Origin of the sequence: Ectopseudomonas guguanensis (assembly GCF_900104265.1) — a bacterium.
Lineage (GTDB): Bacteria > Pseudomonadota > Gammaproteobacteria > Pseudomonadales > Pseudomonadaceae > Aquipseudomonas > Aquipseudomonas guguanensis.
This window is the reverse complement of sequence record NZ_FNJJ01000002.1, coordinates 449424-506151: the sequence shown is the minus strand read 5'-3', so window position 1 is coordinate 506151 and position 56728 is coordinate 449424. Positions and strand designations below refer to the sequence as shown.

Genomic DNA, 56728 nt, shown 5'->3' with positions numbered 1-56728 from the left:
CACCGCTTGCTCCAGCCTCGGATCGCTGCGCCCTGGGCTGCTCAGGGGACGCCGGGACCGGTCCTGCAAACCGGCATCGCCATGCTCACGGTACCGATCCAGCCATTTGTAGCCAGTTCTAGGACTGATGCCATATCTCCGACAGAGCTCCCGCACATTACTTTCGGGCTGCCCCGCCAACAGAACAAACTCTCGCCTTATCGACATAGTGCTGCGCTCCGGCCACGGCATCTCTCGATCTCCCGATTCGATGAACACCGGTAGCCTAAATGCGTTACCTATGTCTCCCGACACCCGTTACCTATGTCTCCCGGCTGAACACCGCGCGCACCATGGGCATTGCGGTATGGGCGGTGGGCACAGGGCATAGGGTGGGGCGGATGGCGATCCGCTTTAGCCCACCAGCGGCGGCCAGTCTTGGTGGGCTGAAGCCCACCCTACCGATTGACAGCCTGCAGCAAGCGGCGCAAGCCACTCAGCAGGCGCTCCAGCGCGCCCTGGTTGGCCTTGAGTACGCTCAGGCCGGCCTGGTTCATGCGCTGCATCTCACCCGGCTCGCCCAGCAGCGTGGTAACCCTGTCCGCCAGTTGCTCGGCGTTTTCTACCTCGCCCAGCGCGCCGGCTTCACGCAACTGCGCAGCGATTTCCAGAAAGTTGTACAGATGCGGGCCGCTTAGCACGGGTTTGCCCAGGGCTGCCGGCTCCAGCAGGTTGTGCCCGCCGTTGGCCACCAGGCTACCGCCGACGAAGGCGATGTCCGCCAAGGCGTAGAGAAACAGCAACTCACCCATGGTGTCGCCCAGCAGCACCTGGTCGCCAGGCTGGACAGCTTCGCCCGTGGAGCGGCGGCGCGTCGTCAGGCCCTGATTCAGGCACAGCTCATGTACCGCGTTGAAGCGTTCGGGATGGCGCGGTACCAGGATCAGCAGCGCATCAGGGTGACTGCCAAGCAGCTGACGATGAGCGGCAAGGATGATCTCGTCTTCACCCGCGTGGGTGCTGGCGGCGATCCATACCGGGCGCTGCTCGGCGTGCCACTGACGACGCAGTTCGGCAGCCCGTTGCGGCAGCTCGGCTTCGATCTTCAGGTCGAACTTGATCGAGCCGGTCACTTCCACGCAGCCAGGGCGAGCACCCAGGTCGAGGAAGCGTTGCGCCTCGGTTTGAGTCTGCACCGCGATCAGCGACAGCTCGGCGAGCATCGGCGCGGTGAGTTTGGCAAAGCGTGCGTAGCCGCGCGCCGAGCGCTCGGACAGGCGCGCATTGGCCAGGGCTACGGGAATGCCGCGCTTGGCGCACTGGTGGATATGGTTCGGCCACAGCTCGGTTTCCATCACCACCGCCAGGCGCGGCTGTGTGCGGTCGAGAAAGCGTGCGGCGGCCCAGGGCAGGTCGTAGGGCAGGTAGCAGTGCTGCACACTGTTGCCGAACAGTGCCTGGATGCGCTCGGAGCCGGTCGGCGTCATGCAGGTGACGGTGATCGGCAGCTCGGGGTAATGCGCCTGTAGTGCGCGAATCATCGGCGCGGCGGCGATGCTCTCGCCCACCGAGACCGCATGTACCCAGATGCCGCCCGGTTTCATCGCCGGCAGGCCGAGGGAGAAGCGTTCGTTGATGCGCCGTGCGTAAGCTGGCGCCTTGCGTGCGCGCAGCGCCAGGCGCAGGGCGATCAGGGGCAGGGCCAGGTGCAGCAGCAGGGTGTAGATGAGTCTGTTCATGGGCGCGCAGCTTATCGCCGCCGGCGATGCGCTGGAAGGGCAGTCATGCCTGCGGCCGCAGCAGCTCACGCGCCAGGCAGTCGGCCAGCCAGCTTGCGGCGGGGCCGAGCGCGCCGTCGCGGCGGGTGACCAGTTCCACCACCAGCGGCAGCGGCGCCCAATCGCTGCGCAGCTCCTGCAGGTGGCCCTGGTAGGTCGGGTATTGCGCTACATGGCGCGGCAGCCAGGCCCAGCCAACACCGCGGATTACCAGTTCGGCCATGACGTAGAAGCTGTCGGCGCGCCACACCAGCGGGCCGATCTGCTCGCCGCCGGGGTAGTGACTGTCCTGCGGCGTCATCAGCAGTTGGCGATGTTCGGCCAGGTCGCGACGTTCGACAGTGGCGAGTCCGGCCAGCGGATGGTTCGGGCTGCATACCGTGACCATCTCGATGGTGCCCAGACGCTGGCTCTCCAGCTCCCGCGGCATCTGCTCGTGATGAAACAGCAGGCCCAGGTCCGCCTGGCGCTGCAGCAGCTTGCGCGCCACATCGCCCTGGGCGCCGCTGGAAAGCTGCACTTCCAGCAGGGGGAAGGCCTCGGCCAGCGCCTCCAGGCTGGCCAGCACCGGCTGGTAGGGCATGGCCTCGTCCTGCGCCAGGCGCAGCCGTGCTTCCTCGCCGCGGGCCAGGCCCAGTGCGCGGCCGTCGAGGCGCTGGCATTGCTGCAGCACGCTGCGCGCCTGCTCGAGCAGCGCGGCGCCGGCTTCGGTCAGTTGTGGCTGGCGCCCGCTGCTGCGTTCGAACAGGGTGACGCCGAGGTCGCTTTCGAGCAGGGCGATGGCGGTGCTGACGGCCGATTGCGCACGCCCGGTCTCGCGCGCCACGGCCGAGAACGAGCGACATTCGGCGGTGCGCACGAACAGGTGCAACTGATCGAGGTTCCAATTCATGGCTGACCTATCTCCCGGGCAGATAGGTAATCACTTTATCCCATCAGTGGAGTGCCTAGAATGGCGACCATCGTTCAGGAGTCGCCATCATGCCCGGATACCTCTATCTCGCCATCGCCATTGCGGCCGAAGTGGTCGCCACCACCTCGATGAAGGCCATCGACGGCTTCAACAAGCCTTTGCCGCTTCTGCTGGTGGTGGGCGGCTACGGCATCGCCTTCTGGATGCTGACGCTGGTGGTGCGCACCATTCCGGTGGGCATCGCCTACGCCATCTGGGCCGGACTGGGCATCGTCTTGGTCAGCATCGCCGCGATGTTCATCTACCAGCAAAAGCTCGACCTGCCGGCCGTACTCGGCATGGGCCTGATCGTCAGCGGCGTGGTGGTGATCCAGCTGTTCTCCAGTTCCACCGGCCACTGAAGCAGGCGCAAGCCAGAGGCTTGCGCTCTTGCCTGTAGCCTGCCGCCTGAAGCCTGCGGCCGCTGTGAGGGTTATACTGCGCGCCTGTTTTTCGCCGAGGCCCGTTCATGTCCCAGTCTCTCAGCACCGATGTCCTGATCGTCGGCGGCGGTATCGCCGGCCTCTGGCTCAACGCCCGCCTGCGTCAGCAAGGCTTTGCCACCGTGCTGGTGGAGCGCGGCAGCCTGGGTGGCGGGCAGAGCCTGAAGTCGCAGGGCATCATCCACGGTGGTGCCAAGTACGCCCTGCACGGTGCGCTGACCGGCGCCTCCGAGGCCATCGCCGACATGCCGCGGCGCTGGCGCGAGGCGCTGGCCGGCACCGGCGAGCTGGATCTGTCCGGCGTGCGCGTTCTCTCCGATGCCCATTACCTGTGGTCGCCCGGTACTCTGGCCGGCAACCTCACCAGCTTCTTCGCCAGCAAGGCGGTGCGCGGCCGCGTCGATCAGGTCAAGGGCGAGCAATTGCCCCCGGCGCTGCAGCATCCGAAGTTCAAGGGCAAGGTCTATCGCCTGGCCGAGCTGGTGCTCGACGTGCCGAGCCTGATCGCTCGCCTGGCCGAACTGGCCGGCGACGGACTGCTGGCTGCCGAGCGTATCGAGCCGCTGCAGGAACATGGCGAGCTGTGCGGGCTGATCGTCGATGGCCGCGAGATTCGTGCACAGCGCGTGGTGCTCAGTGCCGGCGCCGGTAACGCCGAGCTGCTCGCGGCGCTGGGGGTCGAGCAGCCAGCGCAGCAGTTGCGTCCCTTGCATATGGTGCTGGCCAAGGGGCCGGCGCTGAAGCCGCTTTACGCTCACTGCCTCGGCGGCGGACCCAAACCGCGGGTGACCGTCACCACCCATCCGGCGGCCGATGGTCAGTGGGTCTGGTATCTGGGCGGCGATCTGGCCGAAGCCGATGGCGTCGCCCGCGACGAGGCGGCGCAGATTCAGGCGGCGCAGAAGGAAATGGCAGCGTTGCTGCCCTGGGTCGACCAGAGCCAGACGCGCTGGGCCACGCTGCGTGTGGATCGCGCCGAACCCGCGCAGTCGGGCCTGGTGCGCCCGGACAACGCCTTTCTCGCCGAGCAGCAGCGCCTGTTGGTGGGTTGGCCGACCAAGCTGGCGCTGGCGCCGGACTTCGCCGATCGCGTGCTGGCCAGGCTGCAGCGCGAGCATGTGCAGCCGGCGGCTCATGCACCGCTGCCCGAACTGCCACGCCCGCCGCTGGGCCAGCCAGTCTGGGAGACGCTGCTGCCATGACCACGCTGCACGAGCTGTATCGCCCGCTGGGTTCCACCGGTCTGCGGGTTTCGCCGCTGGGCCTGGGCACGGTCAAGCTGGGCCGCGACCAGGGCGTGAAGTACCCCAACGGCTTCACCATTCCCGACGACGCCCAGGCTCGTGCCCTGCTGAATCAGGCGCGGGAGTTGGGCATCAATCTGATCGATACCGCGCCGGCCTACGGCGTCAGCGAGCAGCGTCTCGGCCCGCTGCTGCGTGGCCAGCGTGATCAGTGGGTGATCGTCAGCAAGACCGGCGAGGAGTTCGAGCAGGGCCAGTCGCACTTCGACTTCTCGCCGGCGCATACCCGTCTTTCGGTCGAGCGCAGCCTCAAGCGTCTCGAAACCGACCGCATCGATCTGCTGCTGGTGCATTCCGACGGCAATGACCTGGCGGTGCTGCAAGACACCGGCGTCTACCAGACGCTGGCCGAGCTCAAGCGCGAAGGCAAGATTCTCGCCTACGGCATTTCCGGCAAGACCGTCGAGGGCGGGTTGCTGGCGCTGCAGCAGGGCGACTGCGCCATGGTCACCTACAACCTCGGCGAACAGGGTGAAAAACCGGTATTGGACTACGCTGCCAGTCACGCCAAGGGCATTCTGATCAAGAAGGCGCTGGCCAGCGGCCACGCCTGCCTGGCCGAGGGGGTCGACCCGGTGCGTGCCAGTTTCGAACTGATCTTCGCCCATCCGGGCGTCAGCAGCGCCATCGTCGGTACCATCACGCCCACCCACCTGGCGGCCAACGTGGCGACCGTGGCCGCCGTGCTGCAAGGCCTTGGCTGAGGTTGCGGTCACGTCCTCTTACAGCCTCGGGTTGTATTGGGTGGCCGGCTTGGGGCAGCCTTGAGCGGTTTTCGCTTCAACCTGAGCCTCGCGTGAGCGCTGGTCGCCGAGCCGGCCCATGCCCAGACGGAACAAGGAGTCGAGATGCCGCGTACGCTGATCCGCAAGGACCCGAGTAACTTCAAGACCCTGCCGCTGTTCGTCGAAGCCAGCCCGGACGGCCTGAGCTACCAGAGCCTGGGACAGCCGCTGAACTTTCAGCAGATGCTCGAACGGCGTCGCCCGATCGAGGTGGCGGACAGCTCGCGCTTTTCCGTGGAGCTGGCCAATCTCGGCGTGTCGGTGCGCCTGACCCTGCGCCTGCAGGGCCGCGATTACTGGTTGCTGGTGCGCCAGCGCCGCCCCGATCGCGGCGACACCGTGCTCAAGCTGATTTCCGGCTACGTGCCGGCGCATGAACTCAACCTGCCGCTGCTCACCGCCATTCAGGAAGTGGCCGAGGAATGCCTGCTGGAAAGCGCCGATGGCTGGTTGAGCGGGCGTTTCGCCGATACCTGGCTGCCCACGCCCTATGAGGGCGCCCTGCGTTATCGCGAAGCCAGCCATTTTCGCCTCAGCCCGCTGTCCGGCGCGGCGCGCCCGGTGCAGTGCGGCAACCTCACCCTGCTGGAGCGGCCGCGCGCTTACGTACACCTGCCGACCGCGTCACTGCAGCTGGTCTATGACCTGAGTCTGGAGCTGCCGCGCGATGCCCGTCAGCTGAGCCTGTTCCACGTCGATGAGTGTCTGGAGGATGGCCGCCTGGTGGCGCGTCTGGAGCGTCGGCGACCGGATATCTACCTGCTGGCGCTGCAGCACGGTGTACCCAGCGGCGGTCTGTTCACCCTGCGCAAGGGCGAATTGCTGCCGGCCAGCACTCGCGGGTTGTGGCTGTCGGAGAGTTTTGCCGAGCAGGACGGCTGGCTGGTGCGTGATGAGCGGGTGCGCTGGAAGGACTGGCTGCGCCGCTGCGGTGTGCAGCCGCAGCAGCGGCGAGCGCTGGTCGGTGCGTCGTAGGGTATATCTCTTGGGGAACGCTGGTGCGCATGGCGCACCCTACGGGCCGTAGCGTCGCGTCGTAGGGTGCGCCATGCGCACCGCATTTGAACCGTCCGTCAGTGCGCCCGGCTTTCGTGCATGCGCGTCAGCTGTCGCTCCAGCAGCGCCGGATAAGGATCGAGCAGGCGCTCCACGCAGCTGGCCCCTTCCGGGCTGGCAATCGGGCGGATGCGCGCGCGCTGGCGAGCCAGCGCATCCTGGGCGACACGCTGTTCCACCAGCAGCAGGTTGCGGCTGTGCTGCGACAGGGCAAGGGCGTCCAGGGCACTGTCGCTGAGCAGCAGCTCGGCCTGGCCCAGTTCTTCCAGATCGTCGCCGAGGGTGAGGCCCAGCTGCAGTTGCAGGGTGATGCCGCTGTCGGCGACCTCGATCTGCAGCGCATGGCCGAGGGCGCGCATCAGCTCGCCGCAGCAGATGGCGTGGGTCAGGTAGTCCTCGCCGCACTCGCGCTCATGGAACAGCATCAGGCTGCTGCCGTCCTTGAGCGTGTGCAGTTGCCCCTGATACAGCGCGGCGGCCTGTTCCAGGCAACCGCGATAACGATCCAGCAGATCCAGCAGGCGCGTGCGCGGCAGGCGTCGCAGCTGTTCCTGAGCACCGAGCTGGATAGCCAGCACGGCGCTGGCCTGCGCCGGGCGCGGCGCCTTGGCGACGGGCGCAGCGACTTCGGGCTCATCGCGCAGATCGGCGAAGGGATCGTCCGGCTCTATCGAATCGGGCCAGGGCTTGAGCGCCTCGTCGTCGCTGTCCTGCTCATCGAAAGAATGCCCGGCGCGAGGCTGTTCCGGCTCGTCGTCGAAATGCTCGTCGTCTTCTTCCGGGAGATAGTCGTCGACATCCTCGAGCAGCGGCTCGTCATCCAGCTCCGGCTCGGGTTCCGGCTTTTCCGGTACCAGGCGGGCCTGCAGCTGGCGCGCCAGGTCGCCGATCTCGTCGTTGCGTCCCGCACCGGGGGCGGGATCGTCCGGGTCGCGCAGCCACAGGCGCATCTGCAGCAAGGGCGTGGAAATATGTCGGCCCAGGCGCATGCTCAGCGACAGCGTCAGGGCCAGCAGGATCAGGCTGAGAATGCCCATGCTCTGCAGGCTGATGGTCATCGGCTGCTGGAACTGACTCATGTCCAGGCTGATGCGCAACTGCCCGGCCATCACTTCCTGGAAGGTGATGGAGGTGGAATACAGGCCTTCGGTCTCGCCCAGCACGCTGCGGGTCGGGCGCGGGCCTGCCTCGGCGAGGATGCGGCTATCCACGCTGTAGATGGCCGCATGGGCCACCAGCGGGTTCTTCGCCAGGTTGTTGAGCAGCACATTGAGGCTGAGGATGTCGTTGGACACCAGCAGTTCGGTGGCCGAGGCCGCCGTCTGGGTGATCAGCGCCTGGCCGAGGGCGTCGGCCTGCTGCTGCATGGCCTGCTTGAACTGCATGCCCATGACCCAGGCATAGATGAGCATGGCCAGCGCCACCAGCAACAGGCTGTGGCTGGCGATGCGCAGCACCAGGGGCACCCGCCGCTGACGCAGCGCGTGAAAGATGATGAGGAAGAAATTGTCGGGTTTGACGGGCGCGGGCCGGTTCACAGAGCACGGCTCTTGTCGACTGAAGTTGCCGCGCAGTATAGCGAGCGGTCTGGAGCGGGCAAAGCGCATGGCTGCCCGGATCGAGGGGAAACTGGGTAGAATGTGCGCCTTTTCGTCGGCCGGCGGCTCATTCGCCGCTTGCCTGCCTCAATCGTTTGCCTTGGAGGGTGCGTCTTGCGCGAAATCGTCCTGATCAATATCACCGGCGAAGATCGCCCCGGACTCACCGCAGCCATCACCGGCGTATTGGCTCAGGGCGGGGTGAACATCCTCGATATCGGTCAGGCGGTGATCCACGACACCCTGTCGTTCGGCATTCTCATCGAAATTCCGGACAACGGTCGCTCCCAGGCTGTGCTCAAGGATCTGCTGTTCACCGCCTACGAGCTCGACCAGCAGGTGCGCTTCACCCCGGTGTCCGAAGAGGATTATCGCCAGTGGGTGAGCGGCCAGGGCAAGGCCCGGCATATCGTCACCCTGCTGACGCGCAAGGTCAGCGCCGAGCAGCTGCAGCGGGTCAGTGCGATCACTGCCAGGTACGGCCTGAACATCGATCATATCGACCGTCTTTCCGGGCGCATGCCGCTGGACATGCCGGCCGAGCAGGGCAAGGGCTGCATCGAGTTCTCCGTGCGCGGCGAGCCGGCCGATCCGGTGGCGCTGCGTGCCGAGTTCTTGAGCGTGGCTCAGGAGCTCAACGTCGACATCGCCTTCCAGCGCGACTCGGTGTTCCGCCGCAATCGTCGCCTGGCGGTGTTCGACATGGACTCGACGCTGATCGAGGCCGAAGTGATCGACGAACTGGCCAAGGCCGCCGGCGTGGGCGAGCAGGTGGCCGAGATCACCGAACGGGCCATGCGCGGCGAGCTGGATTTTCGCGCCAGCTTCAAGGAGCGCCTGGGCCTGCTGAAGGGCCTGTCGGAAGACGTGCTGGAAGAGATTGGCGCCTCGCTGCGCCTGACCGAAGGCGCCGAGGTACTGTTCGCCGAACTCAAGCGCCTGGGCTACAAGACCGCGATTCTCTCCGGCGGCTTCACCTACTTCGCCAAGCAACTGCAGGCGAAGCTGGGCATCGACTACGTGTTCGCCAACGAGCTGCAGATCGAGAACGGCAAGGTCACCGGTGTGGCCGTCGAGCCCATCGTCGATGCCCAGCGCAAGGCCGACCTGTTGCGTGAGCTGGCGCAGAAGGAAGGCTTGCAGCTGGAACAGACCATCGCCGTTGGCGATGGCGCCAACGACCTGCCGATGCTCGGCCTGGCCGGTCTCGGCGTGGCATTCCGCGCCAAGCCGCTGGTCAAGCAATCGGCCAAACAGGCGATCTCTACCCTCGGTCTGGATGGAATTCTCTACCTGCTCGGCTTTCGCGATCGCGAGGGGCAGGAATAAGCGCCGAGGTTCTGTCGGATACGAAAAAGCCGCCTGGACAGGCGGCTTTTTCATTGGCGGGATTTATTCGTCGCCGGCCGAGAAGTCGTAGTCCATCGACTGGCTCGGGCCCTGCAGGTAGTAACCCTGGATGAAGTTGACCCCCGCCTGCCACAGCGTTGCCAGCACGCTGGCGCTTTCGACGAAGGGCACGATGGTCAGCTTGGCCTGGGCGTGCAGGCTGCTGAGCAGGGTTTTCAGCGCTTCCTGATTGTCGGCATTGCTCAGATCCTGAGAGAACGAGCCGTCGACCTTGACGAAATCCACCTGCAGGTGCTTGAGCGTGTTGAACGGATTCAGGGCGCAGCCGAACTGGCTCAGGGCAACCTTGCAGTGCAGTTCCGCCAGGCCCTGGGTCAGCACCTTGGCCTGTTTCAGGTAGGTGATGGCATCCGGCTCGCCGAATTGGAATACCAGTGAATCCGATGGCAGGCGGGCGGCCTTGAGCGCCACGCTGAGCCAGGGCAGCAGGGTCTGATCCTGCAGGCTGGCGCTGGACAGGTGCACGAACAGGCGGGTGTTGTGGCCCTTGGCGCGGTGGTCGGCCAGCAGCTTGATCGAGTTGAGGATCACCCAGCGGTCGATCTTCTCGCCCAACCCGGCGTCCTTGGCGGCGGCGAGGAACTGCGCAGGCGGCACCTCTTCGCCCTTCGGGTTGAGCAGGCGCAGCAGCACTTCGTAGTGTTCGTGAGCATCGCCACGCAGGCTGATGATCGGCTGGAACAGCAGGCGGAAGCTGTTGTTCTCAAGTGCCTGCTGGACCATCGCCAGGAGGTTGCCGCGGTTGGCCGCTGCGGCCAGCTCATCAGCCGGGTTGAACAGCTTGATGGCGTTGCCGTCGCCAAGCTCGTCGGCGCAGCGGTGCGCACGATCGATGACTTCCTGGGCCTTGGCGGTCTTCTCGCTGAGGCCGGCGACGCCGATCGACAGGGTGGTCTGTGCGGTGCGGCCGCTGACGTCGAACAGGTGCCCTTCGACCTTCTTCAGCAGGGACGCCAGGTTGGCCTGGCACTGTTCGGGCGTCTGGCCTGGCAGCAAGGCGGCGAATACGTCGTCGCCGAAGCGGGCCAGCTGGGTTTCCGCCGGGAAATGGGCGCGCAGCAGGCCGGCCAGGTCGGTCAGCAGCAGGTCGATGCCGGCCAGGCCGATCTCGCCCTGCATGCTGGCATAGCGGTCGACGCGGATGTACGCCAGGGTCGAGGGCTGGCCGGTGCTGACGGCGCGCTCGGCGGCGTTGTCCATCAGTTCGAGGAAGTGGGTGCGGTTGAACAGGCCGGTGACCAGGTCCTGGCTGCTGATTTCACGCAGCTTCTCTTCCAGCTCGGCATTGGAGGTTTCCGCGCGGATCACCACCTGAATGCATGGTTCGCCATCGTAGGTGGCAGGCGAGAAGCTCATCTGCGCGGCGAAGCTGCTGCCGTCGGCGCGTACGCCCTGGCAGCCCAGCTCGGCATTGCCTTCGGCGCTCTGGTAGTTCTTCAAAAAATCCTTGAACGCCGCGTGATCGGCACTGGCGATCAGGTCGATCATCGGCATGCCTTCGAGCTCTTCGCCATCCTCGTAGCGGAACAGCTCCAGGTAGGCGCGGTTGGCGTAGATATGCATGCCGTCGTGGACGTAGGTGATGGCGTCCACCGAGCTTTCCAGCAGCAGCTGGCAGCGTTTTTCCGCTTCGCGCAGCGCCACTTCGGCGGCGCGACGGGCGCGGCGTTCCTCGAGGTTGGCCAGCTCGCGCTTGGCCACCAGCACCAAGCGTTCATCCTCGCCTTGGGGCAGGGCGTCCTGGGCGCCGAACAGCAGCGCTTCGGTGATGATCTCGGAGTCGTTGTCCGCCACCAGCTGGATGACCGGGATGTCCTTGGCCTGGCGGCGGATGGCGGTGATCGCCTCGCTGGGGTCGAGATGCTCGCTGCTCGGCGCGCAGATCAGAAGGTCCCAGGTCTGTTGCAGGGCTTCGGCCAGGTCATCGCTGGAAATCAGACGATGCACGCGGGTGGCGTGCCCGGCGTTGCGGAACAGACTGACCAGGCGCTCCGCTTCGTTCTGCGAGTCCTCGAGAATCAGCAGGCGGATGGTTTTTTTTTCGATGGCCATAGAGGGGTCATTACCGCGCCGAACGGACGCGAAAAGGCGACAAATGGTGAGTTCGCCGGAGCCTACAGCGACTTCCACAGCGAGTCAAAATCTTCCTCCCCGGCAGGCTTCTGGCTTTGCGAGGCTGTGACCGGTGTCCCGGCCGCAGGCTCTTCGATGCCCACGCGGTGATACTCGAACTGGCTGAAGCTGCCGGTGCTGACCTGCCTGCGGGTGAGCACCGCGCGGTGCTCTTCGTCATGGTCGTTGATCAGCACCTTGCTGCCTTCCTGGAATGGCAGGCGCGGCGTTATCAGGCTGGCTGGACGGGAAATGGCGCTGATCTCCGGCAACAGCAGGGCGCGCAGATACTGGCTGCTCTGCTCGCCCTTGCGCAGCAGCTGCAGGCCGCAGGGGCGCGCATGCGGGGCGATCAGTTCGATGCCCATTTGCGTGCCGCCACCGCGGACCTGACGAATCCAGCGCACGATGGCCACGCTCCAGCCCTGGCTGGGATTGTCCTGCACGCCCAGCAGTTCGCCGGCCTGCAGCTGGCTGGGTACCTCCTTGGGCCAGGACAGGCAATAGCCACCGGGGCTGTGGTTGATGATCGCCAGGGGAAAGGTCGGATAGTCCTCGCCGCTGTTCTCCGGCTGCGCCTGTTCACCCGGGGTGGCTCGGGTGTACTGAATCTCTTCGAAATGGATTTCGTCCGCAGCGCTGCGCTGGGCGTCGAAGGCGTTCGACCAGACGTCAGGCTCGCCAGTGGCCGGCTTGAACACGGCAGCGCCGATTTCCACGGGGCGCTTGAGCACTTCGCCGAACGAGCGGCGGCCGGAAAGGAAGAAATGCAGGGCGGTCATGCCGATGCACAGGGTCAGGTTGCCGTGGCCCGGGGTGCGCTGGAAGGTGCGCTCGGCGATGTCGCCCCAGGCTGCGGCAACATGCTGCAGCAGATCGAGGCTGACGCCCTCTGGAATCATCAGGCGTGATTTGCTGCGCTCTTCTTCCGGCAGCTCCAGGTATTCCTTGATGGCACCGACCAAGGGTTGCGTGTCGATGCCCAGCAGGTTGTGCAACTCGCTGTTCTGGTACAGCGACCTGTAGCGCGGCGGGCCGTCGATCTGCGGCGCCAGGACGAACAGGCTGTCGGGATGGTCGCCGGGCTGCAGCCTGATCAACGTGCTCCAGGGCTCCAGCGCCTCGGCCAGGCGGGCGATGCCGTTCTGGCGCATCTGGTTGGTGCGGGCGCAACCCAGCAGCAGTGCGGTGACGTAGGTTTGCTCGGTGCTCAGGCCCTGGGTGTGGCGAGCCAACGGGTCGCGAATGACCTGGCGCTGCAGGCGCTGCTCGCAGGCGATCTGGTACAGCTGGTGCAGCTCCAGCCAGAGCCCTTCGGGCACCGGGCAGTACAGCTGGCTGGCACGGATCAGCGGGCTGCACAGGCTGTGGCTGGCGCGCTGCAGGGATACGGCGAGGAGCTGGTCGCGGTCCTTGCCGCTACGGGCAAGGACGCGGGCGATGATCAGCTTGTAGCCGACAGCCAGGTGGTTCTGCAGGGCCTGGCAGAGGTTGGCGACCTTGCGTGGGCGCTCGTCGAGAACGATCGCCTGGTTGAGGAAGTGGCGCTCTAGATGCTGGCAGACGAAGCTGACTTCGGGGCGCAGCAGCTCAAGCAGTTGCAGGCGGTTTTCCGAGGGGGTGAGGAGTTGGTTGAGTTCCACCAGGCTCTGGTACAACTGGCGCGCGGTTTCACCGATGTTCGCCTTGGGCAGGCCTGCGATCCAGCGCTTGAGGTCGCGGGGACTGCCGTCGCAGAAGCTGAGGCTTTGCTTGCTCGGTGTGGGGACGCGTAACAGTTGCAGGTGGGGACTCTGTCTATCCATCAAACTCGGATACTCCGGCCACGCAAAAACGAGCGGCTCTAGTAATAGTCTTTCGAACTCTAGCAGCATCTGCCTGTGCTGGCAGCCCGTCCGCTTGGACGGGCTGCCACGCCAGAGTACGGATCTATGACCGAACGGTCGAGATGCGGTTCCTTTCTCGATGGATCAGCCCCGGGCGTTGCCCAGCAGTTGGCCCATGCGCACCGCGCTGCCGGCGCACAGCTGATCGGCCCACTGCACCTGGTTCGGGCCGAACAGGACGATGGCCGTGGAGCCCAGCTTGAAGCGGCCCATTTCCGCGCCCTTGGCCAGTTCGATCGGCGCGCGGGCTTCGGCGTCGTAGCGCGTGCTCTTCAGCTCGCGCTTGGGCGGCGTGACCAGGCCGGCCCATACCGTCTCGATGCTGGCGACGATCATCGCGCCGACCAGTACCACGGCCATCGGCCCGCGCTCGGTATCGAACAGGCAGACCACGCGCTCGTTGCGGGCGAACAGTTCCGGCACGTTTTCCGCCGTGGTCTGGTTCACCGAGAACAGGCGGCCCGGCACATAGACCATCTCCTTCAGCGTGCCGCCCAGCGGCATGTGGACGCGGTGATAGTCCTTCGGCGAGAGGTATACGGTGGCGAACTGGCCACCCATGAAGGGCGCTGCGCGCTCGGCATCGCCGCCCAGCAGTTCGACGGCGCTGAAGCTGTGACCCTTGGCCTGGAAGATACGGCCGTGCTCGATGGCACCGAGCTGGCTGATCGCACCGTCGGCCGGGCTGAGGATGGCGCCGGGGGTTTCGTCCAGCGGGCGCGCGCCTGCCTTCAGGGCGCGGGTGAAGAAGGCGTTGAAGTGCTCGAAGGAGCGCAGGTCTTCGTTCTGCGCTTCGCTCATATTGACCTGGTACTGCTTGGCGAACCAGGTGATCAGCGGATTCTTCAGCCAGCCGATGCGGCATTCGGCCACGCAGCCGATCAGGCGCGACAGCAGGTGATGTGGCAGCAGGTACTGGCTGAGGATAAAGAGACGTTGTTTCATCGTGTTTCCTTGAGGGTTCTGAACCGGCGCTGGCGTGGCCAGGCCGGATGCGACTCGATTGTCGACGGACTCAGCGTTCGATGGGCGTGTCGGGCAGGTTGCCCCATTCCGACCAGGAGCCGGCATAGGCCTTCACCCGCGGATAACCGAGCGCCTTGGCCACCACATAGCTGAAGCCTGAGCGGCGATGGGTCTGGCAGTGGGTGATCACTTCCTTGTCCGGTGTGATGCCCAGGCTTTGCAGTACTTCACCGATATCCGTGCGGATACGCATGCCTCGCTGCGGATCCATGCCTGCGGTCCATTCGAAATGGGTGGCGCCGGGGATGTGTCCGCCACGCGCCGAACTCAACTTCTCGCCGCGGTACTCGTCCGCACCGCGCACGTCCCAGATGGCCAAATCGGCAGCTCCCAGGCGTGACTGCAGATAGTCGCGGGTGGCGGTCGGGGCGTCGCTCAGAGTCAGCGTCACTTCGCTGCGGGCGACTGTGGGCACGTCCTGGCTCAGTGCCAGCCCGTCGCCGATCCAGGCCTGCAGACCGCCGTTGAGAAAGTGATGGCGCTGATGGCCGATCACGTCCAGCAGCCATATAAAACGGCCCGCCCAGGGACCGCCTTCATCGTCGTAGACCACGTAGGTGGCGTGCGGATGGTGGCCGAGATCGGCGAACAGCGCCTCGAGCTGCGCGCGCTCCGGGAGCAGGCCGGGCGCGGGCGGCAGGCCCAGTTGCGTGCGTTTGGCATCCACCCAGCGCGCTCCGGGAATGTGGCCGGCGGCGTAGCGCGCTGCGCTGCTCAGGTCGAGCAGGATCAGATCGGCCGCGTCCAGGCGCTCGGCCAGTTCGTTCGGTTCGATCACCAGCGGCAGGTTGTCGAAGGCGGACATGACGGCCTCCTCGTATGAAAAGAGGTCGATTGTAGCGGACTCTTCAGTGCGCGCGTCTGGAAAAGCTGCTCAGGGCGCGCTCGATGCACTGCGCGGTCTTGGCGAAGGCCTGCAGGCTGACGTCATTCAGCGGTTGGCCGCCCTGGTCGGCCACCACCAGCATCACCACGCGGCCATTGCTGGCCACAGAACGCAGCAGCAGGTGTTCGCTGGGGAACAGCGCCTTGAGGTTGCCCGGCAGCAGGGCGGAGAACTGCGCCATGTTGCCGGGTGTGAGGCGCAACTGGCCCGGCTCGGCGAGCAGGCGTTTCAGCACCTGGCTTTGCGCCGGGTCGAGACTGAGGCTCGCCGCGCCGGCATCCAGGCCGGCCTGTTGCTGGGTCTGCAGGCGGGTGTGATGACGGTCGGCAAGCAGCAGCAGGACGCGCTTCAGGCCGCAGGCTTGCAGCGCATCGCGAGCGCACGCCGTCAGTTGCGGCACGTTGGCGAAGCTGCTGGGCTCGGCCAGCAGGCGCGCGCAGTGCTGCCGCCAGACGGTGAGATCGTCACGTTTGGGCGGTGGCGGGGCGCTGACGGCAGGCTTGAGGCGATGGGCGTCCCATGGCCAGATCAGGGCCTGGGCCGGATGCCAGAGCGCCGCGTCGTGGATCAGGCGGGCGCTGCTGACGGCGTGCTGGTGCACCTCCTGCTGCAGCTCGCTTAGGGGCATCTGCAGGTACAGCCCGGTCAGGCGCTGCCAGCGCAGGTTGTGCGCGGTGTCCCAGGCGTGGTGCGCCGATACCGCCAGGCCGTTGGCCAGCAGCACGCAGTTGCTTGGCTGGGTGAGCCAGTGACGCAGGGCCGTGTCTTCGTCGAGCATCTGCTGCTGATGCAGCGGATGTTCGTTATCGCGGGCGATGTGCAGCGCCTTGACCAGTTGCCGGCGGTCACGCTCCAGTAGGCGATAGCCGCGCACGATCCACTCCGGCAGGCGCCAGCGTTCGGCCAGCTTGAGGCACAGTTGAATCAGGCCGACACCGAGCAGCTCCTTCTCCACCGCGGCGGGTCGCTCGCCCTTGAGCAGCACGCGTTGCTCCCAGGCCTCGAGCAGGTGTGGATGGGCACACAGCAGCGGCCACATCGGCGCGAGAAACAGCAGGCTGCAGCCATGCAGCTCGTTCCACAGGCGCGCCAGGCGTGCGCCGAACAGGCCGCGTGCCTGTTGGCTGGCGTGCTGGCTGATCAGCAGTATCTGGCGAAACGCCAGGGGGATTTCGTTCTCGGGCAGCGCCGGAGCCTGGTTGAGCAGCGTTTCGCAGCGGCTCAGGCCCAGTCGTGAGAGCGCGGTTTCGACGCTTTCGGCCGGATCGCTGAGGCTGTTGCTCGACTGGTTGGCTTCGCGCAGCACCTGCAGGGCGAAGGATGGGCTCGCTTCGATCGTCTCGGCGATTTCGCGCCAGGTGCGGCGGCTGTCACCCAGGACGCGGCGTATGCGCGCATGTTGCTGCTGCTCGATTGGCAGCGGCAGCTTGCCCAGTTGTTGTACCCAGGCGTCCAGAGTGCGTGGCAGGGGCTTTGACGTCGACATATTGGCTCGAGTCGAACTGGCTTTTGACCATAACTGGCTATAGTCTGGCGTATAAGTTCCGATAATTAGAAGGGTTGTTTTTAATAACCCATCCTCTGGGCTCTGCAAGCGTTTATTTTATGGTAAGAATCATAGGTATCGTTGTTGTTTTTGGCTGCGTGCTCGGCGGGTTCATTCTCTCGGGCGGCAAGTTCATGGCATTGGTCCACCCCTTCGAAGTTCTGATCATCGGCGGTGCGGCGCTGGGGGCCTTCCTGCAGGCCAACCCCGGCAGCATGTTCATGACGGTGTTCAAGAAGTCGCTGAGCATGTTCGGCAGCCGCTTCACCCATACCTACTACCTGGAAGTGCTCAAGCTCCTGTACGAGATCCTCAACAAGAGCCGCCGTGAAGGCATGATGGCCATCGAAGCGGACGTCGAGGACCCCAACGCCAGCCCGATCTTCAGCAAGTATCCGGGGGTGCTCAAGGACGCGCGCATGACGGCGTTCATCTGCGACTACCTGCGCATCATGTCCTCCGGCAACATGGCCCCGCACGAGCTGGAAGGCCTGTTCGACATGGAGCTGGCCAGTCTCAAGGAAGAAGTCGAACACCCCGCGCACGCGGTGGCCAAGGTCGCTGACGGCATGCCGGCCATGGGTATCGTTGCGGCGGTGCTGGGTATCGTGATCACCATGTCGATCCTGGCCGAGGCGGACAACGCGCAGATCGGTGAGAAGGTGGGCACGGCGCTGGTCGGTACCTTCCTCGGCATTCTCGCTTCCTACGGCTTCTTCGGCCCGTTGTCCAATGCGCTGGAGCATGATGCCAAGGAAGAGCTGAACCTCTACGAAGCGATCAAGGCGACCCTGGTCGCTTCCGCCTCGGGCATGCCGCCGACCCTGGCTGTGGAATTCGGGCGCAAGGTGCTGTATCCGGCCCACCGGCCGAGTTTCAGCGAGCTCGAACAGGCCATGCGCGGCAACTAAGCCATGGAAAACAACCAACCCATCATCGTCAAGCGGGTCAAGAAGACCGCGGGCGGGCACCATGGCGGTGCCTGGAAGATCGCCTTCGCCGACTTCGCGACGGCCATGATGGCGTTCTTTCTGGTGATGTGGCTGATGACTTCGGCCACGCCAGAGCAGAAGAAGGCCATCTCCGGTTACTTCCAGGACCCCATCGGCTTCACCGAAAGCGCCAGCCCCTACGCCATCGACCTCGGCGGCACACCGACGCCGGCGCCCGAGCGCACCCTCAACCCGGACATATCCGAAACGCCGGAGAGCCAGCCGGACGAGACGGGCGTCAGCACCGATCAGATCGAAACCCTGGCCGAGAAGATGGAGCAGGAGCGCCTGGAGCTGCTGTTGCAGGAGCTGCAGAACAAGGTCGAGGAAAACCCCGAACTGCAGCGCTTCAAGGATCAGATTCTGTTCGAGATCACCCAGGACGGCCTGCGCATCCAGATCATGGATGCCGAGAACCGACCGATGTTCGCCCTCGGCAGTGCCAACCTGCAGCCGTACTTCGAGGACATCCTGCTGGCCATGGCCGACACCATTCGCGCAGTGCCGAACAAGATCAGCATCAGCGGCCATACCGATGCCAAGCCCTTCGTCGGGCGTGGTGATTTCGGCAACTGGGAGTTGTCCTCCAACCGCGCCAACGCCGCGAGGCGGGTGCTGGTGGCCGGCGGCTATCCGGACGAGCAGGTGGCGCGGGTGGTCGGCTACGCCTCGTCGGCCTTGTTCGATCGCGAAGACCCGTTCAATCCGGTCAATCGGCGTATCGATATCGTCGTGCTGACCAAGAAGGCGCAGCGCGCGATCGAGGGCGAACAGGGCGCGAACGGGGAGCCGCCCGCGCAGGAGCAGGCCCCTGCACCCGCGCCGTCACAACGCCCCGCCGAGGCGCTGCCAGCCGATCAGTTGCGTGAACGGCTGAATATCTTCGAAAGTGGCAACAGCCCGCTCGATCAGCTGAACAATCAGTAGTCGTCCTGCGGCAGGCTGGCGACGATGTGTCGGTAGCTGGCCATGCGCTGCGGCTGCACGCGACCGTCTTCCAGCGCCTGCAGCAGTGCGCAGCCCGGCTCGCGGTCGTGCTTGCAGTCGCGAAAACGGCAGCGGCCGAGCAGGTCGTGGAACTCGATGAAGCCTGCCTCCACGTCATCCCGGCTGACATGGCCGAGGCCGAATTCGCGAATCCCGGGAGAGTCGATCAGCTGGCCGCCACCGGGAAAGTGGAACAGCCGCGCGGTGGTGGTGGTGTGTGTGCCCTTGCCGGTCAGCTCCGACAGCGCGCCGACGCGGGTGTCGACGCCGGGCAGCAGGCCGTTGACCAGGGATGACTTGCCCACCCCGGACTGGCCGACGAATACGCTGACGTGGCCGTCCAGGCGCTTCTTCAGCTGCTCCATGCCATCGCCGTGATGGGCCGAGACTTCCAGCAGCGGGTAGTCCAGCTGACGATAGACCTTGAGCAGGGCGTCCAGCGCCACCTGGTTCTGCTCGTCGATCAGATCGGCCTTGTTCAGCAGCAGCAGCGGGCGAATGCCGGCATGTTCGGCGGCCACCAGATAGCGGTCGATCAGATTGGCGTGCGGTTCGGGCAGGGGGGCGAAGACGATGACGATCTGGTCGACGTTGGCCGCCACCGGTTTGAGCTGGCCGCGCATGTCCGGGCGGCACAGTTCGCTGTTTCTCGGCAACTGCGCGACGATCACGCCGTCGCCCTGATTGCCGGGGCGCCAGACCACCTGATCGCCGGTGACCAGGGCCGGCAGGTTGGCGCGAAGATGGCAACGAAACACCTGACCGGCCAACTCGCCCTGCAAACCTTCGATTTCCACCTGTACGCCAAAGTGCGCGATCACCAGGCCGGTCTGCTCCGGACCCAGATCGCCGCCTTCCAGTGCTTCCACGGCGCGTGATTCACGTTTGGCTGCGCGGGCGGCGCGTTCGCCCTGAATCTTTTCGATGCGCCAGCTCTGGCGGCGGTTGAGTTGGCGTTTGGCCATGAAGCATCCGGGTGTGGTGGAGTGTTGATCGCGGCGAGTTTAGCATGAGCGCTCGGTGGCCATTCGGCTGCCAGCAATGGGGGGCGGCAATGACGACAGGCGGGGAAAGAGCAGTGCTGCGGCTGCCTGTGTTGCGCGCGCTCCTGGCGCAGGGGCTGGCCGCGGCGCTGATGGTGGTACTGGTGTACCTGCTGGCGTTGTTGCCCTGGCGCCTGTCGCTGTTCTCGGTGGCGTTGTTGCAAGGCATCCTGGCTGCTGCCATAGGCTGGCGTCTGGGCTTGTCGCGCTGGTGGCTGTGGATCAATCTGGCGTTTTTGCCCGCGCTGTTGCTGGCGCAGCGCGCCGATTTGCCGGCCTGGCTGTTCCTGCTGGGCTTCGTGCTGCTGTTGCTGGTCAACTGGAACAGTCTGCGCGAGCAGGTGCCGCTGTACTTGAGTGGGCGCAAGGCGCAGCAGCGTCTGCAGCAGTGCCTGAGCGAACGGGAGCCGACACTGCGTTTCGTCGATCTTGGTTGTGGTACGGCAGGGATGCTGCTGCAGTTGGCCCGGCAGTTTCCGCGCGGGCAGTTCGTTGGCGTGGAAACGGCGCCGCTGCTGTTCGTGCTTGCCTGGCTGCGTTGCCTGTTTCAGGAGAATTGCAGCATCCGCTATCGCAGTCTGTGGCGCACCGACCTGAGTGAGTTCGACGTCGTCTACTGCTTTCTCTCGCCGGTGCCGATGCCGCAGCTCTGGTTCAAGGCGCAAGCCGAGATGCGCGCCGGTAGCTGGCTGGTCAGCAATACCTTCGAAATTCCCGGCGCGCCGGCCGATCGGCTGTTCGAGGTCAACGAAGGGCGGCAAACCGTGCTGTTTCTCTGGCAGATGAAGGGTGCGGTTATCCGCTAGAATTGGCGCCTGAGCCAAGGAGTCCTGAGCATGCAAAACCCCAACAACCTGATCTGGATCGATCTGGAAATGACCGGCCTTGAGCCGGAACGCGACGTGATCATCGAGATGGCCACCATCGTCACTGACAGCGAGCTGAACGTGCTCGCCGAAGGTCCGGTGATCGCCATTCACCAGAGCGACGAGACCCTGGCCGGCATGGACGAGTGGAACACCCGCACCCATGGCCAGAGCGGCCTGACCCAGCGCGTGCGCGAGAGCAGGATCGACACGGCGGCGGCGGAGGCGCAGACCATCGCTTTCCTTGAGCAGTGGGTGCCGAAGGGCAAGTCGCCGATCTGCGGCAACAGCATCGGTCAGGATCGCCGCTTCCTGTACAAATACATGCCGGCGCTGGAGGCGTATTTCCACTACCGCTACCTGGATGTCTCGACGCTGAAGATCCTCGCCGGCATGTGGGCACCGCAGGTCAAGGACAGCTTCCAGAAGACCGCCACGCACCAGGCGCTGGATGATATTCGCGAGTCGATTGCCGAGCTCAAGCACTATCGTCAGCATTTCCTCAAGGTCTAAAAGCGGCCGCAGGCTGAGAGCAAGAGCGCCCGGGAGCCCTTGAAAGCTCTGTGCTCATCTTCACGCTGATAGCCTGTAGCCTGTAGCCTGTAGCCTGTAGCCTGTAGCCTGTAGCCTGTAGCCTGTAGCCTGTAGCCTGTAGCCTGCGCCGTGCGCACCGTGTGGCCGGCCAGTGGCGGCTCCCGGTGCGCGCGGCGCACCCTATGTGCTTCCGCACTGCTGGTGGCGCTTCGGTGCCGTAGCCCGGATGCAATCCGGGAAAGGGGCGGCGCTATTCCCGGATTACATCCGGGCTACAGAGCGCCGTGTCGCTCCAGTGCCCACGCCACATGCTCGCGCACCAGCTCCGACGGGTGCTCGCGGCGCGCGTTCAGAGCCTGCAGCACCGGAATGGTCGAGGGCGCATTGCCCAGGCCGACTGCCAGGTTACGCAGCCAGCGCTCGTAGCCGGCGCGGCGCAGCGGCGAGCCCTCGGTGCGGCTGAGAAACTCCTCTTCCGTCCACATGAATAGCTCGGCCAGGGAGCTGTTGTCCAGGCCGTGGCGTGGCTGGAAGTCACCCTGCTCGGTGGCGCGGGCGAAGCGATTCCAGGGGCAGACGATCTGGCAGTCGTCGCAGCCGAAAACCCGGTTGCCGATGGGCGCGCGCAGTTCCACCGGGATCGAGCCCTTCAGTTCGATGGTCAGGTAGGAAATGCAGCGCCGCGCATCCAGCTGGTAAGGGCCGGCGAAGGCGGCGGTGGGGCAGATGTCCATGCAGGCGCTGCAGCGCCCGCAGTGTTCGCTGCCATGTGGCGCATCGACCGGCAGCGGCAAGTCGACGAACAGCTCGCCGAGAAAGAAATAGCTGCCGGCCTTGCGATTGAGCACCAGGGTGTTCTTGCCGATCCAGCCCAGCCCGGCCTTTTCGGCGATGGCCTTTTCCAGCACCGGCGCGCTGTCGACGAAGGCACGATAACCGAACGGGCCGATCTGCTGCTGGATGCGCTCGGCCAGCTGTTGCAGGCGTTTACGGATCAGCTTGTGGTAATCGCGGCCCAGCGCATAGCGCGACACGTAGGCCTGTTCCGGCTCGCTCAGGCGTTGGGCCATCTGCGTATCGCCAGGTAGATAGTCCATGCGCAACGACACCACACGCAGCGTGCCGGGTACCAGCTCCTGCGGACGCGAGCGCTTGTCGCCGTGGGCGGCCATATAGTCCATTTCGCCCTGATAGCCCGCTGCCAGCCAGCGCTTGAGGTGCGCCTCGTGCTCGCCCAGCTCGACATCGGTGATGCCGACCTGCTGGAAACCCAGCTCGCGCCCCCAGTCCTTGATGGACAGGGCCAGGGCGTCGAGATCGAGAGGGTGGTCGGACATGAGGCGGGCGCAGGCGGTGGAGGTGGGTATAATTCTGCCAGACATCCGTCGCGAGCGAGCCATGCATTCACTTTCCGTGTCTTTACCCTCGAGCCTGCACAGCGCCGAGCAGGTGCGCGCACTCGATGCGCAAATGATCGCAGCCGGCACGCCGGGTTTCGAACTGATGCAGCGCGCCGCCCATGCCGCCTGGCGCGCCTTGCGTCGGCGCTGGCCGGAGGCCGGTGAAATCACCGTGCTGGCCGGGCGTGGCAACAATGCCGGTGACGGCTATCTGGTCGCTGCCCTGGCGCAGCGCGCCGGCTGGCGTGTAAGGGTGCTGGCCGTTGGCGATCCCGCTGCGTTGGTTGGTGATGCCGCTCTGGCCTGCGCCGAGGCCAGGGCGACAGGCGTGGACGTTCTGCCCTGGAGCGAATGCGCGCCAATGGCAGGCGTCGTGGTCGATGCATTGCTCGGCACGGGCCTCAGCGGTGCGGTGCGCGAGCCTTATGCCCAGGCGATTCGCCTGCTCAACCAGAGCGGTCTGCCGGTGCTGTCTGTGGATATTCCCTCCGGTTTGCATGCCGACAACGGCGCGCAGCTGGGTGTTGCGGTGCGCGCCGATCTGACCGTGACCTTCATCGCGCTCAAGCTCGGCCTGTTCACCGGCGTCGGCCCCGAGCTGCGCGGCGAGCTGCAGTTCGATGACCTGCAGGGCGATGCGCAGCTGCTGGCGGCTGCTCCCGGCGTCGCGCAACGGCTCGATCCCGCCAATCTGCCGCGTCTGGCCGCGCGTTCGCCGGTGGCGCACAAGGGGCAGTTCGGCCATCTGCTGGTGATCGGCGGCGATCTGGGCATGGGCGGCGCTGCGCTGCTCAGCGCCGACAGCGCGCTGCGTGCCGGTGCCGGCCTGGTTTCGCTGGCGACACGCGCCGAGCACGTTACGGCGGCTCTGGTGCGGCGGCCGGAAATCATGAGTGCGGGGGTGGCCTCGGCCAATCAGTTGCTGGCCCTGGTTGAGCGCGCCGATGTCTGTGTGGTTGGGCCGGGGCTGGGGCAGGCCGCCTGGGGGCGCAGCCTGCTGTCTGGCGTGTCGGGCATCAAGCAGCCGCAGGTGTGGGATGCCGACGCGCTGAATCTCCTTGCTGCCGGTCAGGTCGCAGCGCCACGCCAGGGTGTGTTGACGCCGCATCCTGGCGAAGCGGCGCGCTTGCTGGGTATTGATACCGCAGCGCTGCAGGCGGACCGGCCCGCGGCGGCGCGCGCTCTGGCGCAGCGTTTCGGTCTGGTGGTCGTGCTCAAGGGCGCCGGCAGCCTGGTCGCCGCGCCGGACGGCCGCCTGGCGTTGTGCGATCGCGGTCATCCGGCCATGGCGGGTGCGGGGCTGGGAGATGTGCTGGCCGGCTTGATCGGCGCGCTGCTGGCGCAGGGCATGGCACCCTTTGAAGCCGCCTGCCTGGCGGTCTGGTTGCATGCGAGGGCTGGTGAAGTGCTGGCCGCGCAGGGGCGTGGGCTGGCTGCCGGTGATCTGCCCTGCACCATTCGTCAGTTACTGGAGGAATTGTGTCCTTGTGTGAAGTGAAGCTCGAGGCGGCCGATGAGGCTGCCATGCTGGCGTTGGGTGCTTCGATCGCCGAAGTCAGCGGTGGTGTGGGCACCATCTATCTGCACGGCGACCTGGGTGCCGGCAAAACCACCCTGTCACGCGGCATTCTGCGTGGCCTGGGCCACGCCGGGGCGGTCAAGAGTCCGACCTTTACCCTGGTCGAACCCTATGAAATCGGCGAGGTGCGCGCATTCCATTTCGACCTCTACCGCCTGGTCGATCCGGAGGAGCTGGAGTTTCTCGGCATCCGCGACTACTTCGAAGGCAATGCCCTGTGCCTGATCGAATGGCCGCAACGCGGCGCAGGCGTTTTGCCAAAGCCCGACCTGGACATTACCATTAGCCCCCAAGCGAGCGGCCGTTCGCTGTTGCTGCAGGGGCATGGGGCTCGAGGGGAGGCCTGGTGCAAGGCCCTGAGCGGCAAGCAATGAATAAGACGTGATGGGGTTGGTTATGCGCACAGGCGCGCTGGTTACCGCTGTGGGGGTATTGTTGGCGGCCCTGGCTGCCGAGGTGCTGGCTGCCTCCGATGTGCGCGGCGTGCGCCTGTGGCGCGCGCCGGACAACACCCGCCTGGTCTTCGATCTGTCCGGCCCGGTGCAGCACAGTGTGTTCACCCTGGCAGCGCCCGATCGCATCGTCATCGACGTTACGGGGGCCAAGTTGGCCACCAGTCTCGATCAGCTTTCCCTCGCCAACACCCCGATTACCGGCGTGCGCTCGGCGCAGCGCAGCGCAGAAGAGCTGCGCGTGGTCATCGACCTGTCGGCGCCGGTTTCGCCGAAGAGCTTCACCCTGGCGCCGAACCAGCAGTATGGCCATCGCCTGGTGGTCGATCTGTTCGATCAGGGCAGTGCGCCGCCCGCTGCCCAGACGCCCAGCGTTGCCGCCAGCGCGCCGCCCGTGCCCGTCACCCCCACCCAGCCGCCGCCCAAGTTGACGCCCGTACCCAATGGCAAGCGTGACATCGTGGTTGCCATCGATGCCGGTCACGGGGGTGAGGACCCGGGCGCGCTATCGCCGGTCAAGGGGCAGTACGAAAAGAACGTGACCCTGGCCATCGCCAGAGAACTGCAGCGGCAGATCAACGCCGAGAAGGGCTTTCGTGGCGAGCTGGTGCGTACCGGCGACTATTTCATTCCGCTGCGCAAACGCACCGAGATCGCGCGCAAGAAGGGCGCCGATCTGTTCGTCTCGATCCATGCCGATGCTGCGCCACGCTCTTCGGCGTTCGGCGCCTCGGTCTATGCCCTGTCGGAACGCGGTGCGACTTCCGAGACCGCTCGCTGGCTGGCCGACGCCGAGAACCAGTCGGACCTGATTGGCGGTGCCGGTAACGTCAGCCTCGACGACAAGGACAAGATGCTTGCCGGTGTGCTGCTGGATCTGTCGATGACCGCATCGCTGTCTTCCAGTCTTAACGTGGGGCAGAAGGTGCTGTCGAACATGGGCAACATCACCCCGCTGCACAAGCGCCGCGTCGAACAGGCGGGCTTCATGGTGCTCAAATCCCCGGATATCCCATCGATCCTGGTGGAAACCGGCTTCATCTCCAATCCCAACGAGGCGAAGAAGCTGCACACTGCCAGCCATCAGCAGGCGCTGGCGCGCTCGATCACCACCGGGGTCAAGCAGTTCTTCCACGAGAATCCACCGCCCGGCACTTATGTCGCCTGGCTGCGTGACGAGGGCAAGATCGCCGCCGGCCCACGCGAGCACGTGGTGGCGAGTGGCGAAAGCCTGGCGCTGATCGCCCAGCGTTACCAGATCAGCCTGGCTGCCCTGCGCAGCGCCAACAAGCTCAATGGCGACGTGATCAAGGTCGGCCAGACATTGCAGATACCGGCCACGTCCCTGGCGGCCCAGTAGTGAGTGTCATGTCCCGTATTCATCTGCTCAGCCCGCGCCTGGCCAACCAGATCGCCGCGGGCGAGGTGGTCGAGCGCCCGGCCTCGGTGGCCAAGGAGCTGCTGGAAAATAGCCTGGATTCGGGCGCCCGGCGCATCGATGTCGAGGTCGAACAGGGCGGCATCAAGCTGCTCAAGGTGCGCGACGATGGTTCCGGCATCGCCGCCGATGACCTGCCGCTGGCTCTGGCGCGCCATGCCACCAGCAAGATTCGCGAACTGGAAGACCTCGAAGCCGTGCTCAGCATGGGCTTTCGCGGCGAGGCGCTGGCATCGATCAGCTCGGTATCGCGCCTGACGCTGACCTCGCGCACCGCCGATGCCGACCAGGCCTGGCAGGTGGAAACCGAAGGGCGCGACATGGAGCCGCGCGTGCAACCTGCCGCACATCCGGTGGGCACCTCGGTGGAAGTGCGTGACCTGTTCTTCAATACCCCGGCGCGGCGCAAGTTTCTGCGCGCCGAGAAGACCGAGTTCGATCACCTGCAGGAAGTGATCAAGCGTCTGGCGCTGGCACGTTTCGATGTCGGCTTCCACTTGCGCCACAACGGCAAGACGGTGCTCAGCCTGCACGAGGCGGGTGACGAGATCAGCCGCGCGCGTCGTGTCGCCTCGGTTTGCGGCCCGGCGTTCCTGGAGCAGGCGCTGCCAATCGAGATCGAGCGCGGCGGCCTGCGGCTGTGGGGCTGGGTCGGCTTGCCCACGTTCTCGCGCAGTCAGGCGGACCTGCAGTACTTCTATGTCAACGGCCGCATGGTGCGCGACAAGCTGGTTGCCCATGCGGTGCGTCAGGCCTATCGCGACGTGCTGTTCAACGGCCGCCACCCGACCTTCGTGCTGTTTCTGGAGATCGATCCGGCGACGGTGGACGTCAATGTCCATCCGACCAAGCACGAAGTGCGCTTCCGCGACAGTCGCATGGTTCATGACTTCCTCTACGGCACGCTGCATCGTGCTCTGGCCGATGTGCGTCCGGAAGACCAGGTTGCGGCGCCGGCTGCCGTGTCGCCGATGATGCGTCCGAGCGGTCTGGCCGCAGGCGAGTTCGGCCCGCAGGCTGAAATGGGCCTGGCTGCCAGCGTGCTCGAAACCTCCGTGGCCAGTCCGCAACCCGCCTGGCGCGGCGCCGGTGCCGGCTATCAGCAGCCGGTCGCCAATCCCGGCGTGCCGGCCGCCGAAGCGCAGGCCGCCTATCGCGAGTACTTCGCGCCGCTGCCCACGGCCCAGATGCAGTCCATGCCGCAGGAGCAGGGCGACATTCCCCCGCTCGGTTACGCCGTGGCGCAGCTCAAGGGCGTGTACATCCTCGCCGAGAATGCTCAGGGTATGGTGGTCGTGGACATGCACGCAGCCCATGAGCGCATCACCTACGAGCGTCTCAAGCAGGCCATGGCCAGCGAGGGCTTGCGCGGTCAGCCATTGCTGGTGCCGGAGTCCATCGCCCTGAGCCAGCGCGAGGCGGATTGCGCCGAAGAGCATGGCGAATGGTTCCAGCGCCTGGGCTTCGAGCTGCAGCGCCTGGGCGAGGAAACCGTGGCGATCCGCCAGATTCCGGCGTTGCTGAAACAGGCCGAGGCCACCCAGCTGGTGCGCGACGTGCTGGCCGATCTGCTGGAGTACGGCACCAGTGATCGTATTCAGGCGCACCTCAACGAATTGCTGGCGACCATGGCCTGTCACGGTGCAGTGCGCGCCAACCGGCGCCTGACCATTCCCGAGATGAACGCCCTGCTGCGTGACATGGAGCAGACCGAGCGCAGCGGTCAGTGCAACCATGGCCGTCCGACCTGGACGCAACTGAGCATGGATCAGCTCGACAAGCTGTTCATGCGCGGCCAGTAATTGATTGAGGCCCCGAGTCAGGGGCTCCCCGTTTCCGTGTTCGAGCCATGTCGATGTCTTCGCTTCCTCCTGCAATCTTCCTGATGGGGCCGACCGCGGCCGGCAAGACCGATCTGGCCCTGGAGCTGGCGCGCGTTTTGCCGTGTGACCTGATCAGCGTCGACTCGGCCCTGATCTATCGCGGCATGGACATCGGCACGGCCAAGCCCGAGCGCGCCATTCTCGATGAGTTTCCCCACGCCCTGATCGACATCCGCGACCCGGCCGAAAGCTACTCGGCAGCGGAATTTCGCGCCGATGCGCTGGCGGCCATGGCCGAGAGCGCGGCGCGTGGCCGTATTCCACTGCTGGTGGGCGGCACCATGCTTTATTACAAGGCGCTGCTGGAAGGGTTGGCCGATATGCCCAGCGCCGATCCGGCGATACGCGCCGAACTGGAGGCGCGTGCGCTGGCCGAAGGTTGGGAGGCGCTGCATCGCGAGCTGGCTGCGGTCGATCCGCAGTCCGCGGCGCGCATCCATCCCAACGACCCGCAGCGCCTGACCCGGGCCCTGGAGGTCTATCGTGTCAGTGGCCTGAGCATGACCGAGCATCGACGGCGCCAGGCAGCAGGAAATCCCGATGCCGGCACATCGGGCGCCGGACAATTACCCTATACTGTCGCTCAGCTTGCTATCGCACCGGCGCAGCGTCAGATTCTGCATGAGCGCATCGCCCAACGATTTCGGGCGATGTTGGAACAGGGGTTCGTGCGGGAGGTCGAAGCCCTGCGTAGCCGAAGTGACTTGCACGCAGGATTGCCGTCTATACGGGCGGTGGGTTATCGCCAGGTGTGGGGGTACCTCGACGGCGAATTGTCGCGGGACGAGATGGTCGAGCGCGGCATCATCGCCACTCGGCAACTGGCCAAGCGGCAGTTCACCTGGCTACGTGGCTGGGACGGTTTGCACTGGCTGGACAGCCTGGCCTGCGACAATCTGTCTCGCGCCTTGAAATACCTGCAAAGCGTCTCCATATTGAAATGAGACCTTGCCGCTGGCCGTCTATCCTTGGGGGTGGGGCGGCCTGAAGCCATTGTTTACTTACTAAAATTATTGAAAATTGATCCTCGAAAGGAGTGCGGCACATGTCAAAAGGGCATTCGCTACAAGACCCTTACCTGAATACCCTGCGTAAGGAACGCGTCCCTGTTTCCATCTATCTGGTCAATGGCATCAAGCTGCAGGGCCAGATCGAGTCCTTCGACCAGTTCGTCATCCTGCTGAAGAACACCGTCAGCCAGATGGTCTACAAACACGCCATTTCCACCGTCGTGCCTAGCCGTCCGGTACGCCTGCCAAGCGCTGGCGACTCCGAGCAGGCCGATGCCGAGCCGGGTAACGCCTGATAGGGGGCTGCATTGTTCTTCGAGCGTCATGAGGGCGGTGAGCGGGCCATCCTGGTTCATCTGGAAGGCCAAGACTCCGAGGCGAGCGAAGACCCCCAGGAGTTCCAGGAGCTGGCCATGTCGGCGGGTGCCGACATGGTCGCTTTCTTCAGCGTCCCCAGCAGTCGCCTGACTGCCAAGTTCCTGATCGGCAGCGGCAAGGTCGAGGAACTGCGCGACCAGGTCAAGGCCGCCGAGGCCGATCTGGTCATCTTCAATCACACCCTGACCCCCAGCCAGGAGCGCAACCTCGAGCGCGCCTTCGAGTGCCGTGTGCTCGATCGCACCGGGCTGATCCTCGATATCTTCGCCCAGCGCGCGCGCACTCACGAAGGCAAGCTGCAGGTCGAGCTGGCTCAGCTCGATCACATGAGCACGCGCCTGGTGCGCGGCTGGACTCACCTCGAGCGGCAGAAGGGGGGTATCGGTCTGCGCGGTCCGGGTGAAACCCAGCTGGAAACCGACCGCCGCCTGCTGCGCGTACGCATCCGCCAGATCAAGCAGAAGCTCGAGAAGGTGCGCAGCCAGCGTGAGCAGGCGCGGCGCGGGCGCAAGCGTGCGGATATCCCGTCGGTCTCCCTGGTGGGTTACACCAACGCCGGCAAGTCCACCCTGTTCAATGCCCTGACCACCTCCGAGGTCTACGCGGCCGACCAGCTGTTCGCCACCCTCGACCCGACCCTGCGCCGTCTGGAGCTCGATGACCTCGGTCCGATCGTGCTGGCCGATACCGTGGGCTTCATTCGCCATCTGCCGCACAAGCTGGTCGAGGCCTTCCGCGCTACGCTGGAAGAGTCGAGCAACTCCGACCTGCTGCTGCACGTGATCGATGCCCATGAGCCCGAGCGCATGGCGCAGATCGAGCAGGTTCAGGAAGTGCTCAAGGAGATCGGCGCGAACGAGCTGCCGATGCTCGAGGTGTACAACAAGCTGGATTTGTTGGAAGGTGTCGAGCCGCAGATTCAGCGCGATGGAGACGGCAAGCCGGTTCGCGTTTGGTTGTCGGCGCGCGAAGGGCGTGGTCTGGAGCTGTTGCGGCAGGCGGTGGCAGAGCTATTGGGCGAGGATTTGTTCGTCGCCACGCTGCAGTTGCCGCAACGTCTGGGGCGGTTGCGTGCGCAGTTCTTCGCCCTGGGCGCAGTGCAGAGCGAAGGGCATGATGAGCAGGGGCACAGCTTGCTGTCGGTGCGTTTGCCGCGAGTCGAACTCAATCGTCTGGTGAGTCGCGAGGGTTTGGAACCTCAGGCCTTCATCGAGCAACATACTTTGCAATAAAGCCTGCGGTGGCGGCTTTGCTGTCACCCTCGGGCTTTGGGTAGCATTGGCCGGCGCGCCGTGGGCGCGCCTTCGCTTTATCAGTACGGAGAACGCTATGGCTTGGAATGAGCCGGGTGGCAACTCGAACAATCAAGACCCTTGGGGCGGCCGCAAAGGCGGTGGCCGGCAGGGCCCGCCGGATCTCGACGAAGCGTTCCGCAAGTTGCAAGAGAGCCTCAACGGGCTCTTCGGCGGCGGCAAGAAACGTGGTGACGACGATTCCGGACGCAGCGGTGGCGGCGGTGGCTTCGGTCTGCTGTTCGTAGGTCTCGGCCTGTTGGCGGTGGTCTGGCTGTACAGTGCGATCTACGTGGTCGATGAGCAGGAGCAGGCCGTGGTGCTGCGCTTCGGCAAATACCACGAGACCGTTGGTCCGGGCCTGAACATCTACTTCCCGCCGATCGATCGCAAGTTCCAGGAAAACGTCACCCGTGAGCGTGCCTACAGCAAGCAGGGCGCCATGCTGACCGAAGACGAGAACATCATCGAAGTGCCACTGACGGTGCAGTACCGCATCAGCAACCTGCAGGACTTCGTGCTCAACGTCGATCAGCCGGAAGTCAGCCTGCAGCACGCCACCGACAGCGCCGTGCGTCACGTCGTGGGTTCCACCGAGATGGACCAGGTGCTGACCGAAGGTCGTGAGCTGATGGCCAGCGAAGTACGTGAGCGCCTGCAGCGTTTCCTCGACAACTATCGCACCGGTATCACCATCACTCAGGTGAACATCCAGAGCGCTGCGGCGCCGCGCGAAGTTCAGGAAGCCTTCGATGACGTGATCCGCGCGCGTGAAGACGAGCAGCGCGAGAAGAACCAGGCCGAGTCCTACGCCAATGGCGTGATTCCGGAAGCCCGCGGTCAGGCCCAGCGTCTGCTGGAAGAGGCCAACGGTTACCGTGACGAGGTCATCGCTCGCGCCCAGGGTGAGGCCGACCGCTTCACCAAGCTGGTAGCCGAGTACCGCAAGGCGCCGGAAGTCACTCGCGAACGTCTGTATCTGGACACCATGCAGGAAATGATGAGCAACACCAGCAAGGTTCTGGTCACTGGCGACAAGGGGCAGAACAACCTGCTCTATCTGCCGCTGGACAAGATGATCGACAGCCGTGGCGGTTCGTCGTCCTCCAGTTCTGCCAACAGCAGCAATTCGACGACGCGTGATCCGGCGGTGCCGCTGAGCAGCGATATGTCGCAGCGTAACCTGCGTACTCGGGAGGGCCGTTGATGAGCAACAAGTCCCTGATCGGCCTGATCGTGGCCGTGGTTCTGGCCCTGGTGGCATGGAATAGCTTCTACATCGTGGCGCAAACCGAACGTGCGGTACTGCTGCAGTTCGGTCGTGTGGTCAATCCGGACGTGCAGCCTGGTCTGCATGTGAAGATTCCTTACGTCAACCAGGTGCGCATCTTCGACGGCCGTCTGCTGACGCTGGACTCGACCTCCTCGCGCTTCCTGACCCTGGAGAAGAAGGCGTTGATGGTCGACGCCTACGCCAAGTGGCGGGTGAAGGATGCCGAGCGCTTCTATCAGTCCACCTCCGGTATGAAGCAGGTAGCCGACGAGCGTCTGGCTCGTCGTCTGGAAGCCTCGCTGCGCGACCAGTTCGGTAAGCGCACCTTGCACGAGTCGGTGTCCGGCGAACGTGATGCGCTGATGGCCGACGTGACCGCGACCCTCAATCGCGCCGCCGAGCGCGAGCTGGGTATCGAAGTGGTCGACGTGCGGGTCAAGGCCATCGATCTGCCGCGTGAAGTGAACCGCAGCGTGTTCGAGCGGATGAGCACCGAGCGTGAGCGTGAAGCTCGCGAGCACCGCGCCAAGGGGCGTGAGCTGGCTGAAGGTATTCGTGCCGACGCCGATCGTCAGCGCCGTGTACTGCTGGCTGAAGCCTACCGTCAGGCCGAGGAGCTGCGCGGTGACGGTGATGCCCAGGCTGCCGCCATCTACGCCCGTGCCTTTGGTCAGGATCAGGAGTTCTACTCCTTCTACCGCAGCCTGCAGGCATACCGCGAGAGCTTCGCCGACAAGCGCGATGTGCTGGTGCTGGACCCGAGCAGCGATTTCTTCCGCTATCTGGAGAAGTCAAAGCCTTAACAGGGCAGCTTCAGGCTGCACGCTACAGGCCTCGGGCGAACATCTGTTTGCCTGCGGCCTGAAGCCTGTGGCTTGTCGCCCTGACCGTGTTATCATGCGGCAGCCGGGAAAATCCCGGCTTTTTTGCGTCTGTGGGAATCATGTGGCAGGAACTCGGCATCGCACTGTGTCTGGTACTGGTGCTGGAAGGCATCCTGCCCTTCCTCTATCCGCGTCATTGGCGCGGGGCGGTACTGCAGGCCGCGCGTCTGCCCGACCGCCGACTGCGTCTTATGGGGCTGGCCAGCATGCTGCTGGGGACTGCCCTTCTATATCTGCTTCACTGAAGGCTTGTGCCGCCCGGATCGAGAGGGGAATGGCGAAATGGCAACGGTAGACCGCTGGCTGCTGCCAGATGGCATCGAAGAAGTACTGCCGCCGGAAGCGGCACGCATCGAGGCGGCACGCCGCCAGGTGCTGGATCTGTTCCAACGTTGGGGTTACGAGTTCGTCGTTACCCCGCATATCGAGTACCTGGAATCCCTGCTGACCGGCGCCGGCCAGGATCTCGACCTGCGCACCTTCAAGGTCACCGATCCGCTGTCCGGTCGGCAGATGGGCTTTCGTGCCGACATCACCCCGCAGGTGGCGCGTATCGACGCCCATACCATGCGCCGCGAGGGTCCGAGCCGTCTGTGCTACGCCGGCAGCGTGCTGCATGCGCAGCCGCGTGCACTGACCACCTCGCGCAGCCCGATCCAGCTGGGCGCCGAGCTCTATGGCGACGCCAGCCCGGCCAGCGATATCGAGGTGATCAGCCTGCTGGTCGAGACCCTCGAGCTCGCCGCCGTGCCGGATGTGCACATGGACCTCGGTCATGTCGGCATCTATCGTGGCCTGGCGCGCGCCGCCGGCTTGTCCGGCGAGGCCGAGCAGCAGCTGTTCGATGCGCTGCAGCGCAAGGCCATGGACGAAATCGAGACCCTCACCGCCGCACTGCCGGCAGGCCTGGGCAACATGCTGCGTTCGCTGGCCGAACTGTGCGGTGGGCGCGAGGTGCTGGACCTGGCCCAGGCCGCACTGGTCGAAGCGCCGGATTCGGTGCATGCCGCGCTCGACGAGCTGGTGGCCATCGCCGATGCGCTGGAGCTGCGTTATCCCGAGCTGCCGCTGTATTTCGACCTGGGTGAGCTGCGCGGCTACAACTATCACACCGGCGTGGTGTTCGCCGCGTTCGTGCCGGGCGAGGGCGGTGCCATCGCCCAGGGCGGCCGTTACGATGACACTGGCGCGGTATTCGGCCGGGCACGCCCGGCGACCGGTTTCTCCACCGACCTGAAGACCCTGGTGACCCTGGGTGACATGCGTCTGGAGGAAACCGTCGGCGGCGTCTGGGCGCCGGATAACCATGATCTCTATCTGTGGCAGGCCGTTCGTCGTCTGCGTGGTGAGGGCGAGCGCGTGGTGCAGGCGCTGCCCGGGCAGAGCGAGGCGGATGCGCGCGAGGCAGGCTGTGACCGTCTGCTGACGCTGCGCGATGGACGTTGGCAGGTGGCGCCCCTGGCGTCCTGAATTCACTTTCGCCGGCCGTGGCCGGCATCGAAGCTTGCGCGAAGAGGACAAGTTTATGGGTAAGAATGTCGTCGTCCTGGGCACCCAGTGGGGTGATGAGGGCAAGGGCAAGATCGTCGACCTGCTCACCGAGCAGGCCGCTGCCGTGGTGCGTTATCAGGGTGGCCACAACGCCGGCCATACCCTGGTGATCGACGGTGAAAAGACCGTACTGCACCTGATTCCGTCCGGCATCCTGCGCGAGGGCGTCGAATGCCTGATCGGCAATGGAGTGGTCGTTGCGCCCGATGCGCTGCTGCGCGAGATCACCAAGTTGGAAGAGAAGGGCGTGCCGGTGCGTCAGCGCCTGCGCATCAGCCCGGCCTGCCCGCTAATCCTGTCCTACCACGTGGCGCTGGACCAGGCGCGCGAGAAGGCCCGTGGCGATGCCAAGATCGGCACCACCGGTCGCGGTATCGGCCCGGCCTACGAAGACAAGGTGGCGCGTCGCGGCCTGCGCGTCGGCGATCTGTTCCACCGCGAGCGTTTCGCCGCCAAGCTCGGCGAGCTGCTGGACTATCACAATTTCCAGCTGGTCAACTTCTACAAGGAGCCGGCCATCGATTTCCAGAAGACTCTGGACGAGTGCATGGAATACGCCGAGCTGCTCAAGCCGATGATGGCTGACGTCACTGCCGTACTGCACGACCTGCGCAAGGGCGGCAAGGACATCATGTTCGAAGGCGCCCAGGGCTCGCTGCTGGACATCGACCACGGTACCTACCCCTACGTCACCAGCTCCAATACCACGGCTGGCGGCATTGCCACCGGCTCCGGCTTCGGTCCGCTGTACCTGGATTACATCCTCGGTATCACCAAGGCCTACACCACCCGCGTCGGTTCCGGCCCGTTCCCCACCGAGCTGTTCGACGATGTCGGTGCCTTCCTCGCCAAGCGTGGTCATGAGTTCGGTGCCACCACCGGTCGTGCCCGTCGTTGCGGCTGGTTCGATGCCGTGATCCTGCGTCGCGCCATCGAGATCAACAGCATCTCCGGCCTGTGCCTGACCAAGCTGGACGTACTCGACGGCCTGGAAACCATTCGCATCTGCACCGGTTACAAGGATGCCAACGGCCAGGTGCTGGTCGATGCGCCGACCGACGCCGACAGCTACCTCGGCCTGCAGCCGGTGTACGAGGAAATGCCGGGCTGGAGCGAATCCACCCTGGGCGCCAAGACCCTGGAAGACCTGCCGGCGGCCGCTCGTGCCTACATCAAGCGCGTGGAAGAACTGGTCGGTGCGCCGATCGACATCATCTCCACCGGCCCGGACCGCAACGAGACCATCGTGCTGCGTCACCCGTTCGCCTGAGCGATTGCGTCGAGTTGAAAAAGCCGCCCCAGGGCGGCTTTTTTGTGGCTTGCGAACCGCGTGTGGTCGCGCAGCCATCGGCGCGATTTGCGCCCATACTGCTATTGGTTCGCTGGTTTGGTTTCAGGTTCTCGGGCATGCGCTTTGCTTGTGCTCAATAAATCCCGGAAGTCGCCGTTATAGCTGTTACGGTCGTTGAGGAGTGTTCCCGTGTTCGCCATCGTTTCCATGTTGCGCAGTCGCCTGCTGCGCCCGGTGTTCATCGCGCTTGGCCTGGCCATGTTGGTGCAGGTCGGGTTGGCAGTGTGGTTGATGCGTGCATCGGTCGACGGCATGGTCGAGGACCTGGCCCAGCGCCTGGGCGGTGAAAGCCGTCGCCTGGGCGAAGAGCTGGGTATGGCCGAGCGCGAGATGAGCCAGGGGCTTGCGGCGCTGGCGAGCAGTACGCGTACGCGTCTGGGCGAAGGCCTTACCGGTCAGTTGAAGGATGAGCAGGCGCAGCTGCGCGTGGTGCTCGAAGGCAATCTCAAGCAGTCCGGCCAGGCTCTGGCGCAACTGCTCGCCGGCGTGGCACCGAAATCCATCTGGGATCTGGATATCCCGGCGCTCACGGCGCTGACCCGAATCGCCCAGCAGGACCCGGCGGTACTGTTCGCCATCATCTATGACGCCGAAGGCACGCGGCTGACGCGCAACTTCAACCGCAGCAACGCCCAGGTGCGCGAACTGGTGGCGGCGGGTCAGGGCGATTCGCCGCTGGACAAGCTGGTGGATGCCGCCTCGCGCGATCCGCGCGTGTATGTGGTCGAGGCCGAAATCAGCCCGATGGGGGCCTCGATCGGCAAGGTGCAGATGGGGTTGTCGCTGGATGTGGTCGAGCGCGAACTGACTGCGCTGGACGGTCGCTTCGCGGCATTGGTCAATGGTGCCGGCGAGCTGGTCGACAGCAGCCTGGCGGGCGCTTCCGAAGAGGCGACCGCGGCGCTGCGTGCGCGCTTGCAATCGGCCGAACGCTACACCCAGGAAATGGCACGCAACGGTGGTGAATCGGTACGTGTCGCGGCGGATTCACTGCGCTGGAATATCGCGCTGGGGCTGCTGCTGGTTGGCGCCCTGGCAATGCTGGTGGTGGCGCTGGTGCTGGGCTGGCGTGTATTGAGCCGTGTGCGCCTGCTCAGTGCGGCGCTCAATGATCTGGCGGCCGGCGAGGGTGATCTGACGCGGCGCGTGAGTATCGACAGTCAGGATGAAGTCGGCGAGATGGCTGATGCCGTCAATCGCTTCATCGCCAAGTTGCAACCGATCGTGCGTGAGTCGGGCGAGGTGGCGCTGCGTACCGGTGAGCAGATCCGCAGCCTGACCCAGCGCGGGGTGGCGGCCGAGGCGGCAGCCGGGCGTCAGCGCGACGAGGTGGCCGGCAGTCTGCAGGCGCTGGAGCAGATGGCTGACGAGGCGCAGGCGGAAAGCCAGTCCATGCAGGAGGCGCTGCAGCGCGTCGATACCATTCGCCAGGCCGCGCATGAGAACGCAGCGATCGCTCAGCGTCTGTCCACGCTCATCGAGGGTCTGGTGGCGCGTGTCGCGGACGGCTCGGCGGTGATCGAGCGACTGGCCAAGCAGAGCGAGCAGATCGAGGTGGTGCTGACGGTGATCCAGTCCATCGCCGAGCAGACCAACCTGCTGGCGCTCAACGCCGCCATCGAGGCGGCGCGCGCTGGCGAGAGCGGGCGCGGCTTTGCCGTGGTGGCTGACGAGGTGCGGGCGCTGGCGAGCAAGACGCAGCAGTCCACCGGCGATATCCAGACCCATATCGCTGCCCTGCAGCGTGGCGCGCAGGAGGCCGTGGCGGCGATCGCTCAGGCTGGGGCGCAAGGAGGCGAGGGTTTGCAGGTGCTGCGTGACAGTGCGCGCCTGCAGCAGTCGGTGCAGAAGTCGGTGGATGAAGTGCATGGTGCCATCAACGCCGCGACTCAGGCGGCGGCACACCAGGCCGAGGGTGCTGGCGCAGTACGTGGGCGTGTCGAGATCATCCATGCCGAGGCGCAGCGCGCGGCCGAGGCGGTGGCCGCGATTGCCGGCAATGCGCGTGCGTTGGACGAGTTGGCGGCGCAGCTCAAGGCCAGCCTGGGGCAGTTCAAGGTCTGAGAGGGCTGTGTAGGAGCGAGCTCTGCTCGCGAAGCTTTTGCAAGAGGATCGTAGGGCGTACTCGCCGAAGGCGGTACGCCGATGCTGAGATTTTAGTTGCCTGGCGGAGCGCTGGCGTGGCGCTCCTGGGCCGCCCTACGGTCTAGCAAGAGTTCGCGAGCAGAGCTCGCTCCAACGTTTTTTGCAGGCAATAAAAAACCGAGTCATCCGACTCGGTTTTTTGAAATTTGGTGCCCAGGAGAAGACTCGAACTTCCACGGTGTTGCCACCACTGATACCTGAAACCAGCGCGTCTACCAATTCCGCCACCTGGGCACTGCAGCAATGTTCGTCGTTGCCGACACGGAGCGTTGCATCCGTTATTTGCAAAGTGGGTTATCAAGCCACTTCACGAAATTTGGTGCCCAGGAGAAGACTCGAACTTCCACGGTGTTGCCACCACTGATACCTGAAACCAGCGCGTCTACCAATTCCGCCACCTGGGCACTGAAAACGATGAATCATCATCGGCTTCGTGTTACAACGTCTGCTCGACGCTGTGGGCGCGAACTATACGGGCGGGCATTTACCTTGTAAACCCCTGACCCCAAAAAAATTATTGTCGCCGGAAAAGCTGCCGCGAATGACGTTTTCGCGCTTCAATAGGCAGATGGCATACACCTCTATACATAAGCATAGGTAATCCTTCCTACATGGCCGATTGGCAATCCCTCGATCCCGAGGCCGCCCGCGAGGCGGAAAAATACGACAACCCCATCCCTAGCCGCGAACTGATTCTGGCCCACCTGGCCGAACGGGGTTCGCCCGCCAGCCGCGAGCAGCTGGTCGAAGAATTCGGCCTCGACACCGAAGATCAGCTCGAGGCGCTGCGCCGCCGTCTGCGCGCCATGGAGCGCGACGGCCAGCTCATCTATACCCGCCGCGGCACCTACGCGCCGGTGGACAAGCTCGATCTGATCTGCGGCCGCATCAGTGGCCACCGCGACGGCTTCGGCTTTCTAGTGCCGGACGACGGCAGCGACGATCTTTTCCTCAGCCCGGCGCAGATGCGCCTGGTATTCGATGGCGACCGCGCCCTGGTGCGTGTGGCCGGTCTCGACCGTCGCGGCCGTCGCGAGGGTGGCATCGTCGAGGTGATCAGTCGTGCCCACGAAAGCATCGTGGGTCGCTACTACGAAGAGAACGGCATCGGCTTCGTCGTCGCTGACAACCCCAAGATCCAGCAGGAAGTGCTGGTCACCCCCGGTCGCACCGCCGGCGCGCGCATCGGCCAGTTCGTCGAGATCAAGATCACCCACTGGCCGACCCAGCGCTTCCAGCCGCAGGGCGACATCGTCGAGGTGATCGGTAACTACATGGCGCCGGGCATGGAGATCGACGTGGCGCTGCGCAGCTACGACATTCCGCATGTCTGGCCCGAGGCGGTGATCAAGGAAGCGCGCAAGCTCAAGCCCGAAGTGGAGGAGAAGGACAAGGAGAAGCGCATCGACCTGCGCCATCTGCCGTTCGTCACCATCGATGGCGAAGACGCGCGCGACTTCGACGACGCCGTATACTGCGAGAAGAACAGCAGCCGCTGGAAACTGTTCTCCGGTGGCTGGAAGCTCTACGTGGCCATCGCCGACGTGTCGCACTACGTCAAGGTCGGTTCGGCGCTGGACGCCGAGGCGGTCGAGCGTGGCAACTCGGTGTACTTCCCCGAGCGCGTCGTGCCGATGCTGCCGGAGGAGCTGTCCAACGGTCTGTGCTCGCTCAACCCGCACGTCGATCGCCTAGCCATGGTCTGCGAAATGACCATGTCCAAGAGCGGCCAGATGGTCGACTACAAGTTCTACGAGGCGGTGATCCACTCCCACGCGCGCCTGACCTACAACAAGGTCAGCCTGATGCTGGAAGATCCCAAGAGCAGCGAGGGCAAGTCCCTGCGCAGCGAGTATAAGGAGGTTCTGCCGCACCTCAACCAGCTCTATGCCCTGTACCAGGTGCTGGTGGCCGCTCGTCACGAGCGTGGCGCCATCGACTTCGAGACGCAGGAGACGCGAATCATCTTCGGCACCGATCGCAAGATCGACGAGATCCGCCCGACCCAGCGTAACGATGCGCACAAGTTGATCGAGGAGTGCATGCTGGCCGCCAACGTCGCCACCGCGCGCTTCATGCAGGATCACGAGATCCCCTCGTTGTACCGCGTGCACGACGGCCCGCCGGCCGAGCGTCTGGAGAAGCTCAAGGCCTTCCTTGGTGAGCTGGGGCTGTCGCTGCAACGTGGCAAGTCCAAGGATGGTCCTTCACCCAAGGACTATCAGCGCCTGCTGGAGAGCATTCGCGAGCGCCCGGACTTCCACCTGATCCAGACCGTGATGCTGCGCTCGCTGAGCCAGGCGGTGTACAGCGCGCAGAACGAGGGCCACTTCGGTCTCAACTATGAGGCCTATACCCACTTCACCTCGCCGATCCGTCGCTACCCCGACCTGCTGGTGCACCGCGCCATTCGCAGCGTGATCCGCTCCAAGCGCGAAACCAAGCATGTGGAGCGTGCCGGTGCAGCGACCATGCCCAAGGCGCGCATCTATCCGTACGACGAGGCGACCCTGGAAAAGCTCGGCGAGCAGTGCTCGATGACCGAGCGCCGCGCCGACGAGGCGACCCGTGACGTGGTCAACTGGCTCAAGTGCGAGTTCATGCAGGACCGCGTCGGCGAGACCTTCGCCGGCGTGATCACCGCAGTGACCGGCTTCGGCATCTTCGTCGAGCTGCGCGACATCTACGTCGAGGGCCTGGTGCACGTCACCGCGCTGCCGGCCGATTACTACCACTTCGACCCGGTTCACCACCGCCTGTCCGGCGAGCGCAGCGGCCGCAGCTTCCGCCTTGGCGACAGCGTCGAGGTCAAGGTGATGCGCGTCGATCTGGACGAGCGCAAGATCGACTTCGAACTGAGCCAGGGCAAGACCGCCAAGGACGATGATGCGCGCCGTGGCGGCAAGCCGAGCGGCATGGGCAATACCGACGTGCAGAAAAGCCGCGAGGTGAAGAAGGCCCTGCTCGACAGTGCCAAGAAGAGCGGCGGCAAGGCGCCGGCGAAGAAAACGTCCAGCCATCGCAAGGGTGCGCCTGCACCCAAGGCCAAGGCCGAGACGACCGGCAGCAAGCCGAGCAAGCGTAAGGCGAAACGATGAGTCAGTTGGAAAAGGTCTACGGCGTGCATGCCGTGGAGGCGCTGTTGCGCCACCATCCCAAGCGGGTCAAGCAATTGTGGCTGGCCGAGAGCCGCCATGCGCCGCGCATCCAGCCGATGCTGGAGTTGGCGGCGCAGCACCGCGTGCCGGTCGGGCAAAAGGAGCGTCAGGAGCTGGACGAATGGGCCGAGGGCGTGCACCAGGGTGTGGTCGCCGAGGTCAGCCCGAGCCAGGTCTGGGGCGAGAACATGCTCGACGAGCTGCTCGAACGCAGCGAGGGCGTGCCCTTGCTTCTGGTGCTGGACGGGGTGACCGATCCGCACAACCTCGGCGCCTGCCTGCGCACCGCCGATGCCGCAGGGGCATTGGCGGTCATCGTGCCCAAGGACAAGTCCGCCACCCTCAACGCCACCGTGCGCAAGGTGGCGTGCGGCGCGGCGGAGGTGATTCCGCTGGTGGCGGTGACCAACCTGGCGCGCACCCTGGAAAAGCTGCAGAAGAAGGGCCTCTGGGTGGTCGGCACCGCTGGCGAGGCCGAGCAGGAGCTGTATCAGCTCGACATGACCGGCCCGACGGTGCTGGTCATGGGCGCCGAGGGCAAGGGTATGCGTCGCCTGACCCGCGAGCACTGCGATTACCTGGTCAAGCTACCCATGGGCGGCAGCGTCAGCAGCCTCAACGTCTCGGTCGCCACCGGCGTCTGCCTGTTCGAGGCGGTGCGCCAGAGAAACGGCCACAAGCTATAGGCTGCAGGCCGCAGGTAAAAGCTGGAGTGGCGTGTGCGGTCACTCCATCCTGGCTTGCCTGAAGCCTGAAGCCTGAAGCCTGAAGCCTGAAGTCGTGTTGTTCAAATAATCGCCAATTCGCCTTGCGTGCAGCAGGGGGCTTCTCTAGAATGGCGCCCCTTGCCGTGACGGCAGGCTTTTTTGCGCCTACCGCCCGGCAAGCTCATCACGAGAAAAACCCACTCCTTGCCTGACCACCTTAGTTGGCAGGCTACAACCCGTAAGGAGCATTTATGCGTCATTACGAAATCATCTTCCTGGTTCACCCGGACCAGAGCGAGCAAGTCGGCGGCATGGTCGAGCGTTACACCAAGCTGATCGAAGAAGACGGTGGCAAGATTCACCGCCTGGAAGACTGGGGCCGTCGTCAGCTGGCTTACGCCATCAACAACGTCCACAAAGCCCACTACGTGATGCTCAACGTAGAGTGCACCGGCAAGGCCCTGGCCGAGCTGGAAGACAACTTCCGCTACAACGACGCCGTGATCCGTAACCTGGTCATCCGTCGCGACGAGGCCGTCACTGGCCAGTCCGAGATGCTGAAGGCCGAAGAAAACCGCAGTGAGCGCCGCGAGCGTCGTGAACGTCCTGAAAACGCCGAGTCCAACGACGGCGATGACAGCGACAGCAACGACAGCGACAACGCTGACGAGTAATCCACGGATCTATTGAGGAGCCAATCACATGGCACGTTTCTTCCGTCGTCGTAAATTCTGCCGCTTCACCGCTGAAGACGTGAAAGAGATCGATTTCAAAGATCTCAACACCCTGAAAGCCTACATCTCGGAAACCGGCAAGATCGTTCCCAGCCGTATCACCGGTACCAAGGCTCGTTATCAGCGTCAGCTGGCCACCGCTATCAAGCGCGCCCGCTTCCTGGCCCTGCTGCCCTACACCGACAGCCACGGCCGCTGAGATCGGACAGTCGACAAGCGTTAAGGAATAGATCGCATGCGTGCCCTGGCTGAATACATCATGCGCGGCCGTATGCAGGCCACCCTCGTGGTGGTGGGATCGGCAGCGATGCCGCTGTTGTTCTGGTTGAGTGCCGCCGCCGGCAGCCTGGTGCTGTTGCGGCGCGGAGCCAGCGATGCCATGGGCATCCTGGCCTGGGCCATGCTGCCGGCGATAGCCTGGTGGTACTTCGGCGAACCGCGCACCCTGCTGGTGCTGGTCGGTGCGCTGAGCCTGGCGTTGTTGTTGCGCGCCAGTTGGACCTGGAACCGCATACTGCTGTGCAGTGTGGCGCTGGGCCTGGTGTATGGCGTGGTCCTTGGGGCGGTGTTCCGCGAACCCATCGCGGCCATGGCCGGCGAGCTGCAGAAGCTGTTGCCGACCATGTTCGATGGGGCTCACCAGCAGTTGTCGGTGGGCGAACGCGAGCGCCTCGAGGCCCTGATCGCACCGGTGCTGACCGGATTGCTGGCGGCCTTGCTGCAGATCCTCAGCTTGCTGAGCCTGATTCTTGGGCGTTACTGGCAGGCCGTGTTGTACAACCCCGGCGGTTTCGGTCGCGAGTTCCGCGCCCTGAGACTGCCGCTGCCGCAGGCGCTGTTGCTGCTGGCGGGCATGATGCTAGGCCCCAATCTGGGGCCGCAGTTGGCCATGCTCACGCCGCTGTGCAGTGTGCCTTTGCTGTTCGCCGGGATCGCCCTGGTGCACGGTCTGGTGGAGAAGGGTGGGCTCGCTCGCTTCTGGCTGGTGGGCATGTACATCACGCTCCTGCTGTTCATGCAGCTGATCTATCCGTTACTGGTGGTCCTGGCCATCGTCGACAGTCTGTTTGATTTTCGCGGTCGTCTCGCTCGCAAGAGTGGGCCCGCGGACGGTGAAGGTTAAAAGTTAAGAGGTAAGACCCAAATGGAAGTCATCCTGCTGGAAAAAATCGCCAACCTGGGCAACCTGGGCGACAAAGTGAACGTCAAGGCCGGTTACGGCCGTAACTTCCTGCTGCCGCAGGGCAAGGCCACCGCTGCTACCGCTGAAAACGTAGCTGCGTTTGAAGCCCGCCGCGCCGAGCTGGAAAAACTGGCTGCCGAGAAGAAGGCTTCCGCCGAAGCTCGCGCTGCCCAACTGGCTGAGCTGGAAGTCACCATCACCGCCACCGCTGGCGATGAAGGCAAGCTGTTCGGTTCGATCGGTACCCACGACATCGCTGACGCCCTGACCGCCTCCGGCGTTGAAGTGGCCAAGGCCGAAGTTCGTCTGCCCAACGGTACTATCCGTCAGGTCGGCGAATACGACGTTGCACTGCACCTGCACACCGACGTCGAAGCCACCGTCAAGGTGATCGTGGTCGCTGCCTAACTCGCAGCCGCCAGGCGGGCTTGCACTCAGGTGCCGGTCTGCCAAAATCGGGCACGTCATTGCGCAAGCGGTGACGTGCCCGTTGTCTTTCTACCGCAGTATTTTCTCTTCGAGCCTATGAACGACATCAGCATTCCCGAGCAATACGACCTGCAGACCGCTGCCCTGAAAGTGCCGCCGCACTCCATCGAGGCGGAGCAGGCGGTGCTGGGTGGCCTGATGCTGGACAACAACGCCTGGGAACGCGTACTCGACGCCGTATCCGAGGGCGACTTCTATCGCCATGATCATCGCCTGATCTTTCGCGCCATCTACAAGCTGGCCGAACGCAACGCGCCATTCGACGTGGTTACCCTGTCCGAGCAACTGGACAAGGAAGGGCAGCTTTCGCAGGTGGGCGGCCTGGCCTATCTCGCCGAGCTGGCCAAGAACACGCCGTCGGTGGCCAATATCAAGGCCTATGCGCAGATCATTCGCGAGCGTGCCACGCTGCGCCAGCTGATCGGCATCAGCAACGAGATCGCCGACAGTGCCTATGCGCCGGAAGGCCGTACCGGCGAGGAAATCCTCGACGAGGCCGAGCGCAAGATTTTCGAGATCGCCGAGGCACGCCCCAAGACCGGCGGCCCGGTAGGCATCAACGACATCCTGGTCAAGGCCATCGACCGTATCGACCAGCTGTTCAACAACGGTGACGCGATCACCGGTCTGTCCACCGGTTTCGATGACCTGGATGACAAGACCAGCGGCCTGCAGCCGGCCGACCTGGTGATCGTTGCCGGTCGTCCGTCGATGGGTAAGACCACCTTCGCCATGAACCTGGTGGAAAACGCCCTGATGCGCAGCGACAAGGCGATCCTCGTCTACTCGCTGGAAATGCCCTCGGAATCCATCGTGATTCGTATGCTGGCGTCCCTGGGGCGCATCGACCAGACCAAGGTGCGTGCCGGTCAGCTCGACGACGACGACTGGCCGCGTCTGACCAGCGCGGTCAACCTGCTCAACGACCGCAAGCTGTTTATCGACGATACCGCGGGCATCTCGCCAAGCGAGATGCGCGCGCGTACGCGGCGCCTGGCGCGCGAGCATGGCGAGATCGGCCTGATCATGGTCGACTACCTGCAGCTGATGCAGATTCCCGGCTCCAGCGGCGACAGCCGGGTCAACGAGATTTCCGAGATCTCGCGCTCGCTCAAGGCCCTGGCCAAGGAATTCAACTGCCCGGTCATCGCCCTGTCGCAGCTCAACCGCTCGCTGGAGCAGCGCCCCAACAAGCGCCCGGTGAACTCGGACCTGCGTGAATCCGGAGCGATCGAGCAGGATGCCGACATCATCATGTTCGTCTACCGCGACGAGGTCTATCACCCGGAAACCGAGTACAAGGGCGTGGCCGAAATCATCATCGGCAAGCAGCGTAACGGTCCCATCGGCACCGTACGCCTGGCCTTCCTCGGCAAGTACTCGCGCTTCGAGAACCTGGCGCCGGGCAGCTACCAGTTCGAGGATGAATAACAGCGCGCGCAGTGTTGGAGCGAGCTCTGCTCGCGAATCACGCCGGGTGAACGTTTCGCGAGCAGAGCTCGCTCCTACGGCAACGATCTGATCTCGCTCAATGAAAACGGGTGCCCAGCGGTTAAGATGGGCGCCCGTTTTCCGTTCAGGCTCCCCCTCATGCGTCCGCTTGCCGCCATCGTCGATCTCTCCGCCATCGCCCACAACTATGCCGTGGCCAAGCGCTGCGCGCCGGGACGCCAGGCGTTCGCGGTGGTCAAGGCCAATGCCTACGGGCATGGCGTGCGCGAGGTAGTCACCGCGTTGCACGAGGTGGCCGACGGCTTTGCCGTGGCCAGCATGGAGGAAGCCGCCGAGGTGCGGGCCATGCATGGCGAAGCGCGCATCCTGCTGCTCGAGGGCTGTTTCGAGGCCAGCGAGTACGCCATCGCCGCGCAGCTCGGCCTGGATCTGGTGGTGCAGAGCGCGGCGCAGGCCGAAGCCCTCATCGCCAGCGAGCTGTCCAGGCCGATCAATGTCTGGCTCAAGCTGGATTCCGGTATGCACCGCCTGGGTTTCGACACTGCCAGTCTGCGTCAGTGGCATGCGCGGCTCGAGGCGGCCGAGCAGGTGGCCGAGCTCAATCTGCTCAGCCACTTCGCCTGCGCCGACGAGCGCGGTCATCCGCTCACCGAGCTGCAGGTCGAACGTTTTCTCGAGCTGCTGGACCTGGATTTCAATCATCGCTCGCTGGCCAACTCGGCGGCGGTGCTGACCATCCCGGCCGCCCACATGGACTGGCTGCGCCCAGGCATCATGCTCTACGGTGCCACGCCTTTCGCCGACCTCAGCGCGCGCGAGCTTGGCCTGAAGCCGGCCATGACCCTGGCGGCGCGGGTTATCGCCGTGCGCGAGGTGGCGGTCGGGGAAAGCGTCGGTTACGGCGCGACCTGGGTTGCCCAACGGCCGTCGCGGATCGCCACGGTCAGCTGCGGCTATGCCGACGGTTACCCGCGCCACGCACCCAGCGGCACGCCGGTGCTGGTCGATGGGCAGCGCGCGTCGCTGGCTGGCAGGGTGTCGATGGACATGCTGGCGGTGGATATCACCGACCTGCCCGAAGCGGGTATCGACTCGCCGGTTGAGCTGTGGGGCGCGCAACTGCCGGTGGACGAGGTGGCGCATGCCAGCGGCACCATCGGTTACGAGCTGCTGACCAAGGTCACCGTGCGCGTGCCGCGGCGCTATATCGGTTAGCAGGCTGTTGAAAAACTACCTGCGTTGCCATTGCTGCGTTAAAAACAGGCTCGTGCGCGAGTCCGATCAAAATACTCATTTACAGCTCGTAAACTGCGCTTTTTCGCCTGTTTTTGCCTTGCACTGGCTGCCTCGCCTACGTTTTTCAACGGCTGCTAGCCTAGGCCAGGCCGCTGGGCACTTTGAGCACGTCCAGCTGCAGGCAGGCCTGCTCGCTCAACTCACCGTCATCGCCGTGCACGCGCGCGCCAGAGCGTCCCCGCTCCTTGACGCGATAGAGGGTCTGGTCGGCGATCTTGTACAGCCCGGTGAAGTTCCTGGCATGGCGCGGGTAGAGGGCCACGCCGATGCTGATGGTCACCTGCAGGCGCTCGGCGCCGAAGTGCACCGGCTTGGACAATTCGGCCAGCAGGCGGTCGGCGATCTCCCGGGCCTGGCGTTCGGCATCGCTGCCGCAGATCAGGGCAGCGAACTCGTCACCGCCCAGGCGCGCGACCGCATCGCCCGCACGTACATGCTCGCGCAGGCGCTTGGCGATCACCTGCAGCATTAGGTCGCCGGCCGCGTGGCCGAAGCGGTCGTTGATCGGCTTGAAGTGATCCAGGTCGATCAGCAACAGAGCCACGCTTTCCTTGTGCCGTTCGGCATGGCCCAGCGCCGATTCGCAGCGCTCGACCAGGTAGCGGCGGTTGGGCAGGTCGGTCAACGGGTCGTGGAAGGCGGCATGCTGCAGTTCACGCTCGCGCTCGCGCAGCTGTTCGTTGGTTGCCGCCAGTTCCGCCGTACGTGCGGTCACTGCAGCCTGCAGCTCAGCGGCGCTGGCCTGCAGTTGGGCCAGGCGCGCGGTCTTCTCGCGGTCGGCTTGCTGCAGCGCGACGGCGCGCTCCTGCTTGAGTATCTGGATGCGGTAGGCAAGGGCGAAGGAGAACAGGATGGATTCTGCCGCCACGGCCACCGGGAACACGTAAGCATTCCACTGTGCCGGCTGCAGCACGCCGGTGGTGCGCAACAGCAGAATGCCCACGCTGCCGAGTACCAGGCCGTAGCCATAGAGATACAGCTGCGCCGGAAAGAAACCCTGGCGCCAGCGGATCAGCGCACTGCCCAGCGCGGCGGGAATGCTGGTCAGCGATAGCAGGGCGATGGCCCAGGCGGCGAGGTGGCGCTGGTCGAAGAGGGTGAGCACGATCGCGACGAGGTAGATCACGCAGGCCATGTTCAGGAGGTGATGCGCCCAGCGCACATGGAGCTTGGTCTGCAGCAGGGTCTGGGTGAAACGGCTGGCGAACAGGCCCCACAGCGACGGCAGGGTGATGCGGTCCAGCCAGGCCGGCACCGGGTGGTTCGGCCACAGGTACTGCGCCCCGTGGCCGGTCATGCTGAGAATGAACAGCAGGGCGAAGGCGGTGGTCAGCACGTACCAGAAATAGGCCTTGTCGCGCAGCGAGATGAGGATGAACAGGTTGTACAGCAGCAGCGCAAAGACCACCCCATAGATGGCGCCGAGCGCCAGGTTCTCGCGGGCTGCCAGTTGCTTGAGATCGTCTGCCTGCCAGATGCGCAGCGGGAAGGAATTACCGGCAGGGTCGAAGGCGCGCAAGTAGAAGGTGGTCGGTTGCTCATCCAGGGCGGGCAGGTCGAAGACCATGCGCCGGTAAGGGTGGTCGCGGCTTGCGTCGAAGGGCACGCGTTCGCCGGACTGACGTGATAGCCAGCCACCCTGGCCGTCAGGTTGGTGAAACTGCAGGTCGAGCTGCGTCACCGAGCCCACTTCCAGCACCCAGAGGGACGGGGCGCGGCTGTCTCGCTGCAAGGTGAGCTTGATCCACCAGGGGTTCAGGCTCTGGCCGACGCTGGCGCGGCCATTGGCCGGCTGGAAGCGCGACTGCTGTTCGGCAGAGGCAAGGTCGGCGATGGTCAGGGTGCCCTGGGTATCTTCCAGCAGTTCGATATGGGCGTTGAGCGGCATGCCGCTGCTGGCGTCGGTGAGCACCACCGACGCCATGGCCTGGCCTGTGGCCGACAGTCCGAGCAGAAGAGCGAGCATGAAGGCGAAGCGCTGCAGCATAGGTGTCCTGGAGTCGGCTGACCGAGTACTTGAGTATATGCACAGGATGGTTATCGGACGAAAACAAATATGGCGTATGGCTATTGCAGCGAAAGGCCCGATTTTTCCGTGTTTTCGTCATGAGGGTAGGGACCCCGGCAGCGAGGCGAAGGGTTTCAGCCCCGGCGCTTGAGCGCTCGCCAGCATCAGCTGCGGTGGCATTAAACCCAGTGCAATAGTCTGGTTTGGTCAATTTTTGTGCTATGATCCGCGCCCCTCGTGAACGCCAGCTGATCAAAAAATATGCAAGCCGCCAAGCCGCTGTTCGACTATCCCAAGTACTGGGCCGAGTGTTTCGGGCCTGCGCCCTTCCTGCCGATGAGCCGGGAAGAGATGGATCAGCTCGGCTGGGACAGCTGCGACATCATCATCGTTACCGGTGATGCCTACGTCGATCACCCCTCGTTCGGCATGGCCATCATCGGTCGCCTGCTCGAAGCTCAGGGCTTCCGGGTCGGCATCATTGCCCAGCCGGACTGGCGCAGCAAAGACGACTTCATGAAGCTCGGCGAGCCGAACCTGTTCTTCGGCGTGGCGGCCGGCAACATGGACTCGATGATCAACCGCTACACCGCGGACAAGAAGATCCGTTCCGACGACGCCTACACGCCCGGCGGTCAGGCCGGCAAGCGCCCCGATCGCGCCAGCCTGGTCTATAGCCAGCGCTGCAAGGAGGCCTACACCCACGTGCCGGTTATCCTCGGCGGCATCGAGGCATCCCTGCGCCGTATCGCCCACTACGACTACTGGCAGGACAAGGTGCGCCGTTCGATCCTGATGGACGCCACCGCCGACATCCTGCTCTACGGCAACGCCGAGCGCGCCGTGGTGGAAATCGCCCAGCGTCTGTCGCGAGGCGAGAAGGTCGAAGCCATCACCGATGTGCGCGGCACCGCCTTCATTCGCCGCGACACTCCCGAGGGCTGGTTCGAGGTCGACTCGACCCGTATCGACCGCCCCGGCCGCGTCGACAAGATCATCAACCCCTACGTCAACACCCAGGACATGGACGCCTGCGCCATCGAGCAGGCCAGGGGGCCGGTCGAAGACCCCAACGAAGCCAAGGTCGTGCAGATTCTCGAAAGCCCGCGCATGACCCGCGACAAGACGGTGATCCGCCTGCCGTCGTTCGAGAAGGTGCGCAACGACCCGGTGCTCTACGCCCATGCCAACCGCGTGCTGCACCTGGAAACCAACCCGGGCAATGCCCGTGCGCTGGTGCAGAAGCATGGCGAGGTGGACGTCTGGTTCAACCCGCCGCCCATTCCCATGACCACCGAGGAAATGGACTACGTGTTCGGCATGCCCTATGCGCGCGTGCCGCACCCGGCCTATGGCAAGGAGAAGATCCCGGCCTACGAGATGATCCGTTTCTCGGTGAACATCATGCGTGGCTGCTTCGGCGGCTGCACCTTCTGCTCGATCACCGAGCACGAGGGCCGCATCATCCAGAACCGTTCGCACGAGTCGATCATCCGCGAGATCGAGGAAATGCGCGACAAGGTGCCGGGCTTTACCGGCGTGGTCTCCGACCTCGGCGGGCCGACCGCCAACATGTACCGCATCGCCTGCAAGGACCCGGAAATCGAGAAGCACTGCCGCAAGCCGTCATGCGTGTTCCCCGGTATCTGCGAGAACCTCAATACCGATCACTCCTCCCTGATCGAGCTGTACCGCAAGGCGCGTGCGCTGCCGGGCGTGAAGAAGATCCTGATCGCTTCCGGTCTGCGCTATGACCTGGCGGTGGAGTCGCCGGAGTACGTCAAGGAACTGGTTACCCACCACGTCGGCGGCTATCTCAAGATCGCGCCGGAGCACACCGAGCGTGGCCCGCTGGACAAGATGATGAAGCCGGGTATCGGCAGCTACGACCGCTTCAAGCAGATGTTCGAGAAGTACTCGAAGGAGGCGGGCAAGGAGCAGTACCTGATCCCGTACTTCATCGCCGCGCACCCGGGCACCACCGACGAGGACATGATGAACCTCGCCCTGTGGCTCAAGCGCAACGGTTTCCGCGCTGACCAGGTGCAGGCCTTCTACCCCTCGCCGATGGCCACCGCCACGGCCATGTATCACTCGGGCAAGAACCCGCTGCGCAAGGTCACTTACAAGAGTGATGGCGTGACCATCGTCAAGAGCGAGCAGCAGCGTCGCCTGCACAAGGCCTTCCTGCGTTATCACGATCCGAAAGGCTGGCCGATGCTGCGTGAGGCGCTGGAGCGCATGGGCCGCAGTGATCTGATCGGCAATGGCAAGCATCACCTGATTCCCACCTACCAGCCGCAGACCGACGAGTATCAGAGCGCACGGCGCAAGAACTCGACGCCGGCCGGCAGCAAAAAGGTGGGCAAGGTGCTGACCCAGCACAACGGCCTGCCGCCGCGCGCCAGCGATGGTGGCAAACCCTGGGACAAGCGCGAGCAGGCCAAGGCGGCGGCTTTCGCCAAGCTGCAGGAGCAGAAGAAGGGCGGCAAGCCGGGCGGCGGGAAGAAGAAGCCCAGGCCGGTCGCGCCGCGCTGAATGGGAACGCCAGCCTAGTGCTGGCGTTTTCTTGTCTGGCGGTCGATTCGGGCTGCTCTTGGTTTTTGTCTAAATTGGTACTAAGGTTCCAATTAAACAAAAATACTGGAGCCCGCCATGCGCACCGCCGCCTTCGCTCTGCTCGCGCTGCCCCTGCTGCTGACCGCATGCGGGGATTCCGAAGCGCCGCCCGTCGCCAATCTCGACTTTCAGAAACAGCTGCAGACCCAGCTGATCAAGGCCAAGCCCGGTGAGGTGATCGAGATTCCCGCCGGGACCTGGCAGCTCGACCGCAGTCTCAGCCTCAAGGTCAGCGGGGTGACCCTCAAGGGTGCCGGGATGGACAAGACCATCCTCAACTTCAAGGGCCAGAAGTCCGGTGCCGAAGGCCTGCTGGTGGATGCATCCGACTTCACCATCGAGGACCTGGCGCTGGAGGACACCAAGGGCGATGCGCTCAAGGTGGTCGGCGGCAGGAACATCATCATCCGCCGCGTGCGCACCGAATGGACCAACGGTCCGGCCACCGAGAACGGTGCCTATGGCATCTACCCGGTGCAGACCGAGAACGTGCTGGTCGACGGCGTGGTGGCCATAGGCGCCTCGGACGCCGGTATCTACGTCGGTCAGTCGCGCAACGTGGTGGTGCGCAACAGCCGCGCCGAGCGCAACGTCGCCGGCATCGAGATCGAGAACACCATCGGCGCCGACGTCTACGACAACGTCGCCACCGGCAATACCGGCGGCATCCTGGTGTTCAACATGCCTAACCTGCCGCAGCCGGGGCACACCACGCGGGTCTACCGCAACAGGGTCGAGGGCAACAACCACAAGAACTTCGGGCACAAGGGCACGCCGGTGGCGAGCATCCCGGCCGGCTCCGGCGTGGTGATCAACTCCAACGACAAGGTGGAGATCTTCGACAACGATATCGGCGAGCACCGCACCGCCAACGTCATCGTCAGCAGCTACTTCAGTACCGGCTACACCGATCTCTCCACCGAGGCGGATTTCGATCCCTACCCGGAGGCCATTCATATCCATGGCAACCGTTTCGGCCCGGGCGGCGACAGCCCCGACAACCTCGAACTGAAAGCGCTGAAACTGGCAAAGTTCGGGCTCAACGGCCGCCTGCCCGACATCCTCTGGGATGGCTACGTCAACCCGGACAAGCTGGTGGATGGCAGGCTGCCGGCCGAACTGGCGATCTGCATCGACAATGGCGAGGCCGGCATCGTCAACGTCGACGGCCCTGGCGGCTACAAGAACATCAGCACCGACATGACGCCGCATCGTTGCGAGCTGCCGCGCCTGCCCGCGGTCGAACTGCAGGCGGCGCTGGCCGAGGCGGGTGACGAGGCATGAGAGCCGGCTGGCTGTTGCTCGCCACCCTGTTGCTCGGCGCCTGCGAGCAGCAGCGCGCGCCCCTGTACCTGCCCAGCGGCGAGGACTATCCCGACAAGCTCAGCGCCTGGGGCGTACTGCAGCAACGCGGCGGCCAGCTGCAGCCGGCCGCCGGTGTGTTGCCCTACGACCTCAACACGCCGCTGTTCACCGACTACGCGTACAAGCTGCGCACCGTCTGGATGCCCGAGGGCCGCAGCGCGCAATACGCCGAGACGCAATTCGACTATCCCGTCGGCACCGTGCTGAGCAAGACCTTCTACTACCCGCGCGATGCAAAGGGCCGGCTGCTGCGCAGCGAGCAGCACGGCGTCGAGGCGCTGCAGCTCGATCGGGTGCGGCTGCTGGAGACGCGTATCCTGCTGCGCCAGGAGCAGGGCTGGGTGGCCTTGCCCTACGTCTGGGACGAGGCCCAGCGCGACGCCACCCTGGACTGGGCCGGCACCAGTTTCGATCTGCAGCTGCAGGATGCGACTGGCGAGGTACTGGCGGTGGACTACCAGGTGCCGGACGCCAACCAGTGTGCCGGTTGCCATGAACAGCAGGCGGGCAAGGGCGTGCAGCCGCTGGGGCCGAAGGCGCGGCACCTTAACAGGAATTACGCCTATGCCGATGGCACGGTCAATCAGCTGCAGCGCTGGCAGGCCGAAGGGCTGTTGCAGGGCGTGCCGGCCGACCTGGCCGGGGTACCGCGCAATGCACTGTGGGGCGCACCGCGTGAAGGGGAGAGCCTGGAACATCAGGCGCGCAGCTATCTGGACGCCAACTGCTCGCACTGTCACAACCCTGAGGGGCCTGGGCGCACCTCCGGGTTGTATCTCGACCCGGCCACGCCGCTCGGCATCGCCTATGGGCTCTGCAAGCAGCCGGTGGCGGCGGGCAAGGGCTCCGGCGACCGCCTGGTGGATATCCACCCCGGCGCGCCGGAAAAGTCGGTATTGAGCTTTCGCCTGCACAGCACCGACCCCAGCGTCATGATGCCCGAACTGGGCCGTTCCACCTCCCACCGCGAAGGGCTGGAGGTGATTGATCGCTGGATCGCCAGTCTCGACGGCGAATGCTGATCAGCCTATAGCTGGCCTGCCTGCCACTGCGCCTCGCGGTTGGCGAGGGCGGTTGCGATGTCCGCGACACTGTCTGATGCGATGCTCTCCGGCAGTGGATCGAGGCCGACGCTGGCGAACAGCTGGCCGTAGCTGTTGCGCAGCTCGGCGTAGGCGAGGTCGCGGCGCAGGTCCGCTTGTAGCGTGTTCAGTTCGCCCTGAATCAACTCCAGTTCGCCGATGCCCTGTGCCTGGTAGCGATTGCGCAGCTGCTCTACGATCTGCCCGTCCAGGCCGGCCAGTTGCTGGCTGGTCTGGAACTGGCGCTGCGCTTCGCGGAAGTTGGCGTTGGCAACGTGCAGCTGGGCGAGGATGGCCATCGACATGGCCTGGCGCCGTGCATCGGCAACCTCCTGGCCGGCCTTGGCGACATCGATGGCGGAGGGCGCCGAGAGCACGTTGAACAGGTTCCAGGTCACCTTCACGCCGTAGTCGGCCCAGCTCTGGTTGACCAGGAACGAGTTGCTGTCGTAATGGCCGCCAGCGGAGAACTCCAGACCAGGCAGCAGACGCAGCATGGCCTTGCGGGTTTCGGCGGCACTGATGCGCGCCTGGTAGTCCTGCTCGCGCAGTTCCGGTCGGCTGGCCAGCGCTTCCTGTTCCAGCGTACCGAGTTCCACCTTCAGCTCCGGTACCTGATAACCGGCTTCGGGCGCCAATTCGACCTGGGTGCCCAGTGGCAGGTTGATCAGGGTGGCCAGCTCGGTCTTGGCCAGCGACAGGGCGCGGCGCTGCTCTTCCAGCTGGCGGGTGGCTTCGATCAGCGCACGCTGGTAGCTCAGGGCCTGAATCGGATCGCCGATGCGCTGCTCGCTGAGGCGCTGGCTATTGTCGCGCGCCTGGGCGACGCGGGCCATGAGGCTGTCGATCTGGGTCAGCAGGCGATCGGCGGCGACGGCGCGCCAGTAGGCCGAGCGCACGTCCTGGATGATGGTATGCAGCACCTTGCGCCTGCGCTCCTGCACGATCAGGCGCTGGTCGCCCTGCTGCTTGGCGCTGACGTAGCTGACACCGAAGTCCAGCACGTTCCACACCATGGTCAGGTCGGCCACGCCACGGTCGCGATCCTGCGAGGTGGAGGGTTCCAGCGACTGGGTGCCGGTGCGGATGCTCTCGCTGCTCGATGCGCTGATGTTGCTGCGTCCGGCGTAGCCGGCCGACAGCGCCATGCGCGGCAGCATGTCGAAGGTGGCCAGGTCGACCTGGCGTTGCGCCATGGCCTCTTCCATGACCTTCAGGCGCGCCTCGAGGTTGTATTTCACCGCACGGGCCATGGCTTCATGCAGGGTCAGCGGGCCGCTGAGCGGCTCCTGGTCCCTGAACATGATCGCCAGATCCTGCTGGGCACGTTGTTCGCTGACGCTACGGTCGATGGGCTGGCTGGTCACGGCACAACCGGTCACTGCCAGCGCCAACAGGCTGATGCTGAAAAACTTCGCTGCTTTGCTCATCCTTGGGCCGCCCCCTGGTACGGCACTCGTTGTTATCTGTCGTGTCATCATGCTTGCGGCGTGGGCAACGGCATCTGTCCCAGTGCCCAGGCGATATCCCTGATCTGGCGCTCTTCGCTGTCACCGATCTGTTGCAGCTGCTGGCCCAGTGTCGGCGCTCCGAGAATCTCCCCTGCGTCCAGGCCACCACCGAGCGTGCCACCCCAGCGTAGCTGGATTTCACCGGAATCCTGCGGCACCTCCTTGCTGAACATGCTGGAGAAACTGCTGGTGCCGAAAACGCCGCCGTCACCGCCACCAAAACCGAGGAAGCCGATACCGCTGCCGTTGCCAAAACCGCTGTCGCTGCGGGCGAACACCTGGGCGATATAGCTGGGGGCCAGCGCACCGTTGTTGATGAAGATATTGCCCAGCGTGGGTATACCGCTGCCAATGGTTGGCACGTCGAACAGCGGTGGCGGTAGCAGGGGCGAGGTGGTGATGGGCGGCGGCAGGCTGGGCACGTCGGGCTGTATCGGTGCGTTGGGCGTGGTCGGCACGCTGGGCGTCGGGTTGGCGCGGAATTCCGGGTCGCCGGTGTTGAGCCCGCCCAGTGTGTAGCCGACGGTCGTGAAGTCGCTTTGCAGCGCGTTGCCGACGCCGTCGACGATGCCGCTGCCCGTGGCCGCGAGCGAGAGACCGAGGGTGCCCTGGCCGGTCACGCCACCGACGGTGACGCGGTAGGTGCGCGCATCGACCTGCACCAGCGAGAGCAGCGTGCCGCTGGCGCTGCCGGTGGTGGCCAGGGCGAAATCGGCCAGGTCGACGCCACTGACGTTCTCGTCGAAGGTGACCGTGAAGCTGAGGGTGGTGTCCCGAGTCGGCGAGGGGCCGTCCAGGGCGATGCCGGTGACCTGGGGGGGCGCGGTATCCACCAGAACGCCTGCAGTGGCGCCGACGTTGTTGAGCGCGGTCTGGGCGTCGTTGCCGGCAGCATCGCGCAGGGTTGCGCCATTGGCATCGAAGGTGGCGCCGACGGCAATGCCGTTGCTGTCCTGCTGACCGTTGGCGACCGTCAGACGGAACACCAGCGCGCTGCCGCCCGAACCGCTGAGGTAGTTGGCGTAGACGGTGCCGCCGGTATCCAGGGTGATGGCCAGACGCGGGGTGCCACCGCTGGTGTCGACGGTGACGTTCTCGCTGAAGTTGACGGTGAAGTCGAGGTTTTGGCCGGCGCCGTAGGTGCCGTTGGTGGGCACGCTGACGGAGGTGACGGACGGGGCGAGGCTGTCGATGGCGTAGTTGTTGGAGGTGGTTGTGCCAACCCCGGTGTTGCCGGCGGCATCGGTGTAGCCGGTGTTGTCCAGGGTGATCAGGTTGGTCGAATCGGTGACATCGGCGTTCGGT

Annotated in this window: 47 protein-coding genes and 2 tRNA genes; 33 read left to right on the top strand and 16 right to left on the bottom strand. The window is 64.9% G+C overall.

Features of this window, described 5'->3' with window-relative positions; translation table 11 throughout:
• From BLS61_RS23815 to BLS61_RS04730, 3 genes are all read right to left on the bottom strand, one after another.
• Nucleotides 1-231 (bottom strand): helix-turn-helix domain-containing protein (locus tag BLS61_RS23815; RefSeq protein ID WP_244157910.1); only part of this gene is annotated, 231 nt, incomplete at its 3' end.
• A 206-nt stretch (nucleotides 232-437) separates the two neighbouring features.
• Entirely contained in the window at nucleotides 438-1718 is a 1281-nt protein-coding gene (waaA, locus tag BLS61_RS04735) for a lipid IV(A) 3-deoxy-D-manno-octulosonic acid transferase (RefSeq protein WP_090428029.1), read from the bottom strand.
• A 43-nt stretch (nucleotides 1719-1761) separates the two neighbouring features.
• Nucleotides 1762-2649, bottom strand: coding sequence for a LysR family transcriptional regulator (locus tag BLS61_RS04730; RefSeq protein WP_090428026.1), 888 nt, complete (start codon nucleotides 2647-2649; stop codon nucleotides 1762-1764).
• Between the two features lie 89 nt (nucleotides 2650-2738).
• On the opposite strand from BLS61_RS04730, the gene BLS61_RS04725 reads away from it, so the two are divergent.
• From BLS61_RS04725 to BLS61_RS04710, 4 genes are all read left to right on the top strand, one after another.
• Complete coding sequence (locus BLS61_RS04725) at nucleotides 2739-3071, top strand: DMT family transporter (RefSeq protein ID WP_090428023.1); 333 nt, start codon at nucleotides 2739-2741, stop codon at nucleotides 3069-3071.
• A 107-nt stretch (nucleotides 3072-3178) separates the two neighbouring features.
• Nucleotides 3179-4354, top strand: a complete 1176-nt coding sequence (locus tag BLS61_RS04720) for an NAD(P)/FAD-dependent oxidoreductase (RefSeq protein WP_090428020.1) — start codon at nucleotides 3179-3181, stop codon at nucleotides 4352-4354.
• Nucleotides 4351-5160, top strand: coding sequence for an aldo/keto reductase (locus tag BLS61_RS04715; RefSeq protein ID WP_090428017.1), 810 nt, complete (start codon nucleotides 4351-4353; stop codon nucleotides 5158-5160). The genes BLS61_RS04720 and BLS61_RS04715 overlap by 4 nt, the downstream gene beginning before the upstream one ends.
• Before the next feature lie 144 nt (nucleotides 5161-5304).
• Nucleotides 5305-6216, top strand: a complete 912-nt coding sequence (locus BLS61_RS04710; protein ID WP_090428015.1) for a metal ABC transporter ATPase — start codon at nucleotides 5305-5307, stop codon at nucleotides 6214-6216.
• Nucleotides 6217-6314: 98 nt separating this feature from the next.
• On the opposite strand, the gene BLS61_RS04705 is transcribed toward BLS61_RS04710, so the two are convergent.
• Nucleotides 6315-7835 carry an AhpA/YtjB family protein gene (locus tag BLS61_RS04705; RefSeq protein ID WP_090428014.1) on the bottom strand — a complete coding sequence of 507 codons (1521 nt, stop codon included), beginning with the start codon at nucleotides 7833-7835 and terminating at the stop codon, nucleotides 6315-6317.
• 174 nt (nucleotides 7836-8009) lie between these two features.
• Here BLS61_RS04705 and serB point away from each other — a divergent pair, with 174 nt between their 5' ends.
• Nucleotides 8010-9224 carry a phosphoserine phosphatase SerB gene (gene serB, locus BLS61_RS04700; protein WP_090428012.1) on the top strand — a complete coding sequence of 405 codons (1215 nt, stop codon included), beginning with the start codon at nucleotides 8010-8012 and terminating at the stop codon, nucleotides 9222-9224.
• A 63-nt stretch (nucleotides 9225-9287) separates the two neighbouring features.
• On the opposite strand, the gene BLS61_RS04695 is transcribed toward serB, so the two are convergent.
• From BLS61_RS04695 to BLS61_RS04675, 5 genes are all read right to left on the bottom strand, one after another.
• The gene (locus tag BLS61_RS04695) at nucleotides 9288-11357 is read right to left on the bottom strand and encodes an EAL domain-containing response regulator (RefSeq protein WP_090428009.1); all 2070 of its coding nucleotides are present in this window, start codon (nucleotides 11355-11357) and stop codon (nucleotides 9288-9290) included.
• A 62-nt stretch (nucleotides 11358-11419) separates the two neighbouring features.
• Nucleotides 11420-13222, bottom strand: a complete 1803-nt coding sequence (locus tag BLS61_RS04690; protein WP_090428006.1) for a molecular chaperone — start codon at nucleotides 13220-13222, stop codon at nucleotides 11420-11422.
• Between the two features lie 165 nt (nucleotides 13223-13387).
• Nucleotides 13388-14248 carry an archaetidylserine decarboxylase gene (gene asd, locus BLS61_RS04685; RefSeq protein WP_090428003.1) on the bottom strand — a complete coding sequence of 287 codons (861 nt, stop codon included), beginning with the start codon at nucleotides 14246-14248 and terminating at the stop codon, nucleotides 13388-13390.
• 70 nt (nucleotides 14249-14318) lie between these two features.
• Nucleotides 14319-15134 (bottom strand): rhodanese-like domain-containing protein, encoded by an 816-nt coding sequence (locus BLS61_RS04680; protein WP_090428000.1) that lies wholly within the window; start codon nucleotides 15132-15134, stop codon nucleotides 14319-14321.
• 43 nt (nucleotides 15135-15177) lie between these two features.
• Nucleotides 15178-16701 (bottom strand): HDOD domain-containing protein, encoded by a 1524-nt coding sequence (locus BLS61_RS04675; RefSeq protein WP_090427997.1) that lies wholly within the window; start codon nucleotides 16699-16701, stop codon nucleotides 15178-15180.
• 119 nt (nucleotides 16702-16820) lie between these two features.
• Between BLS61_RS04675 and motA the strand changes: the two genes are divergently transcribed.
• Entirely contained in the window at nucleotides 16821-17672 is an 852-nt protein-coding gene (gene motA / locus BLS61_RS04670; protein ID WP_090427995.1) for a flagellar motor stator protein MotA, read from the top strand.
• A gap of 3 nt (nucleotides 17673-17675) precedes the next feature.
• A complete protein-coding gene (motB, locus tag BLS61_RS04665; protein ID WP_090427992.1) occupies nucleotides 17676-18680 on the top strand; it encodes a flagellar motor protein MotB in 1005 nt (334 codons plus the stop codon).
• Here the strand turns inward: motB and rsgA are convergent.
• Nucleotides 18674-19705 carry a small ribosomal subunit biogenesis GTPase RsgA gene (gene rsgA, locus BLS61_RS04660; RefSeq protein WP_090427989.1) on the bottom strand — a complete coding sequence of 344 codons (1032 nt, stop codon included), beginning with the start codon at nucleotides 19703-19705 and terminating at the stop codon, nucleotides 18674-18676. The genes motB and rsgA overlap by 7 nt on opposite strands.
• An 89-nt stretch (nucleotides 19706-19794) precedes the next feature.
• Between rsgA and BLS61_RS04655 the strand changes: the two genes are divergently transcribed.
• On the top strand, nucleotides 19795-20589 hold the full coding sequence (locus BLS61_RS04655) for a class I SAM-dependent methyltransferase (protein ID WP_090427986.1): 795 nt from the start codon (nucleotides 19795-19797) through the stop codon (nucleotides 20587-20589).
• A gap of 30 nt (nucleotides 20590-20619) precedes the next feature.
• The gene (gene orn, locus BLS61_RS04650; protein WP_090427983.1) at nucleotides 20620-21162 is read left to right on the top strand and encodes an oligoribonuclease; all 543 of its coding nucleotides are present in this window, start codon (nucleotides 20620-20622) and stop codon (nucleotides 21160-21162) included.
• A gap of 293 nt (nucleotides 21163-21455) precedes the next feature.
• Here the strand turns inward: orn and queG are convergent, their stop codons facing one another.
• Complete coding sequence (gene queG / locus BLS61_RS04640) at nucleotides 21456-22520, bottom strand: tRNA epoxyqueuosine(34) reductase QueG (protein ID WP_090427977.1); 1065 nt, start codon at nucleotides 22518-22520, stop codon at nucleotides 21456-21458.
• Nucleotides 22521-22581: 61 nt separating this feature from the next.
• Between queG and BLS61_RS04635 the strand changes: the two genes are divergently transcribed.
• The 13 genes from BLS61_RS04635 to BLS61_RS04575 all read left to right on the top strand — a co-directional run bounded on the left by BLS61_RS04635 (nucleotide 22582) and on the right by BLS61_RS04575 (nucleotide 37738).
• The gene (locus BLS61_RS04635; RefSeq protein WP_090427973.1) at nucleotides 22582-24081 is read left to right on the top strand and encodes an NAD(P)H-hydrate dehydratase; all 1500 of its coding nucleotides are present in this window, start codon (nucleotides 22582-22584) and stop codon (nucleotides 24079-24081) included.
• Nucleotides 24069-24536 carry a tRNA (adenosine(37)-N6)-threonylcarbamoyltransferase complex ATPase subunit type 1 TsaE gene (gene tsaE / locus BLS61_RS04630; protein WP_029766513.1) on the top strand — a complete coding sequence of 156 codons (468 nt, stop codon included), beginning with the start codon at nucleotides 24069-24071 and terminating at the stop codon, nucleotides 24534-24536. Before BLS61_RS04635 ends, tsaE begins: the two co-directional genes overlap by 13 nt.
• Nucleotides 24537-24546: 10 nt before the next feature.
• Entirely contained in the window at nucleotides 24547-25974 is a 1428-nt protein-coding gene (locus BLS61_RS04625; RefSeq protein WP_208598770.1) for an N-acetylmuramoyl-L-alanine amidase, read from the top strand.
• Between the two features lie 8 nt (nucleotides 25975-25982).
• Nucleotides 25983-27854 carry a DNA mismatch repair endonuclease MutL gene (mutL, locus tag BLS61_RS04620; protein ID WP_090427967.1) on the top strand — a complete coding sequence of 624 codons (1872 nt, stop codon included), beginning with the start codon at nucleotides 25983-25985 and terminating at the stop codon, nucleotides 27852-27854.
• Between the two features lie 53 nt (nucleotides 27855-27907).
• Nucleotides 27908-28879 carry a tRNA (adenosine(37)-N6)-dimethylallyltransferase MiaA gene (gene miaA / locus BLS61_RS04615; protein ID WP_090427964.1) on the top strand — a complete coding sequence of 324 codons (972 nt, stop codon included), beginning with the start codon at nucleotides 27908-27910 and terminating at the stop codon, nucleotides 28877-28879.
• 101 nt (nucleotides 28880-28980) lie between these two features.
• Nucleotides 28981-29241 (top strand): RNA chaperone Hfq, encoded by a 261-nt coding sequence (gene hfq / locus BLS61_RS04610; protein WP_003246510.1) that lies wholly within the window; start codon nucleotides 28981-28983, stop codon nucleotides 29239-29241.
• Nucleotides 29242-29253: 12 nt separating this feature from the next.
• Complete coding sequence (hflX, locus tag BLS61_RS04605; RefSeq protein WP_090427961.1) at nucleotides 29254-30555, top strand: ribosome rescue GTPase HflX; 1302 nt, start codon at nucleotides 29254-29256, stop codon at nucleotides 30553-30555.
• Between the two features lie 97 nt (nucleotides 30556-30652).
• A complete protein-coding gene (gene hflK, locus BLS61_RS04600; protein ID WP_090427958.1) occupies nucleotides 30653-31822 on the top strand; it encodes an FtsH protease activity modulator HflK in 1170 nt (389 codons plus the stop codon).
• Nucleotides 31822-32691, top strand: coding sequence for a protease modulator HflC (gene hflC, locus BLS61_RS04595; protein ID WP_090427956.1), 870 nt, complete (start codon nucleotides 31822-31824; stop codon nucleotides 32689-32691). The genes hflK and hflC overlap by 1 nt, the downstream gene beginning before the upstream one ends.
• Before the next feature lie 140 nt (nucleotides 32692-32831).
• Complete coding sequence (locus BLS61_RS04590) at nucleotides 32832-33017, top strand: DUF2065 domain-containing protein (RefSeq protein ID WP_013713860.1); 186 nt, start codon at nucleotides 32832-32834, stop codon at nucleotides 33015-33017.
• Nucleotides 33018-33054: 37 nt separating this feature from the next.
• Nucleotides 33055-34242, top strand: coding sequence for an ATP phosphoribosyltransferase regulatory subunit (locus BLS61_RS04585; protein WP_090427953.1), 1188 nt, complete (start codon nucleotides 33055-33057; stop codon nucleotides 34240-34242).
• 55 nt (nucleotides 34243-34297) lie between these two features.
• Nucleotides 34298-35593, top strand: coding sequence for an adenylosuccinate synthase (locus BLS61_RS04580; protein WP_090427950.1), 1296 nt, complete (start codon nucleotides 34298-34300; stop codon nucleotides 35591-35593).
• Between the two features lie 210 nt (nucleotides 35594-35803).
• A complete protein-coding gene (locus BLS61_RS04575) occupies nucleotides 35804-37738 on the top strand; it encodes a methyl-accepting chemotaxis protein (RefSeq protein ID WP_090427947.1) in 1935 nt (644 codons plus the stop codon).
• 228 nt (nucleotides 37739-37966) lie between these two features.
• Here the strand turns inward: BLS61_RS04575 and BLS61_RS04570 are convergent.
• Together BLS61_RS04570 and BLS61_RS04565 are read right to left on the bottom strand one after the other, a co-directional pair.
• Nucleotides 37967-38053 (bottom strand) — tRNA-Leu (locus BLS61_RS04570).
• 83 nt (nucleotides 38054-38136) lie between these two features.
• A tRNA-Leu gene (locus BLS61_RS04565) sits at nucleotides 38137-38223 on the bottom strand.
• A 207-nt stretch (nucleotides 38224-38430) separates the two neighbouring features.
• On the opposite strand from BLS61_RS04565, the gene rnr reads away from it, so the two are divergent.
• From rnr to alr, 8 genes are all read left to right on the top strand, one after another.
• Nucleotides 38431-40917 carry a ribonuclease R gene (rnr, locus tag BLS61_RS04560; RefSeq protein WP_090427944.1) on the top strand — a complete coding sequence of 829 codons (2487 nt, stop codon included), beginning with the start codon at nucleotides 38431-38433 and terminating at the stop codon, nucleotides 40915-40917.
• Entirely contained in the window at nucleotides 40914-41663 is a 750-nt protein-coding gene (rlmB, locus tag BLS61_RS04555) for a 23S rRNA (guanosine(2251)-2'-O)-methyltransferase RlmB (protein WP_090427940.1), read from the top strand. The genes rnr and rlmB overlap by 4 nt, the downstream gene beginning before the upstream one ends.
• A 272-nt stretch (nucleotides 41664-41935) precedes the next feature.
• A complete protein-coding gene (gene rpsF, locus BLS61_RS04550) occupies nucleotides 41936-42358 on the top strand; it encodes a 30S ribosomal protein S6 (protein ID WP_003246846.1) in 423 nt (140 codons plus the stop codon).
• A gap of 28 nt (nucleotides 42359-42386) precedes the next feature.
• Nucleotides 42387-42617 carry a 30S ribosomal protein S18 gene (gene rpsR / locus BLS61_RS04545; protein WP_003246847.1) on the top strand — a complete coding sequence of 77 codons (231 nt, stop codon included), beginning with the start codon at nucleotides 42387-42389 and terminating at the stop codon, nucleotides 42615-42617.
• Between the two features lie 36 nt (nucleotides 42618-42653).
• Nucleotides 42654-43541: a YybS family protein gene (locus BLS61_RS04540; protein WP_090427937.1), complete on the top strand. Its 888-nt coding sequence runs from the start codon at nucleotides 42654-42656 to the stop codon at nucleotides 43539-43541.
• Nucleotides 43542-43562: 21 nt separating this feature from the next.
• Complete coding sequence (rplI, locus tag BLS61_RS04535; RefSeq protein ID WP_003246849.1) at nucleotides 43563-44009, top strand: 50S ribosomal protein L9; 447 nt, start codon at nucleotides 43563-43565, stop codon at nucleotides 44007-44009.
• 117 nt (nucleotides 44010-44126) lie between these two features.
• A complete protein-coding gene (gene dnaB, locus BLS61_RS04530; protein WP_090427934.1) occupies nucleotides 44127-45521 on the top strand; it encodes a replicative DNA helicase in 1395 nt (464 codons plus the stop codon).
• 159 nt (nucleotides 45522-45680) lie between these two features.
• Nucleotides 45681-46757, top strand: a complete 1077-nt coding sequence (gene alr, locus BLS61_RS04525) for an alanine racemase (protein ID WP_090427931.1) — start codon at nucleotides 45681-45683, stop codon at nucleotides 46755-46757.
• Nucleotides 46758-46917: 160 nt separating this feature from the next.
• Here the strand turns inward: alr and BLS61_RS04520 are convergent, their stop codons facing one another.
• Entirely contained in the window at nucleotides 46918-48825 is a 1908-nt protein-coding gene (locus BLS61_RS04520; protein ID WP_090427928.1) for a diguanylate cyclase, read from the bottom strand.
• A gap of 282 nt (nucleotides 48826-49107) precedes the next feature.
• Between BLS61_RS04520 and BLS61_RS04515 the strand changes: the two genes are divergently transcribed.
• From BLS61_RS04515 to BLS61_RS04505, 3 genes are all read left to right on the top strand, one after another.
• Nucleotides 49108-51384 (top strand): YgiQ family radical SAM protein, encoded by a 2277-nt coding sequence (locus BLS61_RS04515; RefSeq protein ID WP_090427926.1) that lies wholly within the window; start codon nucleotides 49108-49110, stop codon nucleotides 51382-51384.
• Nucleotides 51385-51501: 117 nt separating this feature from the next.
• Nucleotides 51502-52749, top strand: a complete 1248-nt coding sequence (locus BLS61_RS04510; protein ID WP_090427924.1) for a parallel beta-helix domain-containing protein — start codon at nucleotides 51502-51504, stop codon at nucleotides 52747-52749.
• Entirely contained in the window at nucleotides 52746-53852 is a 1107-nt protein-coding gene (locus BLS61_RS04505) for an SO2930 family diheme c-type cytochrome (protein WP_090427922.1), read from the top strand. Before BLS61_RS04510 ends, BLS61_RS04505 begins: the two co-directional genes overlap by 4 nt.
• Nucleotides 53853-53857: 5 nt before the next feature.
• On the opposite strand, the gene BLS61_RS04500 is transcribed toward BLS61_RS04505, so the two are convergent.
• Together BLS61_RS04500 and BLS61_RS23625 are read right to left on the bottom strand one after the other, a co-directional pair.
• Nucleotides 53858-55342, bottom strand: coding sequence for a TolC family protein (locus BLS61_RS04500; protein WP_090427919.1), 1485 nt, complete (start codon nucleotides 55340-55342; stop codon nucleotides 53858-53860).
• 47 nt (nucleotides 55343-55389) lie between these two features.
• Nucleotides 55390-56728 (bottom strand): Ig-like domain-containing protein (locus BLS61_RS23625; protein ID WP_244157905.1); only part of this gene is annotated, 1339 nt, incomplete at its 5' end.

Coding starts and splice junctions, on each gene's coding strand:
- waaA (WP_090428029.1), bottom strand. CDS start 1,718: ATGAACAGACTCATCTACACCCTGCTGCTGCACCTGGCCCTGCCCCTG.
- BLS61_RS04730 (WP_090428026.1), bottom strand. CDS start 2,649: ATGAATTGGAACCTCGATCAGTTGCACCTGTTCGTGCGCACCGCCGAA.
- BLS61_RS04725 (WP_090428023.1), top strand. CDS start 2,739: ATGCCCGGATACCTCTATCTCGCCATCGCCATTGCGGCCGAAGTGGTC.
- BLS61_RS04720 (WP_090428020.1), top strand. CDS start 3,179: ATGTCCCAGTCTCTCAGCACCGATGTCCTGATCGTCGGCGGCGGTATC.
- BLS61_RS04715 (WP_090428017.1), top strand. CDS start 4,351: ATGACCACGCTGCACGAGCTGTATCGCCCGCTGGGTTCCACCGGTCTG.
- BLS61_RS04710 (WP_090428015.1), top strand. CDS start 5,305: ATGCCGCGTACGCTGATCCGCAAGGACCCGAGTAACTTCAAGACCCTG.
- BLS61_RS04695 (WP_090428009.1), bottom strand. CDS start 11,357: ATGGCCATCGAAAAAAAAACCATCCGCCTGCTGATTCTCGAGGACTCG.
- BLS61_RS04690 (WP_090428006.1), bottom strand. CDS start 13,222: ATGGATAGACAGAGTCCCCACCTGCAACTGTTACGCGTCCCCACACCG.
- asd (WP_090428003.1), bottom strand. CDS start 14,248: ATGAAACAACGTCTCTTTATCCTCAGCCAGTACCTGCTGCCACATCAC.
- BLS61_RS04680 (WP_090428000.1), bottom strand. CDS start 15,134: ATGTCCGCCTTCGACAACCTGCCGCTGGTGATCGAACCGAACGAACTG.
- BLS61_RS04675 (WP_090427997.1), bottom strand. CDS start 16,701: ATGTCGACGTCAAAGCCCCTGCCACGCACTCTGGACGCCTGGGTACAA.
- motA (WP_090427995.1), top strand. CDS start 16,821: ATGGTAAGAATCATAGGTATCGTTGTTGTTTTTGGCTGCGTGCTCGGC.
- motB (WP_090427992.1), top strand. CDS start 17,676: ATGGAAAACAACCAACCCATCATCGTCAAGCGGGTCAAGAAGACCGCG.
- rsgA (WP_090427989.1), bottom strand. CDS start 19,705: ATGGCCAAACGCCAACTCAACCGCCGCCAGAGCTGGCGCATCGAAAAG.
- BLS61_RS04655 (WP_090427986.1), top strand. CDS start 19,795: ATGACGACAGGCGGGGAAAGAGCAGTGCTGCGGCTGCCTGTGTTGCGC.
- orn (WP_090427983.1), top strand. CDS start 20,620: ATGCAAAACCCCAACAACCTGATCTGGATCGATCTGGAAATGACCGGC.
- queG (WP_090427977.1), bottom strand. CDS start 22,520: ATGTCCGACCACCCTCTCGATCTCGACGCCCTGGCCCTGTCCATCAAG.
- BLS61_RS04635 (WP_090427973.1), top strand. CDS start 22,582: ATGCATTCACTTTCCGTGTCTTTACCCTCGAGCCTGCACAGCGCCGAG.
- BLS61_RS04625 (WP_208598770.1), top strand. CDS start 24,547: ATGGGGTTGGTTATGCGCACAGGCGCGCTGGTTACCGCTGTGGGGGTA.
- mutL (WP_090427967.1), top strand. CDS start 25,983: ATGTCCCGTATTCATCTGCTCAGCCCGCGCCTGGCCAACCAGATCGCC.
- miaA (WP_090427964.1), top strand. CDS start 27,908: ATGTCTTCGCTTCCTCCTGCAATCTTCCTGATGGGGCCGACCGCGGCC.
- hfq (WP_003246510.1), top strand. CDS start 28,981: ATGTCAAAAGGGCATTCGCTACAAGACCCTTACCTGAATACCCTGCGT.
- hflK (WP_090427958.1), top strand. CDS start 30,653: ATGGCTTGGAATGAGCCGGGTGGCAACTCGAACAATCAAGACCCTTGG.
- hflC (WP_090427956.1), top strand. CDS start 31,822: ATGAGCAACAAGTCCCTGATCGGCCTGATCGTGGCCGTGGTTCTGGCC.
- BLS61_RS04590 (WP_013713860.1), top strand. CDS start 32,832: ATGTGGCAGGAACTCGGCATCGCACTGTGTCTGGTACTGGTGCTGGAA.
- BLS61_RS04585 (WP_090427953.1), top strand. CDS start 33,055: ATGGCAACGGTAGACCGCTGGCTGCTGCCAGATGGCATCGAAGAAGTA.
- BLS61_RS04580 (WP_090427950.1), top strand. CDS start 34,298: ATGGGTAAGAATGTCGTCGTCCTGGGCACCCAGTGGGGTGATGAGGGC.
- rnr (WP_090427944.1), top strand. CDS start 38,431: ATGGCCGATTGGCAATCCCTCGATCCCGAGGCCGCCCGCGAGGCGGAA.
- rlmB (WP_090427940.1), top strand. CDS start 40,914: ATGAGTCAGTTGGAAAAGGTCTACGGCGTGCATGCCGTGGAGGCGCTG.
- rpsF (WP_003246846.1), top strand. CDS start 41,936: ATGCGTCATTACGAAATCATCTTCCTGGTTCACCCGGACCAGAGCGAG.
- rpsR (WP_003246847.1), top strand. CDS start 42,387: ATGGCACGTTTCTTCCGTCGTCGTAAATTCTGCCGCTTCACCGCTGAA.
- BLS61_RS04540 (WP_090427937.1), top strand. CDS start 42,654: ATGCGTGCCCTGGCTGAATACATCATGCGCGGCCGTATGCAGGCCACC.
- rplI (WP_003246849.1), top strand. CDS start 43,563: ATGGAAGTCATCCTGCTGGAAAAAATCGCCAACCTGGGCAACCTGGGC.
- dnaB (WP_090427934.1), top strand. CDS start 44,127: ATGAACGACATCAGCATTCCCGAGCAATACGACCTGCAGACCGCTGCC.
- alr (WP_090427931.1), top strand. CDS start 45,681: ATGCGTCCGCTTGCCGCCATCGTCGATCTCTCCGCCATCGCCCACAAC.
- BLS61_RS04520 (WP_090427928.1), bottom strand. CDS start 48,825: ATGCTGCAGCGCTTCGCCTTCATGCTCGCTCTTCTGCTCGGACTGTCG.
- BLS61_RS04515 (WP_090427926.1), top strand. CDS start 49,108: ATGCAAGCCGCCAAGCCGCTGTTCGACTATCCCAAGTACTGGGCCGAG.
- BLS61_RS04510 (WP_090427924.1), top strand. CDS start 51,502: ATGCGCACCGCCGCCTTCGCTCTGCTCGCGCTGCCCCTGCTGCTGACC.
- BLS61_RS04505 (WP_090427922.1), top strand. CDS start 52,746: ATGAGAGCCGGCTGGCTGTTGCTCGCCACCCTGTTGCTCGGCGCCTGC.
- BLS61_RS04500 (WP_090427919.1), bottom strand. CDS start 55,342: ATGAGCAAAGCAGCGAAGTTTTTCAGCATCAGCCTGTTGGCGCTGGCA.